General features: G+C 65.7%; 55 protein-coding genes (2 of these 55 only partly in view). 31 read left to right on the top strand and 24 right to left on the bottom strand.

The genetic code is table 11. The features are described from left to right. Positions 1-485 carry the 3' portion of an acyl-CoA dehydrogenase family protein gene (locus ACWA1Q_RS06185; protein ID WP_463760385.1) on the top strand. It extends 634 nt beyond the left edge of the window, so 485 of the gene's 1,119 nt are visible here — the last part of the coding sequence; the start codon falls outside the window, past its left edge; it ends in the stop codon at positions 483-485. A gap of 6 nt (positions 486-491) precedes the next feature. Here the strand turns inward: ACWA1Q_RS06185 and ACWA1Q_RS06180 are convergent, their stop codons facing one another. Next, the gene (locus tag ACWA1Q_RS06180) at positions 492-869 is read right to left on the bottom strand and encodes a VOC family protein (RefSeq protein ID WP_463760383.1); all 378 of its coding nucleotides are present in this window, start codon (positions 867-869) and stop codon (positions 492-494) included. A gap of 148 nt (positions 870-1,017) precedes the next feature. Here ACWA1Q_RS06180 and ACWA1Q_RS06175 point away from each other — a divergent pair, with 148 nt between their 5' ends. Both ACWA1Q_RS06175 and ACWA1Q_RS06170 read left to right on the top strand, forming a co-directional pair. Next, positions 1,018-1,524, top strand: a complete 507-nt coding sequence (locus ACWA1Q_RS06175) for an O-acetyl-ADP-ribose deacetylase (protein WP_463760381.1) — start codon at positions 1,018-1,020, stop codon at positions 1,522-1,524. Between the two features lie 86 nt (positions 1,525-1,610). Beyond that, positions 1,611-2,585, top strand: a complete 975-nt coding sequence (locus ACWA1Q_RS06170; protein WP_463760380.1) for an LLM class F420-dependent oxidoreductase — start codon at positions 1,611-1,613, stop codon at positions 2,583-2,585. 10 nt (positions 2,586-2,595) lie between these two features. On the opposite strand, the gene ACWA1Q_RS06165 is transcribed toward ACWA1Q_RS06170, so the two are convergent. The 4 genes from ACWA1Q_RS06165 to glgX all read right to left on the bottom strand — a co-directional run bounded on the left by ACWA1Q_RS06165 (position 2,596) and on the right by glgX (position 9,349). Further along, positions 2,596-2,955 carry a nuclear transport factor 2 family protein gene (locus ACWA1Q_RS06165; protein WP_463760378.1) on the bottom strand — a complete coding sequence of 120 codons (360 nt, stop codon included), beginning with the start codon at positions 2,953-2,955 and terminating at the stop codon, positions 2,596-2,598. A 115-nt stretch (positions 2,956-3,070) separates the two neighbouring features. Beyond that, positions 3,071-4,813 carry a malto-oligosyltrehalose trehalohydrolase gene (treZ, locus tag ACWA1Q_RS06160; protein WP_463760377.1) on the bottom strand — a complete coding sequence of 581 codons (1,743 nt, stop codon included), beginning with the start codon at positions 4,811-4,813 and terminating at the stop codon, positions 3,071-3,073. A gap of 1 nt (position 4,814) precedes the next feature. Further along, complete coding sequence (gene treY / locus ACWA1Q_RS06155; RefSeq protein ID WP_463760375.1) at positions 4,815-7,142, bottom strand: malto-oligosyltrehalose synthase; 2,328 nt, start codon at positions 7,140-7,142, stop codon at positions 4,815-4,817. Beyond that, the gene (gene glgX, locus ACWA1Q_RS06150) at positions 7,139-9,349 is read right to left on the bottom strand and encodes a glycogen debranching protein GlgX (RefSeq protein ID WP_463760374.1); all 2,211 of its coding nucleotides are present in this window, start codon (positions 9,347-9,349) and stop codon (positions 7,139-7,141) included. The genes treY and glgX overlap by 4 nt, the downstream gene beginning before the upstream one ends. Before the next feature lie 245 nt (positions 9,350-9,594). Here glgX and ACWA1Q_RS06145 point away from each other — a divergent pair, with 245 nt between their 5' ends. Genes ACWA1Q_RS06145 through ACWA1Q_RS06130 form a run of 4 tightly spaced genes read left to right on the top strand, consistent with a single transcriptional unit; the run spans position 9,595 to position 12,425 of the window. Then, positions 9,595-10,791: a baeRF2 domain-containing protein gene (locus ACWA1Q_RS06145; RefSeq protein ID WP_463760373.1), complete on the top strand. Its 1,197-nt coding sequence runs from the start codon at positions 9,595-9,597 to the stop codon at positions 10,789-10,791. A gap of 52 nt (positions 10,792-10,843) precedes the next feature. Next, a complete protein-coding gene (locus tag ACWA1Q_RS06140) occupies positions 10,844-11,224 on the top strand; it encodes a DoxX family protein (RefSeq protein ID WP_463760371.1) in 381 nt (126 codons plus the stop codon). Next, on the top strand, positions 11,221-11,919 hold the full coding sequence (locus tag ACWA1Q_RS06135; protein ID WP_463760370.1) for a hypothetical protein: 699 nt from the start codon (positions 11,221-11,223) through the stop codon (positions 11,917-11,919). Before ACWA1Q_RS06140 ends, ACWA1Q_RS06135 begins: the two co-directional genes overlap by 4 nt. Then, complete coding sequence (locus ACWA1Q_RS06130) at positions 11,916-12,425, top strand: mycothiol transferase (RefSeq protein ID WP_463760368.1); 510 nt, start codon at positions 11,916-11,918, stop codon at positions 12,423-12,425. Before ACWA1Q_RS06135 ends, ACWA1Q_RS06130 begins: the two co-directional genes overlap by 4 nt. Before the next feature lie 2 nt (positions 12,426-12,427). Here ACWA1Q_RS06130 and ACWA1Q_RS06125 read toward each other — a convergent pair whose 3' ends face one another. Next, positions 12,428-13,789 (bottom strand): maltokinase N-terminal cap-like domain-containing protein, encoded by a 1,362-nt coding sequence (locus ACWA1Q_RS06125; RefSeq protein ID WP_463760367.1) that lies wholly within the window; start codon positions 13,787-13,789, stop codon positions 12,428-12,430. Between the two features lie 217 nt (positions 13,790-14,006). On the opposite strand from ACWA1Q_RS06125, the gene ACWA1Q_RS06120 reads away from it, so the two are divergent. Continuing rightward, positions 14,007-15,014: a M24 family metallopeptidase gene (locus tag ACWA1Q_RS06120; protein WP_463760365.1), complete on the top strand. Its 1,008-nt coding sequence runs from the start codon at positions 14,007-14,009 to the stop codon at positions 15,012-15,014. Positions 15,015-15,060: 46 nt separating this feature from the next. Beyond that, positions 15,061-15,939, top strand: coding sequence for a glycoside hydrolase family 43 protein (locus ACWA1Q_RS06115; RefSeq protein WP_463760364.1), 879 nt, complete (start codon positions 15,061-15,063; stop codon positions 15,937-15,939). Positions 15,940-15,950: 11 nt separating this feature from the next. On the opposite strand, the gene ACWA1Q_RS06110 is transcribed toward ACWA1Q_RS06115, so the two are convergent. From ACWA1Q_RS06110 to ACWA1Q_RS06100, 3 genes are all read right to left on the bottom strand, one after another. Further along, positions 15,951-17,594 carry an MGH1-like glycoside hydrolase domain-containing protein gene (locus ACWA1Q_RS06110; RefSeq protein WP_463760362.1) on the bottom strand — a complete coding sequence of 548 codons (1,644 nt, stop codon included), beginning with the start codon at positions 17,592-17,594 and terminating at the stop codon, positions 15,951-15,953. A 94-nt stretch (positions 17,595-17,688) separates the two neighbouring features. Beyond that, a complete protein-coding gene (locus ACWA1Q_RS06105; RefSeq protein ID WP_463760360.1) occupies positions 17,689-19,008 on the bottom strand; it encodes an ABC transporter substrate-binding protein in 1,320 nt (439 codons plus the stop codon). Between the two features lie 178 nt (positions 19,009-19,186). Then, entirely contained in the window at positions 19,187-20,200 is a 1,014-nt protein-coding gene (locus ACWA1Q_RS06100) for a LacI family DNA-binding transcriptional regulator (protein WP_463760358.1), read from the bottom strand. A gap of 163 nt (positions 20,201-20,363) precedes the next feature. Here ACWA1Q_RS06100 and ACWA1Q_RS06095 point away from each other — a divergent pair, with 163 nt between their 5' ends. From ACWA1Q_RS06095 to ACWA1Q_RS06065, 7 genes are read left to right on the top strand one after another with little or no spacing between them, the layout of a single operon-like run. Continuing rightward, on the top strand, positions 20,364-21,305 hold the full coding sequence (locus ACWA1Q_RS06095; protein ID WP_463760357.1) for a carbohydrate ABC transporter permease: 942 nt from the start codon (positions 20,364-20,366) through the stop codon (positions 21,303-21,305). Next, positions 21,295-22,194 carry a carbohydrate ABC transporter permease gene (locus tag ACWA1Q_RS06090; RefSeq protein ID WP_463760355.1) on the top strand — a complete coding sequence of 300 codons (900 nt, stop codon included), beginning with the start codon at positions 21,295-21,297 and terminating at the stop codon, positions 22,192-22,194. Before ACWA1Q_RS06095 ends, ACWA1Q_RS06090 begins: the two co-directional genes overlap by 11 nt. Positions 22,195-22,210: 16 nt before the next feature. Further along, positions 22,211-23,560 (top strand): Gfo/Idh/MocA family protein, encoded by a 1,350-nt coding sequence (locus ACWA1Q_RS06085; RefSeq protein ID WP_463760353.1) that lies wholly within the window; start codon positions 22,211-22,213, stop codon positions 23,558-23,560. 5 nt (positions 23,561-23,565) lie between these two features. Next, on the top strand, positions 23,566-24,498 hold the full coding sequence (locus ACWA1Q_RS06080) for an NAD-dependent epimerase/dehydratase family protein (protein ID WP_463760350.1): 933 nt from the start codon (positions 23,566-23,568) through the stop codon (positions 24,496-24,498). Then, the gene (locus ACWA1Q_RS06075; protein WP_463760349.1) at positions 24,491-25,405 is read left to right on the top strand and encodes a 5-dehydro-4-deoxyglucarate dehydratase; all 915 of its coding nucleotides are present in this window, start codon (positions 24,491-24,493) and stop codon (positions 25,403-25,405) included. The genes ACWA1Q_RS06080 and ACWA1Q_RS06075 overlap by 8 nt, the downstream gene beginning before the upstream one ends. Continuing rightward, complete coding sequence (locus tag ACWA1Q_RS06070; RefSeq protein ID WP_463760346.1) at positions 25,402-26,490, top strand: mandelate racemase/muconate lactonizing enzyme family protein; 1,089 nt, start codon at positions 25,402-25,404, stop codon at positions 26,488-26,490. Before ACWA1Q_RS06075 ends, ACWA1Q_RS06070 begins: the two co-directional genes overlap by 4 nt. Before the next feature lie 38 nt (positions 26,491-26,528). Next, entirely contained in the window at positions 26,529-27,965 is a 1,437-nt protein-coding gene (locus tag ACWA1Q_RS06065) for an aldehyde dehydrogenase (NADP(+)) (protein WP_463760785.1), read from the top strand. A 26-nt stretch (positions 27,966-27,991) separates the two neighbouring features. Here the strand turns inward: ACWA1Q_RS06065 and ACWA1Q_RS06060 are convergent, their stop codons facing one another. After that, the gene (locus ACWA1Q_RS06060) at positions 27,992-28,873 is read right to left on the bottom strand and encodes a hypothetical protein (protein WP_463760344.1); all 882 of its coding nucleotides are present in this window, start codon (positions 28,871-28,873) and stop codon (positions 27,992-27,994) included. Next, complete coding sequence (locus ACWA1Q_RS06055) at positions 28,866-31,496, bottom strand: ATP-binding protein (protein WP_463760342.1); 2,631 nt, start codon at positions 31,494-31,496, stop codon at positions 28,866-28,868. Before ACWA1Q_RS06055 ends, ACWA1Q_RS06060 begins: the two co-directional genes overlap by 8 nt. Before the next feature lie 132 nt (positions 31,497-31,628). Between ACWA1Q_RS06055 and ACWA1Q_RS06050 the strand changes: the two genes are divergently transcribed. After that, positions 31,629-33,335 carry an NAD(P)/FAD-dependent oxidoreductase gene (locus tag ACWA1Q_RS06050; protein ID WP_463760340.1) on the top strand — a complete coding sequence of 569 codons (1,707 nt, stop codon included), beginning with the start codon at positions 31,629-31,631 and terminating at the stop codon, positions 33,333-33,335. 4 nt (positions 33,336-33,339) lie between these two features. On the opposite strand, the gene ACWA1Q_RS06045 is transcribed toward ACWA1Q_RS06050, so the two are convergent. Both ACWA1Q_RS06045 and ACWA1Q_RS06040 read right to left on the bottom strand, forming a co-directional pair. Next, positions 33,340-34,128 carry a DUF72 domain-containing protein gene (locus tag ACWA1Q_RS06045; protein WP_463760339.1) on the bottom strand — a complete coding sequence of 263 codons (789 nt, stop codon included), beginning with the start codon at positions 34,126-34,128 and terminating at the stop codon, positions 33,340-33,342. A 58-nt stretch (positions 34,129-34,186) separates the two neighbouring features. Further along, positions 34,187-34,624 carry an MSMEG_6728 family protein gene (locus ACWA1Q_RS06040; RefSeq protein WP_463760337.1) on the bottom strand — a complete coding sequence of 146 codons (438 nt, stop codon included), beginning with the start codon at positions 34,622-34,624 and terminating at the stop codon, positions 34,187-34,189. Between the two features lie 96 nt (positions 34,625-34,720). Between ACWA1Q_RS06040 and ACWA1Q_RS06035 the strand changes: the two genes are divergently transcribed. Beyond that, entirely contained in the window at positions 34,721-35,773 is a 1,053-nt protein-coding gene (locus tag ACWA1Q_RS06035; protein ID WP_463760335.1) for an ATP-dependent DNA ligase, read from the top strand. Here the strand turns inward: ACWA1Q_RS06035 and ligD are convergent. Then, positions 35,770-36,822, bottom strand: coding sequence for a non-homologous end-joining DNA ligase (ligD, locus tag ACWA1Q_RS06030; RefSeq protein ID WP_463760333.1), 1,053 nt, complete (start codon positions 36,820-36,822; stop codon positions 35,770-35,772). The two genes, ACWA1Q_RS06035 and ligD, sit on opposite strands and share 4 nt — an antisense overlap. A gap of 360 nt (positions 36,823-37,182) precedes the next feature. Then, positions 37,183-37,722: a GNAT family N-acetyltransferase gene (locus ACWA1Q_RS06025; RefSeq protein WP_463760332.1), complete on the bottom strand. Its 540-nt coding sequence runs from the start codon at positions 37,720-37,722 to the stop codon at positions 37,183-37,185. An 88-nt stretch (positions 37,723-37,810) separates the two neighbouring features. Between ACWA1Q_RS06025 and ACWA1Q_RS06020 the strand changes: the two genes are divergently transcribed. Continuing rightward, the gene (locus ACWA1Q_RS06020) at positions 37,811-38,320 is read left to right on the top strand and encodes an ASCH domain-containing protein (protein WP_463760330.1); all 510 of its coding nucleotides are present in this window, start codon (positions 37,811-37,813) and stop codon (positions 38,318-38,320) included. 13 nt (positions 38,321-38,333) lie between these two features. Here the strand turns inward: ACWA1Q_RS06020 and ACWA1Q_RS06015 are convergent, their stop codons facing one another. Next, the gene (locus tag ACWA1Q_RS06015; protein ID WP_463760329.1) at positions 38,334-38,837 is read right to left on the bottom strand and encodes a nitroreductase family deazaflavin-dependent oxidoreductase; all 504 of its coding nucleotides are present in this window, start codon (positions 38,835-38,837) and stop codon (positions 38,334-38,336) included. A 131-nt stretch (positions 38,838-38,968) separates the two neighbouring features. Between ACWA1Q_RS06015 and ACWA1Q_RS06010 the strand changes: the two genes are divergently transcribed. Then, positions 38,969-39,238: a hypothetical protein gene (locus ACWA1Q_RS06010; RefSeq protein WP_463760328.1), complete on the top strand. Its 270-nt coding sequence runs from the start codon at positions 38,969-38,971 to the stop codon at positions 39,236-39,238. A gap of 16 nt (positions 39,239-39,254) precedes the next feature. Here ACWA1Q_RS06010 and ACWA1Q_RS06005 read toward each other — a convergent pair whose 3' ends face one another. Beyond that, positions 39,255-40,013 (bottom strand): class I SAM-dependent methyltransferase, encoded by a 759-nt coding sequence (locus tag ACWA1Q_RS06005; RefSeq protein ID WP_463760326.1) that lies wholly within the window; start codon positions 40,011-40,013, stop codon positions 39,255-39,257. 119 nt (positions 40,014-40,132) lie between these two features. Here ACWA1Q_RS06005 and ACWA1Q_RS06000 point away from each other — a divergent pair, with 119 nt between their 5' ends. From ACWA1Q_RS06000 to ACWA1Q_RS05990, 3 genes are all read left to right on the top strand, one after another. After that, positions 40,133-40,483, top strand: a complete 351-nt coding sequence (locus ACWA1Q_RS06000) for an ArsR/SmtB family transcription factor (protein ID WP_463760325.1) — start codon at positions 40,133-40,135, stop codon at positions 40,481-40,483. Next, a complete protein-coding gene (locus tag ACWA1Q_RS05995) occupies positions 40,480-40,980 on the top strand; it encodes an SRPBCC family protein (RefSeq protein ID WP_463760322.1) in 501 nt (166 codons plus the stop codon). The genes ACWA1Q_RS06000 and ACWA1Q_RS05995 overlap by 4 nt, the downstream gene beginning before the upstream one ends. Before the next feature lie 62 nt (positions 40,981-41,042). Beyond that, a complete protein-coding gene (locus ACWA1Q_RS05990) occupies positions 41,043-41,168 on the top strand; it encodes a hypothetical protein (RefSeq protein WP_463760321.1) in 126 nt (41 codons plus the stop codon). A gap of 63 nt (positions 41,169-41,231) precedes the next feature. Here the strand turns inward: ACWA1Q_RS05990 and msrA are convergent, their stop codons facing one another. After that, entirely contained in the window at positions 41,232-41,753 is a 522-nt protein-coding gene (msrA, locus tag ACWA1Q_RS05985; protein WP_463760319.1) for a peptide-methionine (S)-S-oxide reductase MsrA, read from the bottom strand. Between the two features lie 204 nt (positions 41,754-41,957). Here msrA and ACWA1Q_RS05980 point away from each other — a divergent pair, with 204 nt between their 5' ends. The 5 genes from ACWA1Q_RS05980 (at position 41,958) to ACWA1Q_RS05960 (ending at position 46,488) form a co-directional block, all read left to right on the top strand. Then, a complete protein-coding gene (locus ACWA1Q_RS05980) occupies positions 41,958-42,803 on the top strand; it encodes an endo alpha-1,4 polygalactosaminidase (protein WP_463760317.1) in 846 nt (281 codons plus the stop codon). A gap of 48 nt (positions 42,804-42,851) precedes the next feature. Then, positions 42,852-44,645: a DEAD/DEAH box helicase gene (locus tag ACWA1Q_RS05975; RefSeq protein ID WP_463760315.1), complete on the top strand. Its 1,794-nt coding sequence runs from the start codon at positions 42,852-42,854 to the stop codon at positions 44,643-44,645. Between the two features lie 178 nt (positions 44,646-44,823). Continuing rightward, positions 44,824-45,120 carry a DUF503 domain-containing protein gene (locus ACWA1Q_RS05970; protein ID WP_463760314.1) on the top strand — a complete coding sequence of 99 codons (297 nt, stop codon included), beginning with the start codon at positions 44,824-44,826 and terminating at the stop codon, positions 45,118-45,120. A 76-nt stretch (positions 45,121-45,196) separates the two neighbouring features. After that, positions 45,197-46,264 (top strand): NYN domain-containing protein, encoded by a 1,068-nt coding sequence (locus ACWA1Q_RS05965; RefSeq protein WP_463760312.1) that lies wholly within the window; start codon positions 45,197-45,199, stop codon positions 46,262-46,264. 32 nt (positions 46,265-46,296) lie between these two features. After that, complete coding sequence (locus ACWA1Q_RS05960; protein WP_463760310.1) at positions 46,297-46,488, top strand: hypothetical protein; 192 nt, start codon at positions 46,297-46,299, stop codon at positions 46,486-46,488. A 48-nt stretch (positions 46,489-46,536) separates the two neighbouring features. On the opposite strand, the gene ACWA1Q_RS05955 is transcribed toward ACWA1Q_RS05960, so the two are convergent. After that, positions 46,537-46,830 carry a hypothetical protein gene (locus ACWA1Q_RS05955; protein ID WP_463760309.1) on the bottom strand — a complete coding sequence of 98 codons (294 nt, stop codon included), beginning with the start codon at positions 46,828-46,830 and terminating at the stop codon, positions 46,537-46,539. Positions 46,831-46,911: 81 nt separating this feature from the next. On the opposite strand from ACWA1Q_RS05955, the gene ACWA1Q_RS05950 reads away from it, so the two are divergent. After that, positions 46,912-47,544: a MerR family transcriptional regulator gene (locus tag ACWA1Q_RS05950; RefSeq protein ID WP_463760307.1), complete on the top strand. Its 633-nt coding sequence runs from the start codon at positions 46,912-46,914 to the stop codon at positions 47,542-47,544. Between the two features lie 29 nt (positions 47,545-47,573). On the opposite strand, the gene ACWA1Q_RS05945 is transcribed toward ACWA1Q_RS05950, so the two are convergent. The 5 genes from ACWA1Q_RS05945 to ACWA1Q_RS05925 all read right to left on the bottom strand — a co-directional run bounded on the left by ACWA1Q_RS05945 (position 47,574) and on the right by ACWA1Q_RS05925 (position 53,540). After that, the gene (locus ACWA1Q_RS05945) at positions 47,574-48,530 is read right to left on the bottom strand and encodes a serine hydrolase domain-containing protein (RefSeq protein ID WP_463760306.1); all 957 of its coding nucleotides are present in this window, start codon (positions 48,528-48,530) and stop codon (positions 47,574-47,576) included. A 19-nt stretch (positions 48,531-48,549) separates the two neighbouring features. Beyond that, the gene (locus tag ACWA1Q_RS05940; RefSeq protein WP_463760304.1) at positions 48,550-49,590 is read right to left on the bottom strand and encodes a hemolysin family protein; all 1,041 of its coding nucleotides are present in this window, start codon (positions 49,588-49,590) and stop codon (positions 48,550-48,552) included. After that, on the bottom strand, positions 49,587-50,951 hold the full coding sequence (locus ACWA1Q_RS05935) for a hemolysin family protein (RefSeq protein ID WP_463760303.1): 1,365 nt from the start codon (positions 50,949-50,951) through the stop codon (positions 49,587-49,589). Before ACWA1Q_RS05935 ends, ACWA1Q_RS05940 begins: the two co-directional genes overlap by 4 nt. Before the next feature lie 121 nt (positions 50,952-51,072). Continuing rightward, entirely contained in the window at positions 51,073-52,767 is a 1,695-nt protein-coding gene (locus ACWA1Q_RS05930) for a hypothetical protein (protein WP_463760301.1), read from the bottom strand. Continuing rightward, entirely contained in the window at positions 52,752-53,540 is a 789-nt protein-coding gene (locus ACWA1Q_RS05925; protein ID WP_463760299.1) for an ABC transporter ATP-binding protein, read from the bottom strand. The genes ACWA1Q_RS05930 and ACWA1Q_RS05925 overlap by 16 nt, the downstream gene beginning before the upstream one ends. 132 nt (positions 53,541-53,672) lie before the next feature. On the opposite strand from ACWA1Q_RS05925, the gene ACWA1Q_RS05920 reads away from it, so the two are divergent. Next, entirely contained in the window at positions 53,673-54,896 is a 1,224-nt protein-coding gene (locus ACWA1Q_RS05920) for a sensor histidine kinase (protein WP_463760297.1), read from the top strand. Continuing rightward, positions 54,893-55,133 carry the start of a response regulator gene (locus ACWA1Q_RS05915; protein WP_463760295.1) on the top strand. Its footprint extends 431 nt past the window's final position, so only the first 241 of its 672 coding nucleotides appear in the window; the start codon lies at positions 54,893-54,895; its stop codon lies off the right edge, out of view. The genes ACWA1Q_RS05920 and ACWA1Q_RS05915 overlap by 4 nt, the downstream gene beginning before the upstream one ends.

Here is a 55,133-nt window from a genome sequence, read left to right as displayed (position 1 = left end):
ACCCTGACCCGTACGTGTTCGGGATCTTCAGCAACTTTCTCGTTCTCATCGGTTCCGTGTACGCCGGAATCGGAGACCGTGCGCTCGAGCTGGGAGTTGAGGCAGCCGGTCGGCGCACGTCGCAGAAGAACGGAGGACGACCGTACTCGAGCGACCCCGACATCCGCTGGCAGCTCGCGGATGCCGCGATCGCCCTCGACTCCCTCGCACCACAGCTCGACACCCTCGCCTCCGATGTCGACAGCCTCGTCGATCACGGCGCGGCCTGGTTCCGCCTCCTCGTCGGCGCGAAAACCCGCGCTGTGGACGTTGCGCGAAGCGTCGTCGATACCGCTGTTCGGGTGTCCGGCGGCAGCTCGTACGACGCCGGCAGCGAGTTGTCGCGGCTGTATCGCGATTCGCTCGCCGGGCTCTTCCACCCCAGCGACCCCGAGTCGGCACACTCGACCGTCGCGACGAACCTGCTCGGTCCGCCGACAGCCTAGACGCCACTACTCCGTCAGCACCGAGAGAACATTGCCGGAGGGATCACGGAACCACGCGATCGTCGGCCCATTGCCGCGCATGATCCCTTTGTCGTCTGTCGGCAGGTCCGGGTCGTCGTAGATCTTCGTTTCGACGCCTTTTCCATTGAGCTCGTCGACGGCAGCGTCGACATCCGCGACGACGAAGTTGAGGATTGTGAAGCTCGCCGGGCTGTGATCCTGCTTCGGGTACACGAGAACCTCGGCACCGCCGGGGAGCACGAGTTGCAGCAGCCCCATGTCGTTCTCGGTCACGGAGAGGCCGAGGATTTTCGAGTAGAAGGCGCGCGCTTCATCGAGGTCGTGGACGCTGAACCCGCTGAAGGCGTGGACGGGGGTGAACATGACTTTCCTCCTTGACGTTGTGAACGATTTTCACCATGGCACAGACAGCGAAGTGGGTCGAGGGGGAAGCGGGCGTCCTTTCGCCATTCTGAGCCCGTGGCCGAACGCTTCCGTTCGAGCTACGCTGCTGTCCGGACGGAGGGCAGCTGTGCACATCGAAATGGTCGAGGGCGACATCACCACCCAGACGGTGGACGCCATCGTGAACGCTGCCAACAGTTCGCTGCTCGGCGGCGGCGGTGTCGACGGCGCCATCCACCGAGCCGGTGGGCCGGACATCCTCGCGGCCTGCCTGCAGTTGAGGGAAACGCAACTCCCGAACGGCCTGGCAACCGGTCAGGCGGTGGCCACGACAGCGGGGCGGTTGAACGCGCGTTACGTCATTCACGCGGTAGGACCGGTGTGGGATCCGGTCGAGGACCGGTCCCACCTGCTCGCCGCCGCGTACCGCAACAGCCTTCGAGTCGCCACGGAACTCGCTGTCACGTCGATCGCGTTCCCCGCTATTTCGGCGGGGGTGTACGGGTGGCCTCTCGCGGATGCCGCCGCCATCGCGGTCCGAACGGTGAGGGACGAGAACCCGCCGTTCTCTGTTCGCTTCGTCCTGTTCAACCGGCCCGCGGCCGACGCATTTCTTACCGCGCTGGGAGCATGACGGGCACCGCCCGAGCGTCCTGATCCCCAGACACCGCCGTTGCAACCCCTTGACCGGGATTCGGCCCCGGTGCCAGTTTCGAGGGCATGACTCGATTTGGATACACCCTCATGACCGAGCAGTCCGGCCCGCGGGAACTCGTCGGCTATGCCGTCGCCGCGGAGAACCAGGGCTTCGACTTCGAGGTCTGCAGCGACCACTACTCGCCGTGGCTGACCGAACAGGGGCATGCCCCGTATGCCTGGACCCTTCTCGGTGCGGTCGCGCAGGCCACGCAACGTGTCGACCTCGCGACCTACGTCACGTGTCCGACGCTCCGCTATCACCCGGCTGTCGTAGCCCAGAAGGCGGCAACACTGCAATTACTGTCCGAGGGGCGCTTCCTGCTCGGCCTCGGTTCGGGCGAGAACCTCAACGAGCACGTCGTCGGTGCCGGCTGGCCGTCTGTCGATCTGCGCCAGGACATGCTCGAGGAGTCGGTGCACATCATCCGCGAGCTGTTCACCGGGGACTTGGTGACGTGGGAGGGCGAGCACTTCCGGGTCGATTCGGCGCGGCTCTGGGATGTCCCCGATGGCGGCGTCCCCATCGGCATCGCCGTCTCCGGAAGCAAGTCGATCGAACGGTTCGCCCCGCTCTCTGACCACTTCATTTCCACCGAGCCCGATGCAGACCTCGTCGGGGACTGGAAGAAGGCGCACGGCGGCGATACGGCATCCGCTCGCGTGATCGGCCAGATCCCGATCTGCTGGGACCCCGACAGGGACAAAGCGATCGAACGGGCCCACGAGCAGTTCCGCTGGTTCGCGGGCGGCTGGGCGGTCAACGCGGACCTGCCGACCCCGGCCGGCTTCGCCGGTGCCTCCCAGTTCGTTCGACCGGAAGACGTCGCTGAGCAGATCGTCTGCGGCCCGGACCTCGACGAGATCGCCGAGAGCGTTCGCCCGTTCATCGATGCAGGCTTCACCGACATCGCCCTCGTTCAGGTGGGCGACGAAGGCCAGGAGGACTTCCTTGCCGAAGCGGCTGCTCCCCTGCTCGAGCGACTCCGGGCGCTGTAGAAGACGGCGATTACGAGGGTGAGCCCTGGTCCATCCACCACTCGGTGAATTCCCTCGCCCGGCCGCCGTCGCCAGGACGGATCACCCACAGGTTGCTGTACGTCCTGCCGTCGGTGTAGTCGGTCGTGCCCTGAACCAGCCACAGGTCGTCGGTGATCACGAGCGGCGACCACTCGAAGGTGTGGTTGCCGGGTTCGTCCCTGCGTTCGAGCCACTGCTCGACAATGGCGTCATGACCGTGGAAGGGTTCCGTCCACGGTTCATTGCGGAGCACAGCATCCTCGGTGAAGAGCGCACGGATGTCGGCCGGGTCGTTCGATTCCCAGGCTCGCTCGTACGCCCGCATCCATTGGGTCGTCGGATCCATCATGAGAGCAGTCTTACTCCGGTCCGCGGATTCGGGCAACCGCCGGACGCGCGGGAGGTTCTGCGCCGCGCGGGTGTAAAGACACCCGCGCGACGCCGAAAGACCAGCGGCGAGAGGTTCAGCCGAGCACGACGACCGAGTGACCGGGAAGCGTCACACGCTCATTTTCTGCCGGCGCAACCTCCGCACCGGTGGACGTGAACACGGCCAGCTGGGTTCCGTGAGACACCGGGATGCTCCGCTCAGCGTCGCCGAGGTTCAGCACGATCGCACTGCTCCCGCGGTGGAGAACGAACCAGCGCTCGGCCTCATCGAGTTCCACACTGACCTGGCTGAAGCGCGGGTCGGTGAACTCGGGCCGGTCGCGCCGAAGTGCGGCGAGAGCCCGGTAGAACGCGAGCACGCGCGCATGGTCGCCGTGCTCGACCTCGTCCCAGTTGAGCTTCGAGTTCGTGAACGTCGCCGGGTCCTGCGGGTCAGGAACAACGGCCGGGTCCCAGCCCATCTTCGCGAACTCGGCGATCCGACCCTCGGCTGTGGCCTTGCCGAGTTCCGGTTCCGGGTGCGAGGTGAAGAACTGCCACGGTGTCGACGCCGCCCACTCCTCCCCCATGAACAGCATGGGAGTGAATGGGCCGAGCAACGTGAGCGCTGCCGCAATGGCGAGCTGGCCAGGGCCGACCTGTGCGGCGAGCCGGTCACCGACGGCACGGTTGCCGATCTGATCGTGATTCTGGTTCGCGACGACGAGGCGCCAGGTTGGCATCCGTTCGGTGTCGATCGGGCGCCCGTGGTTCCTGCCCCGGAAACTCGAGTAGGTCCCGTCGTGGAAGAACCCACGCGTCAGCACCTTCTCGAGCGCGGTGAGCGGTTCGAAGTCGGCGTAATAACCGGTCGTCTCTCCGCTGACGGCGACGTGCACCGCGTGGTGGAAGTCGTCGCTCCACTGCGCGTCGAGCCCGAACCCATTCGCTTCGCGCGGCGTGATGAGCTTCGGGTCGTTGAGGTCGGATTCAGCGATGAGGCTGAGCGGCCGGCCCACGGACGCGCTGAGCACGGCGACTTCACTCGCGAGCTGCTCGAGCAGGTGCACAGCGCTGGAGTCGACGAGAGCGTGGACCGCATCGAGCCGGAGCGCATCGACGTGATAGTCGCCAAGCCACATGAGCGCGTTGTCGATGATGTAGCGGCGAACGGTGTCTGCGTACTCGCCGTCGAGGTTGAGCGACGATCCCCACGTGTTGCCAGGGCCGTCGGTCAGGTAAGGGCCGAACTTGGGCAGGTAATTGCCGCTCGGTCCGAGATGGTTGTGGACGACGTCCTGGATCACGCCGATCCCGGCCGCATGGCACGCGTCGACGAAGCGCTGGTAGCCCTCCGGGCCGCCGTATCCCTCGTGGACGGTGTACCAGAGAACCCCGTCATAGCCCCAGTTGTGCGTGCCGTTGAACCCGTTGACCGGCAGAACTTCGACGAAGTCGACCCCGATCGAGGCGAGGTGGTCGAGCCTGGCTGCCGCGGCGTCAAAGGTTCCCTCAGGGGTGAACGTGCCGATGTGAAGTTCGTAGATGACCGCTCCGGCGAGCTGACGGCCCGTCCACGCGGCATCTGACCACTGAAATTGGGTTGGGTCGACGAGTCTCGACAGTCCGTGGACGCCGTCCGGCTGGCGCCGCGACCGCGGGTCGGGGAACGGCCCTTCACCGTCGATGAGGAACCCGTAACCGCTGTCAGGGCCCGGCTGGGCCCCGGTGCTCTCCCACCAGCCGCCCTCGGTGGAACGGAGCTCATGGCTGTCGCTCTCGATCACGAGCTCCACGCGAGTCGCTTCTGGCGCCCAGACGCGGATGCCGTCGGTCATGTCAGTTCTCCATCATTCGGTTCTCGTCGAAATCGTCGGCCACGAGGAGCGCGACCGGGTACGTTGCGAGCAGGTCGGCGAGCCGCACGGCGCCTCCCGGGTATCGTTCACCGGTGAGCGAATCGACCCAGCGCCTGCCGGCAAGCTCAATGCTGGTGTCGCCCCAACCGCCTGCCGTTTCGAGTCCGAGCGGCAACCGGGTGGCTACCGTCACGGCATCCCCGCGGTCGAAGGCAAGGACGTGGTCTGCGGCTTCGCCGTAGGCGGGAACCGGCAGGTACCGCGAGAACCACTCGGGGTGGTCGCGTCGAAGCCGGAGGGCGCGCGAGGTGACGAGCAGTTTCGCTGCTCCCGTCTTGTCGATCTCAGGGAGCCAGCCGCGGTCGACCCGGGCGAGGTACTCCCTGCGCACGTCGAAGTCGACGTGGCGGCGATTGTCCGGGTCGACAAGAGACGTCTCCCACAGTTCGCTGCCCTGGTAAACGTCTGGCACCCCAGGGGCGGTGAGCTGGACGAGCTTCGCTCCCAGCGAGTTCGACCAGCCGGCGCGGGCGACGCGCTCAACGAAGGTGGTGATCAGTTGCGACACCGTGTCATCGGTGAAGATCGCCGCAACGAGGTCATGCATCTTCTTTTCGAAGGCTTCATTCGGCTGTGTCCACATCGTGGAGGTCCCGGCTTCTCGCGCTGCCTTCTCGGCGTAAGCGTCGAGCCGCTCCTGCGAAATGGGCCAGGCGCCGATCACGGCCTCCCAGAGCAACTTCTCAAACGGAGGGTCCCCGAGGGGCGCGAGTTCGCGCAGTTCGGCAAGTGTTGCCTCCCACTCCCCCGGGATCTCGGCAATAACGGAGATCCGCGCGCGAACGTCTTCTCCCCGCTTGGTGTCGTGGGTCGACAGTGTGGTCATCGATGCCGGAATCGACGCCTGGCGGTGCTGCTGCCGGTTGTGGAACTCGGCGACATCGATGGAGAACTCTCCCGGATCCGCACCGACCTCGTTGAGCGAGGTGAGTCGGCTGAACCGGTAGAACGCCGTGTCCTCGACACCCTTGGCCATGACCATGCCCGACGTCTGCTGGAACCGGATGGCCGCGAGGTGATCAGGGTCGGAGAGCACAGGGACGAGCGCATCGATCGTCGACGCGAGCTCCGGGCGGCGCGCTGCAGCAACCCGCGCGGCGTGATGCAGGTGCTCGATTCCGTACGGCAGGTAGGAGCGGTACACCGGGAAAGCGGCGAGTAACTCGGCGATGGCGTCGTCCGCATCCGTGATCTCGGGAACCAGCCGCGCGAGGCGCAAGACCTCGGACCGAAGGATGCCGTCAGCAATGTTCCGCTTGCTGCCGTAGATCATCTCGGGCCAGACCACCTCCATGTCGGTGGGGACACCCTGGAGCTTGTTTTCGAGGTCGTCGAGCACGGCCTTTCCGGCGGGGTCGACGAAAACCCGGTCAACGTCACCGAGCGCGTCATAGCCGGTCGTTCCGGCCGCGGCCCAGCTCGGCGGCATCTGCTCGTCACCCTCGAGGATCTTCTCGACGAGGACGTATGTCCCGCCCGTCGCCTTCTGAAGGGCGTCGAGGTAGCCGCCCGGGTCGGCGAGACCGTCGGGGTGGTCCACCCGCAACCCGTCAATGAGCCCCTCGCGCACCCACCGAACGATTTCGGCGTGCGATTCGGCAAACACCCACGGCACTTCGACGCGGATACCCGCGAGCGAGTTGACGGCGAAGAACCGCCGGTAGTTCAGCTCGGCGTCTGCCCGGCGCCAGTTGACCAGCTCGTAGTTCTGACGGTCGTGGATCGTGCGAACATCGGCCCCGTCGTCCGCGGTGCCTGGCGCGACCGGAAATGCGTTGTCGTAATAGCGCAGTTGCCCATCGACGAGCTCGAGCGAATCGAGTTCGGTGTCGCCATCTCCAAGCACGGGGATGCGGATCTTTCCTCCAGCAGCCTCCCAGTCCACGTCGAACGCTTCCGCATAGCGCGACTCACGGCCCAGGGTGAGGAGATCCCACCACCAGGCGTTCAATGACGGAGTCGCTACCCCCATGTGGTTGGGCACGATGTCGACCAGGACGCCGCGCCCTTCGGCTCGAGCCGCTTTCGACAACGCGTCGAGCCCGGACGAGCCTCCCCGAACCGGGTCGATCTGTGAATGGTCGACCACGTCGTAGCCGTGATCAGATCCTGACTCGGCGACGAGGAGAGGTGACAGGTACAACCAGTCGGCGCCGAGGGAGGTGATGTAGTCCGCCAGGTCCGCGGCATCCGTGAGGGTCAGGCTCTCGCGAATCTGGAGCCGGTAGGTCGAAAGCGGCAGCCTCATGACACTGCTCCCGGGCGCACCTCGGCCGTACTGGTGTTCTGGGAGCCGCTCAGCACGGCGAGGGATGCCGCGACGGAGTGGTCAGGCTCAGCCTCCGGTGCGCTGTACGCACGCATCACCATCATGGAGCGAGCTACGACTTTCTGCGGAGCGCCTGCCTCGCGGGCGACGGAGTCAGCGCCTTCTCCCGCTGTATCGACAACGATCTCCCATGCCTTGGAGTATTCCTCCGGCGGCAGGATGAATTCCGCGTCTTCGTCGCCCGCGTTGAAGAACAGCAGAAAGTTCACGTCTGTGATCCACTGGCCGCGGGAGTCGCGCTCACGGATTCCCTGGCCGTTGAAGAACACGCCGACGGTGCGGGCGAGGTTCTCATCCCAGTCCTCTGGCTGCATCTCGGTGCCTTCGCTGGTGAGCCAGACGATGTCGGACAGGGGTTCTCCCTCACCACGGCGAACCGGACGGCCGTCGAAGAAGCGACTGCGTCGGAACACCGGGTGTTCCTTGCGGAGCCGGGCGACGGCTGCGGTGAACTCGACGAGTGGAGCATCGGCCTGGTCCCAGTGCACCCAGGTCAGTTCGTTGTCCTGCGCGTAGCCGTTGTTGTTGCCCTGCTGGGTCCTGCCGAGCTCGTCTCCGTGGAGGAGCATCGGCACGCCCTGCGACAACAGCATGGTGGCGATGAAGTTGCGCTGCTGGCGCGCGCGGAGTCCGAGCACTTCAGGGTCATCGGTGTCGCCCTCAACACCGGAGTTCCACGACCGGTTGTGCGATTCGCCGTCGTTGTTGTCTTCGCCGTTCGCGTCGTTGTGCTTCTCGTTGTACGAGACGAGGTCGCGCAGGGTGAACCCGTCGTGGGCGGTCACGAAGTTGATCGATGCGACCGGACGACGCCCGGAGTGCTCGTAGAGGTCGGCGGAGCCGGTCAGTCGTGACGCGAATTCGGCGAGGGTCGATGGCTCTCCGCGCCAGAAGTCGCGAACGGTGTCGCGGTACTTACCGTTCCACTCCGTCCACTGGGGCGGGAAGTTACCGACCTGGTAACCGCCGGGGCCGACATCCCACGGCTCGGCGATGAGCTTGACCTGAGACACGATCGGGTCCTGCTGCACGAGCTCGAAGAAGGTGGAGAGCCGGTCGACTTCGTAGAGGTCGCGGGCCAGGGCGCTTGCGAGGTCGAAACGGAACCCGTCGACGTGCATCTCGGTCACCCAGTAGCGCAGCGAGTCCATGATGAGCTGCAGCGAGTGTGGGTGCCGGACGTTGAGGGTGTTTCCCGTTCCGGTGTAGTCGGTGTAGTAGCGCTTGTCATCTTCCTCGAGACGGTAGTACGCCTCGTTGTCGAGCCCCCTGAACGACAGCGTCGGGCCGAGGTGGTTCCCCTCCGCCGTGTGGTTGTACACCACGTCAAGGATGACCTCGATGCCCGCTTCGTGGAGCGATCGAACCATCCCCTTGAACTCCTGCACTTGCTGGCCGTCCTGGCCGACGGAGGAGTACTCGCTGTGTGGTGCGAAGAACCCGATCGAGTTGTAGCCCCAGTAGTTGCTGAGACCCTGGTCGAGCAGGGTGGAATCCTGGACGAACTGGTGCACGGGCATGAGTTCGATCGCGGTCACGCCGAGCTTGAGGAGGTGCTCGATCGTCGCGGGGTGCGCGATGCCGGAATAGGTGCCGCGCTGGGCCTCGGGGATCGCTTCATTGAGCTGCGTGAGGCCCTTGACGTGTGCTTCGTAAATCACGGTCTGGCCGTACGGGGTGTACGGGTGCCGGTCGCCCGCCCAGTCGAAGAACGGGTTGACGACCACGCTCAGCATGGTGTGCGGGGCGGAGTCCTCATCGTTGCGGGAGTCCGGGTCACCGAAGTTGTATGAGAAGAGCGCCTGGCTCCAGTCGTTGGCTCCGCAGGTTGCTTTTGCATACGGATCGAGGAGGAGTTTGTTCGGGTTGGCGCGCTTGCCCTGGCTCGGGTCGTATTCCCCGTGCACCCGGTAGCCGTAACGCTGGCCCGGCTGCACCTCGGGAAGATAGCAGTGCCAGATGAACGCCTCTACTTCGCGCAGTTCGATCCTGGTCTCGTCCAGACCCTCTTCACTGAACAGGCACAGTTCGATCTTGTCTGCCGCCTCGCTGTAAACGGCGAAGTTGGTTCCGCTTCCGTCGTACGTCGCACCGAGTGGGTAGGCGTGTCCAGGCCAGGTTTCCATTGGTCTCCTTGTTTCAGCTGCATCGCGCGAGATTCGCACAGCGCAGGATCAAACTTACTTCGATGGGGCGACGTTGCCTTTTCGCCCGGCGCCGCTGGCTTTTTACCGGCCCCGATGCTAAGCGTAAAGACGTTGGCCTTGTGCCGGTGAGCCGTCAAGGGTTTCATGGAAGCAACACTCACCGCGGCTCGGTCGGCTGTCGTGCTCGACCCCCGGTGGACCATTCGCCGACGAAGGAGGACATCATGGCCAACCGTGCAGCAGCCCAGACGGAGAACGGAACCCGGGATCCCCGCATGGAACAGGTTCGGGAGTGGGCAGCTCTGTGGCGTCGCGAGGGCTCGTCGAGCGTTGTCCATGTGGATGCCGCCGCGCTGTTCGACGGCTCGGGGCAGGATGCCGAGACCCGGAGGGACACCATCCGGAATTCTCTGCGCTCTGCCGGGGCACCGGCTGCGGATTGCGAGGCCATCGATCGGATCCTCGCCGAGCCCACCGGCGTCGGAGGCTCGTGCTCGCGGTTCCTTGTCGCCGCCGATGGCGATGTGATTATCGACGAGATCCTTGCGGGGCCGATGACATCCGCCGAATCAGTCGAGTACACCCCCGTACCGAACCTGCTCCCGCTCCTCGTCGATCGCAAGAACGACGCGCTTTACCTCGTCGTCGAGGCGGCACGGGAGGGCGGCGAGATCCACGCGTTCCGGGCGCGGCAAACGGCGAGTCTTCACGACGAGGGCGTGCAGGGCCGCACGGACAGTCTCAACAAAGTCCAGGCAGGTGGCTGGTCGCACAGCCACTACCAGCACCACTCCGAAGAGATCTGGCGCCAGAACCAGAACCAGCTCGCCGGCGCCGTGGACGCTCTCGTTCGGGAGATGCGTCCGCGCCTGCTCGTGCTCGCCGGGGACGTCCGCGCCGTGCAGTTGCTCTCAGAAGAGCTGGCACCCGCTTCGCGCGAGATCGCTTCAACGGTGCCAACCCATGTCCGCGCGGCAGGCGCATCTCGCGATGCCCTCAATGAGCACGTCGCCGCACGGCTCACCGAGCTTCGTGCAAAAGACGAACAGGCCGCCGTCGACCGGCTCTCCGCCGGGGACTTCGAGAACGGAGCGGTCGGTGTCGGTGCCGTCATCCACGCGCTCCAGCAGGGGCAGGTGGAGAAGATGCTCATCGACCTCAAAGCGATCGGCGACCGCTCGCTGTTCGCGCTTGCGTCCGAGCCGTGGGTGGCGTCTGCGCCGGAAGAAGCGCTCGGGGCCGCAGTTCTCGATTCGGTGCCCGCCGCTCTCGCGTTGTCCCGTGCCGCCCTCGTCGCGGATTCACGGTTGATGTTCGTGGACTCGGGTCGGCTTCCCGAGCGGGCAGGAGTGGCGGCTGCGCTCCGCTGGCCGACCGGGCCGGCTGTGCCCGGCACCCCACGATGGACTCCGCGCCCCTGAACCGCAACGCAAGCCATCGCCGAAAGGAGCGTCGATCCCCTACTGTGGCTGCATGACGACGACGAGGACGCCTCCGGCCGCAACAACGCTTGCTGCCCTGTTCGCGGTCACCGGGGCGATCCACTTCGTGCGCCCCGGCGTCTTCGACCCGATCGTTCCACGGAGCCTTCCCGGCTCGAGCAGGTTGTGGACCTACGTGTCAGGCGCCGCTGAGTGGGTCCTGGGCGCGATGGTCGCGCATCCACGGACGCGAAGCATCGGCGGGCTGCTGTCGGCGATCTTCCTCCTGGCGGTGCTCCCGGCGAACGTTCGCACCGTGCGAGTGCTACGCAAACAACCGCTGCCCGCACGTCTGATCGCGCTCGCACGGTTACCTTTGCAGGCTCCGCTGATTGCACTCGCTTTGCGGGTCGGCCGTGACGAGGCATCGTGACTGAGCTCGTGAGCCCGACGGCGATTCTCGGCCGGGTTCTCGCTGCGTCTCTTCTTGCGCTTCAGCGAGTGAGATCCCCGCGACCCGTGCACCCCCACGGGGTCGCGCTGTCGGGAACGCTCCGCTTTGTGACGCAGGGTTCCCCGTCGGGGCTGCAACTCTTTGACGACCCGCCCGCAGCCCAGATCCCGGTCACCGCACGGGTATCGCGCTCGATCGGCCTGCCCCCGCCGCTGCCGGACGTTATCGGTCTCGCCCTCCGGATTCCCGTTCCCTCCGGCCCCGCGGACGTTCTCCTCGCCTCCACCGGTTTCGGGATGCCGTCACGGTTCTGGCTCGCACTCCACCGCTCTCCGTCGCGCGCCCGATTCACCAGCTTCTTCCCGTACAAGTCCGATCGCGGCCCCGTTCTCCTCGCCGCGCGAACCATCGGGCCTCTCGATCTGCCCGCTGAGCCGACCGCCCTCGCGTCGGTGCTCGAAACCACGACCTGGCGTCTGCACCTCTACCACGCAACGCCGGCCGGCCGATGGCATCCGTTCGCGGTCCTCGAACTCGGTCGCACACCTGGCCCGATCGACACGAGTGACCGGTACGACCCGATTCGACACCCGCTGCCCGGCCGCACCACCTATGCGTGGACGCGCCGCCTGCGCCAGCGCTCATATGGAGAAATCCAGGAGGAACCAACATGAGAAGTGCAGAACTGCTGGCGGATGCCTTCGGTCGCGTGTCAGGGGCCGTCCACGGTGCCGTCGACGGCCTCGATTCCCGCGCACTGATGGCCAGGATCGATGAGGACGCAAACAGCATCGCCTGGCTGATCTGGCACCTCACGCGAGTGCAGGACGATCATGTCGCCGACGCGATGGATACGGACCAGATCTGGTTGTCGGCCGGCTGGGTGGACCGGTTCCGTTTGCCGCTCCCCCCGTCAGACACCGGCTACGGGCACTCAAGCGATGACGTTGCCGCTGTTGTCGTCGACGCCCCGGACCTGCTCCTTGGCTATTTCGACGAAGTGCACGACCGCACGATGCATTTTGTGAGCGGATTGTCCGATGAGGACCTCGACCGCGTGGTCGATGAAAGCTGGACGCCGGCGGTCACTCTCGGTGTGCGGCTGATCAGCGTGATCGCCGACGATCTCGAGCACGCCGGCCAGGCCGCGTACGCGAGGGGCGTTCTACTCCGCCGCTGACGTCAGCGAGCTCGTGCAGCGAGCCGACGGAGCGCCGCGAGCGGGATCGGGAGCCAGTCCGGCCGGTTTCGTGCCTCATAGACCGCTTCGTACACCGCTTTGTCCATCTCGAACGCGTCGAGGAGCTCGCGGTGGGCGCGGAGGTCGATGCCTGATTCCTCGATGTAGCCGCTGAGGAACGCCCGGCGCGTGGCGCTGGTCCACGCCGCTGCCTGCTCCGTGCTGCCGAGCGAACCGGCGACGTAGTCAAAGCTGCGCAGCATTCCGGCAACATCGCGCACGGCGAAGTCGGGTCGCGAGCGCTCCACCATGGGCCGCATCGGCTCACCCTCGAAATCGATGAGGATCCAGTGGCCGTCAGCGACAAGAACCTGACCCAGGTGGTAGTCCCCGTGGATACGCTGCAGCGCTGGCCACTCCAGCGTGCGAACGGTGGCATAGAGATGCTCGATCACTCCGCGCAGTTCCGCTATCGCAGGGACCTCATCGATGGCCAGCTGGAGCCGGGCGGAAAAGCTGTCGAGGGTCTCGGCAACATCAGTATCTGACGGAGCTTTCGTCCCGAACGACGCGGCGAGGGTGCGGTGCACCTCTGCGGTCGTTGTCCCGAGAGCGTGCGCCTCAGCGGTGAAGTCGACGCCGTCTTCGCTCGCTCGCAGAGCGATACGCCACGCGTCCTCGGCTCCGGCGAGGAACTCCTGGGCGAAGGCGAGGTGCCCGTGGGCACGCCCGTTTGGCTGCCCGATGTCGCTCCACTCCCCCTCGACGTAGCCGATGGAGTGGGGGACGCTGTCGGAGCCGGCCGCGGCGATCGCCGACTGCAGCACGACATCCGGGTTCTCCCCGTGGTGCAGCGCGCGGAAGACTTTGCAGATGACCCGAAGCGGACCGTCCGGGGTGGTCACCTTGTAAATGATCGACGTGTTGGACTGTTCACCCCGAAGCACCCGGGCGGCGTCTATCGCCGATATCTCGATGTCTCCGAACGACCGGCCGACGGCATCCGCGCCTTCGGGAACTGCCGTCGCGTTCGACACGATCATGCGCAGAAGCGCTTCGGCGTAGACCGGATCCTGGGGTCCGTCGTAGAGGTACACCGTATCTTCGCCGTCAGCGAAGGTACCGATGAGGGCAGCATCGCCGTCGGCGAGCGGAGATCGGTGTTCTGTGACCGGCACCTGGTAGAGCACGGGAACCGTCGCGCTGTGGTCCATGATCAGGTGAGTCAGAATGCGGGAACCGGTGGCGGGAATCTGCCAGCTGCCCAGGAGTTCGAGCTCGGGAAGATGCCCTTTGCTGGCGAACCAGCGTTGGGATCCGAGCCAGGGGGTGATGAGGTCGAGGTGGCTCGTCAGCGGGAACATGTTACGAAGACTATTGCCTCGACCCGAAGAAGCCGGAGCCGGAGCCTCGGGGTTGACAGCGTGCTCCGGCGTGGAGAAGTTCCGAAAGCGCTGCAGCGTACTGTTTGTGAAAGCGCTTTCTCACCTAAGCTGGACGCGACCACGAACGCCGACCCGCTCGGAGCTGAATATGCCGCCCCTTGTCACCACCGACCGTCCCCTCAAACACGCTCGCCTCGTGGCACTCCTCGACGAGCACGGGGCCGACGCGATCCAGCTGACCCGTCCCGAGACGTTGTCCTGGTACTTCGACGGACCCCGCACCGGTGTTCCGTTCGGCGGGCCGCCGGTTTTCTCGGCGGTCGTGCACCGGACCGGAATCGCGACGGTGACCGCGCTCGAGAACGAGATCGACCGCCTTGCCGCCGAGGAGATCGGCGGCGCGGAGTTTCGTTCCGTCCCGTGGTTCGAGGATCCGGCCGAGTCCGGCGAGCCGAACCTCTTGCGGGATGTCGACGTGGCGGCAGACCTCCGGCAAATCCGCACGGGCCTGCTGCCAGCGGAGAGAGACCGCTACCGCGACCTGGGACGCGACATGGCAACTGCCATGACCCGCGTATTGCGCTCCAGCCATCCGGCCATGTCCGAGCATCAGCTGGCGTCCGACCTGCTTGCCGCCGTCGCAGCGACAGGCGCGACTCCCTCGGTGATCCTGGTCGCGGGCGAGTCACGGGGCGACGTGCAGCATCCGTTGCCGACCGACGCTGTCCTGGGCGACAAGGCGATGGCCGTCGTGACCGGCGTGCGGTTCGGACTTCATATCAGCATCACCCGCTGGGTACGCTTCCGCGGAGACGAGACTCCCGCCGAACGCTCGATCCGACAGGTGGAGGCGGATATCTTCGCTGCCACCGTTCCCGGTCGAGCGCTCCGGGAGGTGCTCGCGGACATCGGCGAAGCCTACGCGGCCCATGGCTTCGGCACCGCCGACCGCCCCGCATGGCGTGCGCATCACCAGGGTGGACCAACCGGGTACCTCGGCCGTGACCCGAAGGCCACGCCGCGCGACGAGGCACTGGTCGCACACGGAGGCGCCTTCGCGTGGAATCCCTGGGTCCCCAACGCGAAGATCGAGGACACGATCGTCGTCGACAAAACCGGCATCGAAGTGTTGACCGTTGATCCGGAATGGCCGACCACCCTTGTCAATGGGCTCGCCCGTCCTGTCGCTCTCGACCTCACCTGACCTGACCTGACCTCACCTGACTTCACCTGACCGAACCGGAGAATCCATGACGCGCCTTGATCAGATCCAGATCCGTGACCCGTTCGTCCTGCTCGACGACCGGAACGACCGTTACTGGTTGTACGGCAGCACCGACGCTAATATCTGGAGCGGCCCGGCCACCGGTTTCGACACGTGGTGGAGCGACGACCTGGATGAGTGGCACGGCCCCCACCCCGCCTTCCGACCCGACCCCGAATTCTGGTCGCACACCCAGTACTGGGCACCCGAGGTCCACCGCCACGGCGACGCCTTCTATCTGTTCGCCACGTTCACGGCCGAAGGACGCCGCCGAGGCACGCAGGTGCTCCGCTCGACGAAACCGGGCGGCCCTTTCGTGCCCTGGTCGGACGGTCCGCTGACGCCGGACTCGTGGGAGTGCCTGGACGGCACGCTGCACGTGGAGAACGGGACGCCGTACCTGGTGTTCTGCCGGGAGTGGAAGGATGTCGGCGACGGTGAAGTCCACGCGGTTCAGCTGTCCGACGACCTGAAGACGACGGTCGGCCAGCCCCTCCTCTTGTTTGCCGCATCGTCGGCGCCCTGGGCGCGATCGATCCCTCGCCCCGAGTTCCCCGAGGTGTTCGTCACCGACGGGCCATTTCTGTATCGCACCACGGACGGTCGCCTCACCATGCTCTGGTCGAGCTTTGGCGAATCCGGCTATGCCATGGGTGTCGCTGTGTCCGCGACCGGAGGCATCCGCGGGCCGTGGTCCCAGTCCGAGGAAGCACTCTGGGCAGCGGACGGCGGGCACGGGATGATCTTCGCCGACCGGGCCGGGCAGCTGCAGCTCACGCTGCACACGCCGAACCGGACCCCGGACGAGCGGGCGCACTTCTTCCCGCTGCAGGAGACCCCGACGGGACTCGCGCTGCGCGAGTGAGCCAGAGCCCGTCAGCCGAACACGGGGCGAACGAAATCCACCCGGCTCCGGCCGGCCACGGCATCTGAGTCGATCCGGACGACCTCGTTCGGATCGACTCGTAGGTCGAGCGACAGCGCCCCGACCCGCAGCTCACCGGCGACCGGAGCGGCAGCGAGCCCGGTCACCGCTGTCACGTGACCCGCTCGATCGATGATCAGACGCCATCCCCTCGGGAAGGCAAAGGCCAGCGTGTCGTCCCGATACACCTCGATGAGGTCGTCGTCCGCGATCAGTTCCCACCGCACGCCGTCGACGACGCGAGCAGTGCCGATGATCTCTGCCGCGGCCCCGTGCTCGAGCCGCGATGGCGCGAGACCGGAGAACCACAGTTCTCCGTTGGGTCGCACCAGGATTCCGCTGTGCCGCTCGATCGCGTCGAGGAACCAGAGGATCGACGGCGAATACACCTCGGTGAAGCCGGCATCACCCGACCACGGGTCCAGGCACTGCGGGAATCTGTCCGCCGTGGCCAGAGCCGAGAGCACCGGCGCAGACGCGAGAGCCAATTCGGCAACGTGGCCGTGCCGCTCGAACGCATCCGGCGCACGCAACTGCGCGAGGAAGTTCACGGGTCCGCCCCACGAATTGCGTGAGGAGTCGTGGTCGAAACGCGGGTCATCCATGGCGATGGTGGTGAAGCCGTAGTGCGCGAAGAACTTGCGCGTGTTCAGGAGATAGCGGCGGAGGCTGTGCGCGAAGAACGGTTCATCGCCGACTTCACAGGCGAGTACCCGGAGAAGGACGTCCGACTGAATCCGCACCGGTTCGCCTGAGCGGTCGCGGTCGTAGAAGAAGCCGTCTGCTTCGTCGAAGCACTGCTCGAACAAGGCATCCAGCGATGCCGTCGACGCATTCCGCCACGGCTGAGGGTCTTCGCCCAGCTCCTCGGCAATGACAGCCAGGTAGGTGCGCTGGCAGGCGACGTTCGCCGTGAGATCAGGGGCGACATACGGGACCCCGGATGCTGCCGGGTCGCATCGTCGAGCATCGCTGTGGAACGCCCGGTCGGGAGCGAACCAGAACCGGGGTGAGAGATCATGGCCGGTGTCGAACGCGCAGAACGCTTCGACCGCGCCGGTGCCGAGGGTGTTCCGGTAGCGGTCGAGCCACGCGTCGTAGCGGGCCATCGCCCCGTACATCGTGCGCAGGAATTCACGGTCCCCGGTACGGAGATACTGCCGCCAGACGACTCGCGCGAGCGGCGTGACGATCTGGATCTGGCTGAAACCGGGGCCTTCGGCGACGATCTTGTACGGGATCATCCCGTCCTCGCGCTGATGCTCGGCGAACAACAGCAGGGTGTCGTGTGCGACACGCGGCGCAAACCGAGCGAGTATCTCGACATTGATCGTGCCGGTGCTCTCCATCCAGCAGCCGTTGTACGGGCCACCCTCGTTGAGCACTGGCCCACTCACCCCGATGGGGCGGATGCACTCGGCAAGCTCTTTGAGCGCCTCGTGCCAGCGGCGCTCAAGGGTTCCACCGGTGGCGACGAAGCGCACGCCAGCTTCGGCGATCTCAACCCCGAGCGGCGTACCTGCAATTCCTGCTGTGACCGCAGGGTCCGACGCTCGAAGGCGACGCCGCAGGTCGTTTCGGGAGCTGGTGCTCATCGGATCTCCTCGATGTTCGGCTGATGAAGGTAGTGAAACAGATGATGGGGTGCGACCGCAGTTCCTGCGATCGCACCCCATCACTCACAGAGCTTTACTCCAGAGCGGCACCGAGTTCCTCAACCCAGCGCTCGCCCGCCTCCTTCGGTGTCGCACGGCCGAAGAGAACCTCGGATTCCATGCGCTGCGAGAGCTCGTTCATGATTGCGCCACCGGCTGGCTGCGGCGGGGCCACGACGCCCTCCTCGAGCACGACGTCAACGTAGTCCGCCGCGATCTGGCTGGGTCCGCTCAGCTTGGGTGAGACGACGGCGAGGGTGTCCGGGTTGAACGGCACACCTCGCGTGTCGAGGATGAGCTCAGCCGCGGCAGGCTCGTGGAGAAACCAGTCCACCAGGGCAGCGGCCGCCTCCGGGTGCTTCGTTGCGGCGTTCACCGACCAGAAGGCTGACGGCAGCAGTGCCACGCCGGAGATATCGGTCGAGGTGGGCGGCAGCATCATCTGCACGTTCTCACCTGCACCCGCGTATGCAGCCATCAGGTTGCTGTAACCGAAGGTGATCGCTGCCTGACCGAGCGTGAACGGCTGCTGGTCGGGCGGGAGCTGCCAGTTGGCTGTGACGACTGTCGGGTCTGGCAGTCCACCGCCGTCGAGCAGTTCCTTTTCGATGTCGTACCAGCCGGCCATCTGCTCGGCATCGACGCTCAACGCGCCATCCCAGTCGTACATGCCGACCTCATCGACCTGACCGGCGTATGTGCCGATGATGTCCTGGACGCGAAGATCAATACCGTAGATCTTCTTGCCCGCCTCATCGGTCAGACCGGCGCTGCCGATCTCGTTCGCCGCAGCAATGAGGTCTTCCCACGTCCAGTCCGCCTCGGGAGCTTCGACTCCCGCCTGCTCGAACAGGTCGACGTTGACGAATGCCGCGGTCGCATTTCCACCGGTCGGCACGCCGTACAGCTTCTCGTCGACGAGGGCGTTGGTGAGGGAGAAGTCCGGATATGCGGACGTGTCGAGCTGTTCGCTGACCGTGCCGAGGTCGAGCAGCGCGCCCAGCGAGCCGTATTCCTGCGGCTTGGCGCCACCGAGCGCGAAAACGTCCGGCGCGGTGTCTCCACCTCCGGCGAAGTCCGTGGCGAGTCGGTTGAACAGATCGTCGGGAGCGCCAACGGGCGTCTCGACGATCGTGATGTTCGGGTGTTCCTCCTCGAACAGGTCGATGACCTCGCCGAACAGCGTTGCTCTCGCGTCATCGCCCCACCAGGAGATCTCGAGGGAGATTTCTTCGTCGGGATCGATACCGTCGCCTTCTGCCGCACCGGGTTCACCGGAGCAACCGGCAAGGGTGAGAGCTGCGATGACCGCCGCGGAGCCAATGGCCGCGCGTGATCGACGTATACGCATCATTGCGCCTCTTTCGGGTTGGGGCTGCGTGGCAGCCACTGTGCGGTACTTGAGCCGGATATCCGGACGTTCCGGGAGGAACGAAGAAACCGCTTTCACGGAGAAGCTAACACGCACCGACAGCGCTGTCAACGAATTGAATGCAGCCGACAACAAATCGAGCCACGTGGGTGCTTTGCGGTCAGGAACCCCGAACGGAGGCGAGCCCGGAGGACTCGCGAACCTCCAGTCGAGGCTGGAACGTCACGTTGTTACCTGGCTGGTCCCCCGCCACGAGCGCACGCATTCGCTGCCATGCCAGAACGCCCAGCTCGGCGTGTGACACCGAAGCCGTGGTCAAGGCGGGGGCAACGTACTGTGCGAGCGGGATGTCATCGAAACCGGTGACAGAGACATCCGCCGGCACTTGGACACCCAGTTCACGAAGGCCGCCGATCAAGCCGATCGCGACGAGGTCATTGAACGCCATCGCCGCAGTAGCGCCGCTCTCGCGCACCCGGGCGGCAGCCGCTCGCCCATCCTCAGACCCGGCGCCCGCCGGGATTCGATCGAGTCGCACCCCGGGGTGTTCCCGAAGAAAATCCTCGAGGCCCAACTCGCGCTGCGCGTTCGACGCGCTCTGCTCGGGTCCGTAGACGTATGCCATGGCACGATGCCCCCCGGCGTACAGGTGCGCGGCAATCGTCTGGATTCCGGACCGGTAGTCGATGGTCAGTGACGGGCTCGTGATCTCGGGAACCATGCGGTTGATGAGCACGAGCGGTTCCAGTTGCACCGCAAGCGCGGCCAATTCCCTCGCGGGCATACGCGGCGCGCACAGGACGATCGCGTCGGTTCGCCGCCGGAGATCTATGGCGAGAGGCGCCTCCTCGGCGACGTTCTCCCCGGAGTCGGCGACGAGAACCCTGTACCCGTCGATGGCCGCGGTCTTGCTCAGCCCAGCGAGAACGGACTGGAACGCCGGGTTCGCCAGGTCGGGCACGATGAACGCGACGGCGTGGGTTCGACCGAGCGCCAGGCTCCGGGCAAGCGGGCTGGGAGCATAGGCCAGGTCGCGGGCGGCCTCGCGCACTCGATCCGCCACCTCAACGTCTCCGGCGAATCGCCCGTTCATGACCCGCGAGACCGTCGCGGGGGAAACTGCGGCCTGACGCGCCACATCCGCAATCGTCACATTGCCGCGGTGTGCGGTCATCTTCGTCCCCTTTGGCTCGGGCCGGTGCCCGATTCCCTCACAATACCCGCGTCGGCTTGACGGATGGACCCGAACGTGTGAATAATCGTCTCATTCCGTGAAACCGCTTTCTCAACGGCGACAGTGCCTCGGCGATCACGCGTAGCCATGACAGGGAGGTCATGTGAGCAGTCTCGGCGAACTTCGCACCATCGCACGTTCGCGACGCGGCACAAAAACACGGGTCAAGGAGAAGTACCCCGATAACCGGGCGGCACTTTTCTTCCTGCTCCCCTGGATCGTCGGCCTCCTCGGCCTGACCATCGGCCCGATGATCGCATCTCTCTACCTGTCCTTCACCGACTACAACCTGTTGCAGGCTCCGGTCTTCTCCGGTCTCGACAACTTCGTTGAGATGTTCGGCGACTCACGGTTCTGGAACTCCTTCGGCGTCACAGCGGTCTACGTCCTCGTCGGAGTCCCCCTCCAGCTCGCCCTCGCCCTCGGCCTCGCTCTCCTGCTCGACAAGGGCATGCGCGGCCTGCCGTTCTACCGGTCGATCTTCTACCTGCCGTCGCTCCTCGGCGGCTCCGTCGCGATCGCCATCCTGTGGCGCCAGGTCTTCGGCAAGGAAGGCCTCGTCAACGGCTTCCTCGCCTGGTTCGGGATTGAAGGACCAGGCTGGATCGGGCATCCCGACTTCGCCCTCGGCACGCTGATCGTCCTGAACGTCTGGACATTCGGTTCCCCGATGGTGATCTTCCTCGCCGGGCTCCGGCAGATACCGATGATGTACTACGAAGCGGCATCGATGGACGGTGCCGGCCGTATTCGTCAGTTCCTGTCGATCACCTTCCCTCTGCTCACGCCGGTGATCTTCTTCAACCTCGTGCTGCAGATCATCTTCGCGTTCCAGTCCTTCACGCAGGCGTACGTGGTGTCCGGCGGCACCGGGGGACCAAGCGACTCGACGATGTTCTTCACTCTCCTGCTGTACAAGGAGGCCTTCACCGAGCTCGACATGGGCTACGCCTCGGCGATGTCCTGGTTCCTGCTCGTCGTAATCGCCGCCTTCACCGCGTTCAACTTCTGGCTTTCGAAGTATTGGGTGTTCTATGACGACTAAGACCGAGTCCATCCTGCGCCCCGGCGCCATCGCGCAGCCTCGTCGGCCGGCCGGAAAGCGGTTCGGCGGGCTCCGAGCGTTCGGGAAACACGCGACGCTCTCTCTTGTGTCGCTGATCATGATCTATCCACTGATCTGGCTGGTGGTTTCCAGCCTGAAACCGAACGATCAGATCTTCCGCGACCTGAGCATTTTCACCACCGACCTCACGTTCGAGAACTACACGAACGGCTGGAACGACCTGCAGGCGCCCTTCAGCGTCTTTCTGATCAACTCGTCGATCATCGCGTTCGGCGCTATCCTCGGGAACCTGGTGTCGTGCTCGATGGCCGCATACGCTTTCGCCCGGTTGAAGTTCCGTGGCAGGACCCTGGCGTTCATGCTGATGCTCGGCTCGATCATGCTGCCCTTCCAGGTGCTGCTCGTTCCGCAGTTCCTGATCTACAAGGAGCTGGGCTGGCTGAACACTTTCCTGCCCCTGATCGCGCCGAAGTTCCTGGCGACCGAGGCGTTCTTCATCTTCCTGATGGTGCAGTTCATCCGCGGCCTTCCGAAGGAGCTGTTCGAGGCGGCGCGGGTGGATGGCGCCGGGCACATCCGCAGCTACTTCCAGATCACGCTTCCCCTGATCGTGCCGTCGCTGGCGACCACCGCGATCTTCACCTTCATCTGGACCTGGGGGGATTTCTTCGGGCCTCTCATCTACCTCCGTTTGCCGGAACTGTTCCCCGCGTCACTGGCCCTCAAGGGATTCCTCGACTCTCAATCCAGTTCTGACTACGGGTCGATGTTCGCCATGAGTGTGGTGTCCCTCATCCCCCTGTTCCTCATCTTCCTGTTCGGCCAGCGGTTCCTCATCAAGGGCGCCGCCACCTCCGGCATCAAGTGATCAAAGGATCTCCACAATGACTCGCCACCGCTATGCCCTCGTCGGCTCAGGCTCCCGCGCCCAGATGTATCTGGATGCGATCGCCTCGACACACGCCGACGTCGCTGAACTCGTCGCCTGGACCGACACGAACCCCGGCCGGCTGGACTGGTCGCTCGAGCGTCACCCCGAGCTCGGCTCACCCGCCCGATTCGAACCGGACGCACTCGCCGAGGCGGTGCGCTCGCACGCGATCGACCGGGTGATCATCACCTCGCCTGACTTCACCCACGCCGATCACATCGTCACCGCGCTCGAAGCCGGCGCCGATGTCGTCGTGGAGAAGCCGCTGACCACCTCCGAGGAGGGCGTGAGGCGAATCGCCGACGCGGTCGAACGGACCGGCCGGGATGTCATCATCACCTTCAACTACCGCTACTCCCCACGGAACAGCGAGCTGAAGCGTGTGATCGACGCGGGTGAAATCGGTGAGGTCACCGGTGTGCACTTCGAGTGGGTGCTCGACACCGCGCACGGGGCCGACTACTTCCGGCGGTGGCACCGTGACAAGTCGATGTCTGGTGGGCTTCTGATCCATAAATCCAGCCACCACTTCGACCTCGTGAACTGGTGGATTTCGGATGTTCCGACGCGCGTCTACGCGTCAGGCGGATTGCGCTTCTACGGTGCAGAAGCCGCGAAACGCCGCGGCCTCGGCGCGCGTCCCGAGCGCGGCACCACCGACTCCCCGTTGCGTGACGCTTTCAGCCTCGACCTGCGCACCGACCCCACCTGGAAAGGGCTCTACCTCGATCAGGAACAGCACGACGGGTATCTGCGCGATCGCGACGTGTTCGACGAGGGCATCACTATCGAGGACAACGTGTCGCTCGTCGTCGACTACAGCCGAGGCAGCTCGATGTCGTATTCGTTGAACGCCCACTCGCCGTGGGAGGGCTACACCGTTGCCATCAACGGCACCCGTGGGCGCGCCGAACTCACCGTGGTCGAACGGGGCACCGTCTTGATCGACGAGGAAGGACGCACCGTGGTCGACCCCAGCGCCCGTCCCGACCTCGTCGCCGATGACACCGCGCGCCCGGTGACGGAGCGACTGGTGGTTCAGCGTCACTTCGCGCCGGCCCGCGACGTACCGATCCCCGAGGCCACAGGTGGCCACGGCGGAGGAGACGCCGCGTTGCTGCGTGACGTATTCGTCGGCCGGCAGCACGACGAGCTCGGCCGCACCGCGGACTGGAGCGACGGTGTGCGCAGCATGGTCGTCGGCCTCGCCGGCAACCGTTCTCTCGCCGAGCAGGGTGCCGTGCGCATCGACCAGCTCGACCTCGGCACGGCCGGCGCCGCTCTCGCTGGCGTCGCACAGTGACGGCCGTGACTCGCGTCCTCGTCACCGGTGGCGCAGGACGACTGGGAAGAAGTGTGGTCATCGCCCTCGCGGATGCCGGATTCGACGTGGTCTCACTCGACCGGTCGACACTCGAGGGGTTGCCCGCCAGACAAGTGGAGATAGATCTTCTCGATCCACAGGCGACAGCCACCGCATTTCGGGATATCGCGCCGGCAGCGGTGATCCATCTCGCAGCCATCGCCGTTCCCGGCGCACTCCCGAGCCCGCAGATATTCGACATCAACACCCGCCTCGTGTGGAGCGTGCTCGACGCGACAGTCTCGTCCGGCGCGGGCGCTCTGCTCGTCGCGTCAAGTCCCACCGTGATCGGCTACGGATCCCCCTCCGGCTGGAGTCCGTCATATCTTCCGCTGGATGAAGCCCACCCGGTCGCTCCGTGGAATGGCTATGCCGCCTCCAAGGTCGCCATCGAAGAGATCGTCCGGATGGCGGTCCGGCGCGACGGCGCCTCCGTGCGGTTCGGGGTCTTCCGTCCCTGTTACGTGATCGCTCCCGAGGAGTGGTCCGGGGCCCCGACCCAGCAGGGCCACACCATCGCCGACCGCCTTGCCGATCCGGCTCTGTCCGCCGTCGCCCTGTTCAACTACGTCGATGCACGGGATGCCGCTGACTTCGTCCTGGCGTGGCTGGCACATGCCCAGGACATCCCCAACGGTGAGGTGTTCTTCGTCGGGGCTTCCGACTCCCTCGTCGAAGCACCCGTCTCTGCGGCGCTCTCGTCGCTCGTCCCCGGTACCGGAGATGCAGCTCGAGCGCTCGCCGACGACGCCGCCGTCTTCAGCTCGGCGCACGCCGAAGAACTGCTCGGGTGGCGAGCGACACGTTCCTGGCGCACCGAACTGCGCGGACACCAATCCCCCGCTTCCCCCCACCCCGAGGAGTCCTCCCTTGTCTGAGCTCACCATTCCCGACCGGGTCCTGTTCTTTCCTGTCACCGCCTTCGACGACCAGGACCGCGTCGACGCCGAGCTCGTCGAGCAGCACGTCGCCGAGCGGGTGGAACACGCCCCCGGCGCGGTATTCGCCGCCTGCGGGACCGGTGAATTCCACGCCCTGTCCACCGAGGAGTACGGCACCGTCGTCGAAGCAGCGATCCGCGGTACGGCCGGGCGCGTGCCGGTACTGCCCGGTGCCGGTGGTCAGCTCGGCCACGCAATCGCCTGTGCGCAGCAGGCGGAACGCCTCGGCGCCGACGGGCTCCTGGTGCTGCCGCCATATCTGGTGAACGGACCCCAGCGCGGACTGGTCGAGTACGTCAAACGAATCGCGGCAGCCACCGACCTGCCGTTGATCGTCTACCACCGCGCGACCGCCCAGTTCCAGCCGGAATCGGTGCGCGAGTTGCTCGACGTCCCTCAGGTCGTCGGTTTCAAGGACGGCGTCGGCGACCTTGCCCTCGCCCAGCGTTTCGTCCGCGAGGCAGCAGCGAGCGGCCGCGACGACGTGCTCTTCTTCAACGGTCTGCTCACGGCAGAAATGACACAGGCGGCTTATAGCGCCATCGGCGTGCCACTGTACTCATCCGCCGTGTTCGCCATGGCTCCGGGCATCGCCGTTGGCTTCTTCACCGCGCTTCGATCCGGAGACCTCGCCACTCAGCACCGTTTGCTCGACGGCTTCTACGCACCCCTCATCAAACTTCGCGACGAGACTCCCGGATTCGCCGTCTCTCTTGTCAAGGCTGGAGTCCGTCTCGGCGGACTGCCGGTCGGTCCCGTCCGCGCCCCTCTCGTCGACCCGGCCCCCGAGCAGATCGACCGTCTGGCCGAGCTCCTCGAGACCGGACGGGAACTCTTGGCGTGACGACACCGTTCGCCCCTGACACCGCGTCGTCGGTGATTCGATCGGTCGCCACCCGGCTGATCCGGATTCCGCTCCGCCGTCCCTGGGCGGCGGATGTCACTGACATCCGCGTCGTCGAGGTCACGATCACCACAGAAGACGGCGCGCACGGCCACGGCTTCTGCTGGACACCGACGATCGGCGGCACTGCCGTTCAGGCGCTGCTCGATGACGACCTCATTCCCTGGGTCATCGGCCGACAGGCGACCACGGAACTCTGGGACGGTGCCTGGGCACACCTGCACGAGGCCGGCGGTGGTGGTCTCACCACCGTCGCGCTGGCCGGAATCGACACGGCGCTGTGGGACCTCACGGCACGACGTGCCGGGACGTCGGTGACCGGGATGCTCGGACGGCGTCACGACCGCCTGCCCACCTACGGCAGCGGGGTGAACCTTCACTATTCGCTCGATGAACTCGTCGGTCAGGTGCGCCGGTGGGTTGATGCGGGTCATGAGGCAGTGAAGGTCAAGGTCGGCAAGCCCGATCTTGCCGAGGACCTCGACCGTCTGGCCGCGGTTCGGGACGTGCTCGGCACCGAACGGCGCCTGCTCGTCGACGCGAATCAGCGATGGGACCTCGACACCGCAACCCGCTCCGTGAACGCCTTTGCTGCATACGACATCGGCTGGATCGAAGAACCCCTGCGCGCCGACGACCTGGCCGGCCACGCCGAGCTTCGCCGTCGAATCGATGTGCCGATCGCCGTGGGCGAAAACCTCCACACGGTGTACCGCTTCCGGGACTTTCTCGACGCCGAGGCCGTCGACATCGTGCAGCCCAACGTCATCCGTGTCGGCGGAATCACTCCGTTTTTGCGGATCGCGGAACTCGCGCGCTCCCGCGGCGTCGAGCTTGCACCTCATCTGCTCCCTGAGCTGTCAGCACAGGTCGCGTTCACGTTGCCGGAGGCATCCTGGATCGAAGACGTCGAGGATGCCGGCTTCTCCGACCTCGGCGCTCTCACCGCTCCAACCGGCGTCGTCATCTCCGAGGGCTGGGCGGCCGGCGGCCCCGAGCGCGGCCTCGGCCTCCGTTTTCGCTGAGCACCCTCCATCCACGCACCAGGAAAGGCTTCGCCATGATCGACACCACTCCCGAAGATCTCGACCGCATCGTCCGAGCTGCTGCAGCCGCCGCCGAACCGGCGGGAGCAGCGGATGACACGACCCGCGCGTCCTGGTTACGCGCGATTGCCGATGGTATCGACGCACAGGCACAGTCCATCATCGCGGTCGCCGTACGCGAGACCGCCCTCGGAGCGCCCCGCCTCACCGGAGAGCTCGCTCGGACGAGCGCGCAACTGCGGCTGTTCGGCGCCGTGATCGAGGAGGGCTCGTACCTCGAAGCGACGATCGACCACACTGACTCCTCCGCCACTCCCCCGATTCCCGACCTGCGGCGCGTGCTCCGGCCGATCGGCCCTGTGGCCGTGTTCGCCGCCTCCAACTTCCCCTTCGCCTTCTCCGTCGCTGGCGGCGACACCGCCTCTGCCCTCGCCGTTGGCTGCCCGGTGATCGTCAAGGCCCACCCGGGGCATCCCGAAACGTCCGCGCTGACCGCTCGAATCGTGGAGGACGCGCTGCACTCAGCGGGTGCGCCGCGAGGGCTCTTCTCGCTGATCTCCGGCTTCGAGGCGGGGCTTGCCCTCGTGGACCACGCGCTGACACGCGCCGTTGCCTTCACCGGATCGGTCCGTGGCGGTCGCGCGTTGCTGGATCGCACCAACGCCAGGCCGGAACCAATCCCGTTCTACGGTGAACTCGGTTCGCTCAATCCCGTTGTGATCACCGCTGGCGCGGATACTGCTCGGGGAACTGCGCTCGCGGAGGGGCTTGCCGGCTCCTTCCAGCTCGGGGTGGGGCAATTCTGCACCAAGCCAGGAGTCGTCTTCCTGCCGGCCGAATCAACCCTGGAGGGCGCGCTCGGCGCTCACCTGGCCGGGCAGCCGCGGATGCTCACCGAATCGATCGCCGAAGGCTTCCGGTCAGGGGCGGAACGTGTCCGTGGGACTGCCGGCGTCGACGTCGTCGCTGAAGCCGACGGCGCCGCAGACGGCTCCTCGCCCCTCGTCGCCGCGGTCGACGTCGCGACCCTTCAGGAGCACGCCGAGTCGTTGCTGGACGAGGTATTCGGTCCGTTCACCCTGCTCGTGCGGTACCGCGATACGGACGAACTGCACGCGGCTCTCGACCTTCTCCCCGGAAGCCTCACCGCGACGCTGCACCATGAGGCGGGCGAGGAGGTAGCGCCTCTCGTCACGCGACTCGCGGAGAGGTCAGGGCGTCTGCTGTTCGAGGGCTGGCCGACCGGGGTCGCCGTCAGCTGGGCGCAGCAGCACGGTGGTCCCTGGCCCGCGACCAATACCCAATTCACGTCGGTCGGCGCCACGGCGGTCCGCCGGTTCCAGCGACCGATCGCCTACCAGGATGCTCCGGCCGAGATCCTGCCCGCAGCGCTCCGCGAAGAGAACCCGCTCGGCATCCCCCGCCGGGTGGACGGATGGATCGTCGTCAGCTGAGGTTCCCCCGGCACGGCTCGCCGAACTCAGGGAGCCGTGCCAGCGCGACCGCGGCGAGCGCGGCGTTCTCCATCGAGATAGAGCCAGGCGAAGAACACGAGGGATGCCGCGAGCACGACGACAACGGGAATGGTCACCACGTTCCGCCAGTCGAGTTGGTCCCTGCACAGCACGATCGCGATGTTGAGGAACACCAGGCAGACCAGCTCTGCCTGCACGATCCATTTGAACGCGCTCCACCGGCGGTCGAGAAGCATCCATATGTTCACTGCCCCAGGCAGGATGAGCACGGCGCCGAGTACCCTCGCTGTGAGCGGGGTCACCTCCCACGCCCACGATCCGATCGCGAGGGTCGGCGAAACGAACATGAGAAGCCCGACGACGGCGGATGCCGCCCCGACGATCGCGAGGAAGACGCGCGCGGGCCACGGCGTGACCGTATCGACGGCATCCGCTCTTCCGGCGTCCGCTCGCCAGTTGACGATGAGAACTGCCACGAGAAGCACAGGGGTGACGAAGTACAGGGTGGCCCAGGTGACGAACGAGACATGGCCGAAGTGGAACCGGTCCCAGTGGAGGATCGTCGCGATTGCGAGAAGGGTTGCGAAGATGAGCACGGCAGGAAAACCGTGTCTCACCCGGTGCCAGCGCCCCTGCCGGAGCACCTGCACGAAGAACCAGATCCCGCCGAGGTAGGCGCTCGCCAGCACCATGGCGGTGAGCGGCGGCTGGATCGTCCACGCGAACAGTCGGTCGGTGTCCCCGGCGAAGAGATACAGCAGCACACTGGCTGCGGCAAGAAACGGGAGGACCAGGATGGACACCGCCCTGGTGATCGGGCGGATGCCGTCATCCCCACGCTCGGACCGTGGCCGCCGGACGTCCGGTTCTGTCGGCTCCTCAGCCATCGCCCGGCGCTCCCTCCGGGACAGGAGTCTGCTCGAGCGCGTATGCCGCGGCGGCCCGCGCAGACAGCTTCCTCCCCGCCAGCCTGGCCTCCTCGAAGGACGACGCCGCGGGACTGGAGCGGATCTGCGCCACCCACTGGTCGTGGAAGGAGAACGAGGGAGCGTTGTAGATGCCTCCCTGCTCCCTCACCCGCTCCGACGCTCCGAGCAGCCGGCCGGCACGGTCGATGTCGCCGCCGGACGCAGCGGTCGCCACCATCCCCTCGAGCCCGTAGGCGATCCCTTCGTCATGGCCGAGGCGGAGCGAGAGTCCGAGGCTCTCGCGGAACGATCCCTGCGCCGCCGGCAGGTCCCCCTTCACCACCTGTGCCCAGCCGAGGTGATGGAGCGCGATGGTTTCACCGAGGTCGTCATCCAGCTCCCGCGCGAGCGCCAGGCTCTCGAAGAATCGCGCGAACGCAGCGTGAACGTCCTGCCGAAGCAGGTCCACCCGTCCCAGCGTGACCAGCGTCACCGCTTCTCCCCACGTGTCATCGGCTTCGCGGAAGATCTCGAGGCTCCGATTGAGCTGCTCATCCGCCCCTGCCGGATCGGGTTCGGCTGCCGCGAGCAGAGCGAGCGCGAGCGAGATCCGGGTGAGGGCTTCACCGGGAGGGTCGCCGCCGCTCCGGAACATCTCGGCGCTTTCGGTGAGCCCGGGAATGACCTGGCCGTCAGGATCCTGCCAGAAGGTGATCGCTCGCGTGTAGTACAGCGCGACCGCCGTGGCCAGATCGGACAAGGGCGCACCGGATGCCAGCACCGTCTCCATCCAGCGGCGCACCTCACCGAGGTGCCCACCGACCCACCAGAAGATGTAGAGCGCCCAGGAGAAACCGGTGGCACGCTCCCAGTCCTCGGTCTCGAGAAGGTAGCGTTCCACGGCGCGGAGATTGTCACAGTCGTCGGTGAGCCGCACCATCCACTCGTGCTGCTTGCGCGTTTCGAGCTCTGACTCCGCCTCGAGCGCCAGCGCGATGAAGAAACGGGCATGACGTTCCCGAAACTCGGCGAGCACCCCGAGCTCCTCCAGCCGTTCGAGGGCGTAGGCCTTCACGGTCGCGAGGAGCGAGAAAAAGGACCGGCCACCCGAATCCTGCTGCCGAACCAGGCTGCTGTCGACGAGAACACCGAGCACACCGAGCGTGTCCCGCTCCCGCTCTGGATCCCAGACCGTCTCGATCGCTTCGAGGGAGAACCCGCCCTCGAACACCCCGGTCGCGGCGAGAAGACTCTTCTCGTCGTCGTTGAGCATCTGGGTACTCCAGTCGATGGTCTTCCTGAGGGTCTGCTGGCGGGCGGGGAGATCCCTCGGCCCGCCACCCAGGAAGGACAGCAATCGATCGAGCCGCTCAAGCATCGACGCCGGCGACAGGACCCGTATTTTCGCTGCCGCGAGTTCCAGGGCGAGTGGCACACCGTCGAGCGCCCGGCAGATCCCGACGACCGCGTCGACGTTGGCGCTCGTCACCTCGAAGTCCGGTTTCACCGCGTGGGCGCGCTCGACGAACAGGGCGACCGCCGGGATGCCGACGAGGTCGGTCGGAGAGAGGTCGGACCCTGTCTCGGGCAACTCGAGAGGCCCGACGGGAAAGCTGCGTTCCACCGAAACACGCAGCAGACTCCTGCTCGTGACAAGAAGGGTGAGGCCGGGCACCACCGAGAGCAACTCCGACAGCGACGGGGCGGCGTCGACGATCTGCTCGAAGTTGTCGAGGATCAGCAGAATCCGCCTGAATCGTAGAGCCGTCGCCAGCTTGTCGAGCACGGGGGTATCACCGATGTCACGCACGCCGAGCGCCTGGGCGATGGTGGAGAGCACGAGCGCTGGCTCGCGCACCGCGGAGAAGTCGACGAATCGCACGCCTCCCCGGAACTCATCCGCGGCTCGCTCCGCTGCCGCGATCGCCAGGCGACTCTTTCCGATTCCCCCGGGTCCGGTGAGCGTGAGCAGCCGAACCGAGCCGCCGCGCAGCATCCGCTCGAGCGCCTCGAGCTCCTGTTCCCGCCCGACGAGGCCGGTCAGCGGGATTGGGAGCCGCACCTGGTCGTCGCTCTCATGAATGGCCGACTCAGCCTCTGGCGTGACGGGTACTTCCGGCACGCGGCTCCGGTCGAAGCGCTCAGCAAGCAGGACGGCGAGGTCCGCCTCGAGAAAGCCTCGCAGTTCCCGCGGGTCGGCGAAGTATTTGAACGACGCCGAATCGTCGGAGCGGATGCGATCGAGCAGCTCCGTGAGGCGCGGCTCGCGCCCCTCCGACTCACGAATGTAGATCAGTTTCGGCATCGTGCGGGGAGACAGCAGATACTCATCGGCGAGCCCTGACACCTCCTCGCCCGGGGCGACCCAGCCATACCGGTCCCCGTAAATCCCCACGAAGACATCGCTCTGTTCCAGATAGGAACGATAGAGGTCGCGGGGTGGGTGGGGGCGCGCACCGAGTTCGAACATCACCGGTGCCAGGTGCAGCCTCTCGATCGCGGCGCGCGCCGCTTTGCGCTCCGACGCCAGTTCCTTCAGTGTCGAGCTGACGAAGACGCGCAAGCGCTGATCGGGCGTGCGAATACCCCGCGAGGAATTCATAGTTGAAAGTCTGGAACGACCGGAGGGTTCACGTCCAGCCCTCCGGCGCGGCCGACCGCTGGTGCGATGCCGGATGCCCGGAGTACTCTGGCCGCAGAAATCCACGGTTGGATCGCAGGACGGAGCGCTCACATGGCGAGGGACGACGACCGGTCACATCCGATCATCCTCGTCTGTGCCGCCGACGCAGACGCGAGGGACCGTCTCGTCGAGGAGCTTCGCTCCCGTTACGCGGCCGACTACGAGGTGCTGTCGTCGTCGAGAGCGTCCGAATCCGCCGGTCTCCTCAGACGTTCAAGCGCGGCCGGACGGCAGGTCGCCCTCGTACTCTCCGACGACCTCACCGAGGACGCCGACGACGGCACCGTCTTCGACCTCGCCAGAGCGTTGTATCCGGACGTTCGCCGCGGCCTCGTGGTGCGCTGGGGTTCGTGGGCGGATCCGGTTGTCGCGCGGTCCATCTTCGACGCCATGACCCGCACCCGCATCGACTACTACGTCGTTCTACCCCGGCACACGCCGGACGAATACTTCCACCGCACGGTGACCGAGTTCCTGCTCGAGTGGGAACGTGCGGCGGGCGACCACTCCCCCGACGCGATTGTGTTCGGCCGGGACGCGTCCCCGCGCGTCCATGAGATCCGGCGTTTTCTGTCGCGCGCCGGCATCCGGCTCCGCTACGCCGCTCCCGGCTCACCGCTCGCGGCGTCAGCCGCAGCCGATGCCGGGAACGACATAGCGGATGCTCCTGCGGTGCTTCTCGCAGACGGCCGGCTTCTCGTCGAACCCACGAACGCAAACCTCGCGGATGCCGTCGGGCTCACGACCGCGCTCCCCGCCCAGACCGTCGACCTCGCGATCATCGGTGCCGGGCCTGGTGGGCTCGCTGCCGCCGTGTATGCCGCGTCCGAGGGTCTCGACACCCTCGTCCTCGAGCGGGAGTCGATTGGCGGGCAGGCCGGGTCGAGTTCCCTCATCCGCAACTACCTCGGATTCTCACGCGGGGTTTCGGGCGCCGAACTGTCGGAGAGGGCGTATCAGCAGGCGTGGGTGTTCGGAGCCCGGTTCGCCCACACCCGCGAGGTGGTGGGCATGCGGGTGGAGCCGGATGCCTTTGAACTCACCGTCGCTCCCGGCGACACGGTGCGGGCCAGGTCGGTCGTTCTCGCCAGCGGGGTCTCCTACCGCAGGCTCGCGATTCCCGCCCTCGACCCGTGGGTGGGATCGGCGGTGTTCTACGGAGCATCCGCTGTCGAGGCGAAGGCACAAACCGGGCGGATCGTGCACGTGGTCGGCGGCGGGAACTCTGCGGGGCAGGCGGCGTTGCACCTGGCCCGCTACGCGGCATCCGTCTCGCTCATCGTTCGCAGTCCCACCCTCGCTGCGAGCATGTCGGGGTATCTCATCGCCGAACTGGCCGCTGCCGGGGTGGCCGTGATCACCGAGACGAGGGTTGTCGGCGGAGGTGGAGACGGGAACCAGTTGGAGTTCCTTGTGCTGCGGCACCGCGTCACCGGGGAGGAGGCGACCGTGCCGAGTAACGCGCTCTTCATCACGATCGGCGCGGCTCCCCACACCGGGTGGTTGCCAGAGGAGGTGCTGCGCGACAACTGGGGGTTCGTCTGGACGGGGAGCGACGTCGTGCTCGAGGGCGGTCGCCGGGTGTGGTCGCACGAGAGGCCGCCGGGGGCGCTCGAGTCATCCGTGCCTGGGCTGTTCGCGATCGGTGATGTGCGGCGTGGGTCGGTGAAGCGCGTCGCGTCTGCCGTGGGTGAAGGCTCGGTTGTCATCTCATCGGTGCACACTTTTCTCGCCGAGCGGTCGGCCGCCCGCGGTTGAATGGTCAGCGGTGCTCGGCGAGGAGTTCGCCGAGGCGCATCGCGTCGTACGGCGCCCGCACCTTGACGTCGTTGTCGCAGTAGACGTACACGTCCCGTGGTCTGCCGTCCGGCGTCGTCGCACCGGTGAGCCAGCCTTCGATCCGGTTCGCCCACTGCTGCAGGAGTTCCTCCGGGTAGCCGCTGACGTACAGTTCCTGTGCGCCATGAAGCCGCACGTAGACGAAATCACTGGTCACGGTGAACAGTTGCGGAAAGTGACCCGCGCTGTCCGCGACGACGATTCCGGCATCCTGCTCCGCCATCAGGTTGGCGAATTCGTCACTTTCGAAGCTCGGATGCCGGACCTCGACGGCGTGACGCAGCGGCCGGTTTTCGTCGGTCTGTAACCAGGAGCGCCCATCGAGCCGCTCATCGTGACCACGGGCGATCTCCACGGCAGCGGCGGTCGTCCGCGGAAGCGCTTCGAGAAAGGAGCGAACCAACCCGGCATCGAATGCGAGGTTCGGCGGCAACTGCCAGAGGATCGGTCCGAGTTTGGGGCCGAGAGCGAGGAGACCGGACGCGAAGAAGTTGGGCAATGCCGTTTCGATGTTGCGGAGGCGGAGGATATGGCTGAGATACCGCCCACCCTTCACCGCGAAGACGAAGTCGTCAGGAACCTCGGCGGCCCAGCGCTGGTAGCTCGCCGGGGTCTGAAGCGAGTAGAACGACCCGTTGATCTCGACGGAGTTGAGCCGCTCGGCCACGAAAGCGAGCTCGTTCCTCTGCACAAGTCCTCTGGGGTAGAACACACCGCGCCAGGGTTTGTACCTCCAGCCGGAGATACCCACGAATGCCCTCGCCACGGGGTTACCGCGTCTCCCCCGGCCAGACGTACGGCAGGTCTGCGGGAACACCCGGGAACAACACTCCGTAATAGACGGGATCCTTGCGGATCAGGTTGGAGCGGTGGCTGAGGTGAAGCGCCTCGTCGCCGAGCCACGGCGGCAACTCGAGGTCGTCCTGGGTGAGCGCGTCGACGTCGGGGGCGAACTCGAGGATCTGCGGACGAACGGTATCGGCGTGGCCGCGCTCGATCCAGACATCCGTCATATCGAGGCCATACCTGGTCAGCGCCGGCAGATATCCCCGCCACATCTTTGCCGCCGGATGGTGGCGCCAGCCATAGGTCGGGATCGTGACCGCTCGCAGGAGCTGGAGAGCCTCCACCCGCTGCTTGCCCAGCCTCGCGCGGTCAAGCACGCGAGCGCTCTCGGAAAACGACGGGTACGGAAGGAAGGTCTGCACAGTGACTCGACGCTAACACCGCCACCACACGCCCCAACATGGGGTTGACGACACCCGCCCCTGTCGCCGCGGCCGTGACTGCGGCAGGATCGAGCCATGGACACTCCGGCACTTGAACTCCCTTCCCCGATGCTCGCAAAAGCCGTCTCGGCCGTTCCCGACCCGGATTCCGTCGACGGCGGACTCAGCTATGAGCCCAAGTGGGACGGGTTTCGGGCCATCATTTCGTTCGACGGCGAGAACGCCGAAATCGGCAGCAGGGGCGCCAAGATGCTCACCAGGTACTTCCCCGAACTGACGGATGCCCTCGGCCGGCTCCTGACCCGGCCGTGCGTTCTTGACGGAGAGATCGTCGTCCCGACCGGAGAACCGGGCAGCCAGCGACTCGACTGGGAAGCCCTCACCGCGAGAATCCACCCCGCCGCAAGCCGCGTGACATTGCTCGCGACAGAGACACCCGCGATGTTCGTCGCGTTCGACCTGCTCGGCCTCGACGGGGAGAGCCTCCTCGATCTGCCTTTCGGCGAACGGCGGGCACGGCTCGAGGCCTTCCTCGGCACACCCGAGCACCCGCTGCACCTCACCCGCACAACGACCGACGTCGACCTGGCACGGAAGTGGCTCATCGAGTTCGAGGGCGCCGGTTTCGACGGCGTCGTCGCCAAGCCCCTCGCTGGCGTATACGCACCGGGCAAACGGCAGATGCTCAAGATCAAGCACCACCGGACCGCCGATGTCGTGATCGTGGGCTATCGCGTGCACAAGAGCGGCAACGGTGTCGGTTCCCTGTTGCTCGGTCTCTATGACGACGGCGGGGTGCTTCGAAACGTGGGTGGAGCATCCGCCTTCAGCAATGCCCGCCGGCTGGAGCTCGTCGACGAACTCGAACCGCTCGTCGTGCGTGACGACGACGGTAACGTGGCGAGCGCCGAGACGGACAGGAGCCGTTTCAGTTCAAGCAAGGATGTCTCATTCGTCCCGCTCGAGCCGACCCGCGTTGCGGAAGTCCAGTACGACCAGATGGAGGGCATGCGGTTTCGTCACACCGTGCAGTTCGCCAGGTGGCGTCCCGATCGCGACGCGAGGTCCTGTCGGTTCGACCAGCTCGAGGTACCCGTCGCTTACGACCTCAACGACGTGCTCGACTAGTCGGTCTTCTTCTTCTCCTCGCCGTCCCAGTTCGCCGCGTTTTTGCGGCTCGGCTGCACCCGAGGCGGCTCCCCGGGCATCTTCGGGAAGTCGGGCGGGAAGGGCAGCTCGCCGAGCCCGTTCGCCACATCGCGATGCCACCACTCGAGCAGCACATCGACGGTGCCGGGTTTCTCGTGCAGGTTCTCCCACGGATCCCCCACGGTGGCCAGCCGCTCGGGGATGGTGAGGATCGTGAACTCCCTCGGGTCAGCACCGTCGAGCTCGTCCCAGCCCAGCGGGCAGGAAACGGGCGCATGGGAGAGAGCCCGCGGGCTGTACGCTCCTGCCATCGTCCGGTCGCGGTTGGCCTGGTTATAGTCGACGAACATCTTCTCTCCGCGTTCTTCCTTCCACCACGCGGTCGTGACCTTCTCCGGCATCCGCCGTTCCAGTTCCCTGGCGGCGGCGATGACGGCGTGGCGCACGTCGAGGAACTCCCGCACCGGTTCGATCGGGGCAAAGACGTGGATGCCGCGGTTTCCGCTGGTCTTCACGAAAGCAGTCAGCCCCGCCTCTTCCAGCACCGAGCGGAGTTCGAATGCCGCGGGAACAGCGTCGGCGAAGCCTGTTCCCGGCTGGGGGTCGAGATCGATCCGGAGTTGGTCGGGGTTGTCGGAGTCACCTGCCCGCGAGGGCCAGGGGTGGAAGACGACGGTATTCATCTGCACCGCCCACACCGCTGCCGCCGGTTCGTCGAGCACGAGTTGCGGATGTGACCGGCCGCTCGGGTACACAACAGGAACGGAGCGGACGTAGTCCGGCGCACCCTTCGGCGGGTTCTTGGAGAAGAATTGCTCACCGTCGATTCCTCCGGGGAACCGCTGCAGAGACACGGGCCTGTCGCCGTTCGCCCGAATGAACGCCTCACCGACCTCGATCATGTAGCGCGCGAGGTCGAGCTTGGTGAGGCCGGGTTCGGGCCAGAGCACCCGCGTCGGACTCGAGATGCGAACATCCCGCTCACCGTTGGGTCCGGGCACCTGAAGGACTTCCGCGTCTGTGGCCATGGCTCCCAACCTAGCCACATCATCACGCCCCGTCACGGGTCTTGCCAGTGACGGCATGCGTTCTGATCCCCGCCCGGCAACGACGACGGAGAAGGAGCCGTTGCGCTGAGCCTTCAACAGTTCGCAGGCGGCCGGCACGAGAAGTGCCGCAGGAGAAGTACCGCGAGGGCAGCACCGAACAACGTTGTTCGTGGGGTTTTCATGAGGATCTTTCCGGTAGAAGGTTCTTGAGCGACCGGATCATCCACGAAGTGCGCAGAGGCCATCCCGGCGGTCGTTGTCCCGCCACGATCGGCTACGGAGGCACAGAGCTGCAGCGCGGAGTTAACGCGCCCATAGAGCTCCTGTCCTGAGAGCACGTCAACCCGGGTGGCGACGATCTCTGCGTCGCTCGGCGAGGTCGAGAACCCACGCGTGAACGCGGATGGGGTTGCCCGGCGGATACTCCGCATCCTCGACACCACTCAGCTCGAATCCCCGGGTTCGGCACAGCGCGTTGGATGCCATGTTGTCAGTGCGCGGGAACGCCACGAGCAGGTCGCGGTTCCCGTGGTCGACGGCATGCTCGACGCACGCGGTGAGCGCTGCCGATGCGTATCCGCGGCCCTGATACCCAGTGGCAATGCTCCACCCGCACTCATAGATCGGGGTGTCTCGCCACACCGTTTGCCAGTACCCGACCGAGCCGACGGCATCCGCTTTCGCATCGACGTGCACGGTGAACATGGCTGCTTCGCCGCTTTCGCAGAGGCGCAGGTACTTAGCGTGCCTGGCGGCGAGCTTCTCGGCGCTCTCGGGACCGCCGAGGTAGACCATCATGGCGGGCGTATTGCTGCGCTCGAGGACAGGGAGGTCGCCAACTCCCCAGGGCTCGAGCCTGACCGTCGCCGGAACGCCCATGGTGTTGTCCTCCTCCGCATTCTGCCCCGCTCCCATTCGAGCATCGACCGCCGAGAAGGACCACCCTCTTCTCTGGAACACTAGGAGCGTGACCGACAACGAACGCCCCGCTTCCGCACCCGACGTAGCCCGAGCGGCAGCGTTCTGGGCCGAGTACGCCGCCGCCAACCCGGAAGCTGTGCGAGCGGCCCCGGAATACACGGTCGAACATTTCGGGGACTCTGCCCGTCTCGCCGATGAATTACTCCGCGAGGTCACGCACGGAGCCAAGCGCGCGACAGCTGAGCTAGCCGAACAGTTCGCTCTCGACGGGGATCCGCTCCCTCGCATCGGCTCGCACTGGATCGCCTGCGACAGCACCGGAGCGCCGCGGGTCATTCTTCGCAGCGTCGAGCTCCGGCTCGGAACCTTCGACACGGTGGACGACGCCTTCGCGTGGGATGAGGGTGAAGACGACCGCACGCTCGCCAGCTGGAAGCGTGAGCACGCCAGGTATTGGAGGCGTACCTGTGCGGCGCGCGGCGCGGTGTGGAGCGAGGAAGACGAGATCATGTTTGAGCGCTTCCGGGTGGTCTGGCCACCCGATCTCGCGGACTGAGTCCCGCGTCGGATCACGTCTCGGGCGGTTCCTCCCGCACCGGCTGGAGCAGGAAGAGCCGAACTTTTCGTCCTGAGGCACGCTCGTAGGACCGATAGCCCGGCCATTGCCGTTCGATCCGCTCCCAGGCGGAGTCGCGGTCGCCATCCGCGACAGGAATGGCACGAACGGCGAGACGTCGCTTGCGAACCGTGATCACGGCATCCGGATTCACCATCAGGTTGTACGTCCACGCTGGATGCTTCTCGCGAGCGAAGCTCGTCCCCGCGACGATCGCGTGTCCCCGGCCATCCGGGGTGTACATGAGGACCGTCTCGCGGACCGTCCCACTTTTCGCACCGACCGAGGAGAGGACGAGCGTCGGAACGAGCAAACCGCTCACCTGCACCCTCCCGCCCGTGACCTTCTCCAGCAGGCGCTCGAGCGGGGGCAGAAGGCGGGGTCCGACCCGGCGGAAGGTGCGAGTGCGGCTCACCGGTGCGGCGAGTCTTCGAATGACGTTCACGACAACGGGCATGCCCCATTCTGCGCAGGATCGGGCGTGCATGGCATCCCCTCATTTTCGGAGGGAGTATCACCACGTGAGCCGGGTACTCCACACACTGTCAACCCGTTCAATTACGTCACTGACCGTTCTAGCGTGAAGTCATGGTCAACAGCGAAAACATCCTCAAACCCACTGCGACCAAGCGGTTATTCGTCATCGGCGGCGTGCTTCTGGTCGTCGGAGTGATAGGGATCCTGCTCTACGCCTTCCAGGGCACGAATACACCGGTGGAGGGCAATGCACCCGCCGATGGACTGTGGCAGGCGCTCATCATCATCGGAGCTGCTCTCTTCACCGGGGTGGGTCTCGTGCTTATCATCATCGGGCTGATCAAGCGACGTCGCATTCCCCGCGGGAGGAACGACACGTAGTCCTCGGTGTCGATGTCTATCGGTTCACCGTTGTACCCACCACAAAACGGAAGGCGTTGTCGAGGCGGTATCCGCCCCCGGTGAGTCGGAACGGAGCAGCTGCGTCGAGGACGGTCGCTGCCCCATCGGCGAGGCCATCATCGTCCTCGCCCAGCAGGATGCCGCGGACGAGGGTATCGTCGTCCGCCGCTTCCCAGGGCGCGTCAACGAGGCCCGACGCGATCGGGGTGAGCCCGCCGTCGCGCAGAAGCTCGGCGAGACCTCCGGGCAGCCGCAGGTCGTCGTCGGGGGGAAGTTCCTCGTCGAAGGAGGCCGCGACAGACTGCTCGAGAACGTGGATGTCGTTGCACGGTGCATCGGCCCAGTTCGCGACGGCGACGAACCCTCCCGGCACGGTGACCCGTGTCATCTCCGCCAGTGCGGCATCCGGGTCGTCGGCGAACTGGAGCGCGTTGATCGCGACGACCACGTCGAAGGATGCATCGGGCCACGGCAGGGCCTCCACGGTGCCGCGGCGAATGTCCGCTCCCGGCACCCGGCTCCGAGCGAGTTCGACCATGGCCGCAGCCGGGTCGATCCCGGAACATTCGGCTCCGGCATCGGTCAGGGCGCGCACGAACTCACCGCTCCCGCATCCCACATCGAGCACCCGGGTGCCTGCGCGGATGCCGGCGGCGTCCTCGATCGCGCGACGAACGGGATCCGCGAAGTCGCCCCATAAGCGTGCCCACTCTGCTGCCACCGCCGACCACGCGTCGCCTTCTGCCCCGTCCACGATGCTCCCTGCCGATCCGACCCGGGAATCCGGGTTCGGCGGTCACACTAACACCGGGATTGGTGTGGCAGTGAACGGGGTCTTGCGCTTGCCGCATTGCGGGGCTAACGTACAACCAAATGGTTTCATATGAGCTGAGCGACACCGACGTGGACCGCATCTTCCAGGCACTGGCGGATGCGACCCGCCGCGACATCGTTTCGCGCACTCTCACCGACGAACTCTCCGTGACGGCGCTCGCCGAACGGTACGACATGAGCTTCGCCGCCGTGCAGAAACACGTTGCGGTGCTGGAACGCGCGACGCTCGTCGTCAAGCGACGCCGGGGCAGGGAGCAGATGGTGCAGGCAAATCCCGAGGCTGTGCGCCGGGCAGCGCAACTGCTCGACGCCTACGAAAAAATCTGGCACGACCGTGCCGAACGCATCGGAGATCTCCTCTCCGAAACAACGAAGGGAAGAGAACAGTGACCGTTATCAGTACGAACAAAGATGTCGACAACCTGACGTTCACCATCGTCGCCGAATTCGACGCTGGGGCCGACCAGGTCTGGCAGGTGTGGGAGAACCCCCGGCTGCTCGAGCGCTGGTGGGGCCCGCCGACCTGGCCGGCGACGTTCGAGAAGCTCGAGTTCGCACCGGGCGGCGACGCCCGCTATTACATGAGCGGCCCCGACGGCGAGAAGGCGCGCGGCTGGTGGAAGATCGTCTCGATGGATGCTCCACGCCGGTTCGAGTTCGACGACGGCTTCGCCGGCGACGATGGTGAACCACTCGACCCCGATGACACCACCCGGTGCGAGGTCACCCTGGTCGAGGATGGAGACGTGACGCGGATGACATCCGTCACGATCTTCCGGGATGCAGGGCAGCTCGAGCAGATGGTGGAGATGGGCATGGAGGAGGGCACGATCGGCGCAATGGGCCAGATCGATGCGGTCCTGGCCGACGCGAGAGTCGGCTCCTGACGTCGATGCCAGGCAGCCCGGCACGCTCGTGGGCCGGGCTGCTTTCACCGTAGGCTGGGGGCATGAGCAATCACATCCCAACCTGGCCGGCACGAACCGGAATCGGCGGCGTCGTCCTGTGGATCGGAGTGATCGTTGCCATCGCAGGCATCGCTGGCTTCGTCTACGTGAACGTCGTCGGCTACTAGCCCGCAGGTCCGCACACGAATAACGCCCCGGGTCTCGAAACCCGGGGCGTTTTCGTCGCGGTGTTAGCTGGCGACTTCAGCTTCGCGGCGTGGCAGCTTCCAGCCCGGGCGCACGAAGTGGCAGGTGTAGCCGTTGGGGTACTTCAGCAGGTAGTCCTGGTGCTCTTCCTCGGCCTCCCAGAACGGGCCGGCCGCCGTCACCTCGGTGACGACCTTGCCCGGCCAGAGCCCTGACGCGTCGACATCGGCGATGGTGTCTTCGGCGACTCGTTTCTGCTCCTCGCTGAGGTAGAAGATCGCGGAGCGGTAGCTCGCACCGACGTCGTTGCCCTGGCGGTCCTTCGTCGACGGGTCATGAATCTGGAAGAAGAACTCCAGAACGTCGCGGTACGAGATCTGTTCGGGATCGAAGACGATCTCGACGGATTCGGCGTGGTTGCCGTGGTTGCGGTAGGTCGCGTTCGGAGTCTCTCCGCCGGAGTAACCGACGCGGGTCGAGATCACTCCCGGGCGCTTGCGGAGGAGCTCCTGCGCTCCCCAGAAACATCCGCCGGCGAGAATCGCGGTTTCGGTGGTACCGGTCATGTGTGGCCTCCTCAGTGTTGAACCCTGTCCATTGTCGGGCATGGGTACGCAGAAGAGAACAGTAATCGGTCCCGTCCTGTTCCCGCTTGGCTGGACGTCAGCCGGGAGTCCTGGCACACCGGGAGGACTGGCACCGGCAGCTCAGGAGACCGTTCGCCATGATTAGAGAAGAGAAGCCGGCATGGCGGAACGGGAGGACAACGGATGCCACGCACACGAATCACCGCGCTGGTCGCCTTTGCCCTGATTCTCGTTGGCTGCAGCAGCCCCGCACCGGCGCCATCCACGACGGATGCTTCCCCGGACCCGAACCGCATCCAACCGCTTCCGGAGAACATCGTCGTCGACTACCAGTTGGGTGGCGGTTATCCCCCGCCCGCGGGAATTCGTGGGGTTGTGAGGGACAGCACAGACGAGCCCGCCGATGGCCTCTACTCGATTTGCTACGTCAACGGCTTTCAGAGCCAGCCGGCGGACCGCTCATTGTGGCTGGAGCAGCATCCGGAACTCGTTCTCTCGGATGAGAACGGCGGGCCCCTCATCGACGAGAACTGGCCCGACGAGCTTCTCTTCGATATCTCGAGCGCAACAAATCGTGAAGAACTGCATTCCTTGTTGGCTCGCACGATCTCTGAATGCGCTGACAGGGGCTTCGAAGCCGTCGAACTCGACAACCTCGATTCGTGGACGCGGTCGAATGGCGCGCTTACGGTGACGGACGCACTCGGGTTCGCCGCACTGCTGACCGAAACGGCCCACACCGTTGGTCTTGCGGTCGGCCAGAAGAACGCGCCAGACCTTGGCGCCCGCGGCCGGGACAACGCCGGTTTCGACTTTGCGATCGCCGAGCAGTGTCACCGCTACGACGAATGCGAGGCCTATACCGACGTCTACGGAGCGCGCGTTCTCGACATTGAGTACGCCGGAGATCTCGCGGCAACACCAGCCGAGTTGTGCAGAGACGACCGCATTCCCTATTCGACGATCGTTCGCGATCTCGCGCTCACCACACCCGGAAGCCCGGGATACACCTTCCTTAATTGCCGGTAGCCGCACTCCTACGGTGAACCCACATCCGCGAAGGACTACCGTTAGGGTATGACTTCCCCTGAAACAACCGCGCCCGCCGACGCAGACACCGTCGAATCCGGCCAGAACTTTTCCGAGCTCGGGCTCGCTGACGCCGTCCTGAAAGCCCTTCGCGACGTCGGGTACGAAACTCCGTCCGCGATCCAGGCCGCCACCATTCCGCCGCTTCTCGCGGGCCGCGACGTCGTCGGCCTCGCCCAGACCGGCACAGGCAAGACCGCCGCATTCGCCCTTCCGATCCTGTCTCGTCTCGACATGACGCAGAAATCCCCGCAGGCCCTCGTGCTCGCACCGACCCGCGAGCTCGCGCTCCAGGTCTGTGAAGCGTTCGAGAAGTACGCGTCGCACCTCAAGGGTGTGCACGTTCTCCCCGTTTACGGTGGACAGGGCTACGGCGTCCAGCTGTCTGCGCTTCGCCGCGGTGTGCACGTTGTCGTCGGTACTCCCGGCCGCATCATGGACCACCTCGACAAGGGCACCCTCGACCTCTCCGAGCTCAAGTACCTCGTGCTCGATGAGGCCGACGAGATGCTCAAGATGGGCTTCGCCGAAGACGTCGAGACGATCCTCGCCGACACCCCCGAGGACAAACAGGTCGCCCTGTTCTCCGCTACGATGCCGGCTGCGATCCGCCGCATCTCGGCCAAGTACCTGCACGACCCCGAAGAGATCACGGTCAAGAGCAAGACCACGACGTCGGTCAACACCACCCAGCGGTACCTTGTCGTCTCGTACCCGCAGAAGGTGGATGCGCTCACCCGCATCCTCGAGGTCGAGAACTTCGAGGGCATGATTGTCTTCACCCGCACCAAGAACGAGACCGAGACACTCGCCGAGAAGCTGCGTGCGCGCGGTTACTCCGCCGCAGCCATCTCCGGTGACGTCGCCCAGGTGCAGCGTGAGCGCACGGTCAACCAGCTCAAGTCGGGCAAGCTCGACATTCTCGTGGCAACGGATGTCGCGGCTCGCGGCCTCGACGTCGACCGGATCAGCCACGTGGTCAACTACGACATCCCGATCGACACCGAGTCCTACGTGCACCGGATCGGCCGCACCGGCCGCGCCGGCCGCAGTGGAACGGCGATCAGCTTCGTCACTCCGCGTGAGCGTCGTCTGCTCACTGCAATTGAGAAGGCCACCCGCCAGCCGCTTACCCAGATGCAGCTGCCGAGCGTCGACGACGTCAACGCAACGCGACTGAGCCGTTTCGATGACGCCATCACCGAGGCGCTCAACCAGCCGGAGCGCATCGAGCAGTTCCGCGACATCATCGGCCACTACGTCAAGCACCACGACGTCCCCGATTCCGATGTCGCCGCAGCACTCGCCGTCGTCGCCCAGGGCAGCACTCCCCTGCTGCTCTCGCCCGAGGAGATGCGCGCCCAGCGCGACCGTGACGAGCGCGAGCGGAAGGAAGCATCCGCTTCTCGTCCGAGCCGCGACGACCGCGGATCGTCGCGATTCGACCGCGGTGACCGGGGCGACCGTCCCGAGCGCCGCCCGCGTGGTGCCAGCGACTCGTCGCTCGCGACGTACCGCATCGCCGTCGGCAAGCGCCAGAAGGTCGAGCCGCGCCAGATCGTCGGTGCGCTCGCCAACGAGGGTGGTCTGAGCCGCAACGACTTCGGCCACATCGACATCCGTCCGGACTTCTCACTCGTCGAGCTGCCCGCCGACCTGTCGGATGACGTGCTCGCGAAGCTCACCGGAACCCGCATCGGTGGCAAGCTCATCGAACTGCGCCCCGACCGCGGTGCGCCGGGCAAGCGCGACGACCGCGTGTCGCGGAAGCCTCGACGCTAGAGCGGTCAACGGAGGGCGCCCGGGTGGTTTCGACCGCCCGGGCGCCCTTTTTGGCGGTTCACGTCGTTGCTCGGTCGGTCGTGGTCGGGATTCGGCGACCCGAGCAGCCGAAAGTGACCGAGCAGAGCGGATGCCGCCGGGCGCCCACGCGGAACGCGTCGCGTGGCATCCTGAATCCATGTGGATCGGATGGATCGAGCTCGACCTGCTGCTCGGCGACGTGCACTCACTCAAGGAGAAGCGCTCCGTGGTGCGGCCGATCCTCGCCGAACTACGCCGGCGCTTCGAACTGAGCGTGGGCGAAGTCGGGCACCTCGACCTCCACCGTCGTGCGCTGATCGGGGTGTCGATCGTCTCGCTCGACCATCGGCACGCGGGTCACGTGCTCGATCAGGTCGAACGTGCTGTCGCGGATCGACCCGAGATCGAACTGCTGTCAACCCACCGCGGTTTCAGTGCTTCTGCCGACGAGTAACCTGCCAGCTTTTGGCGCGTTCCTCGCTCACGCGCCAGACTGGGTGCACACCCGCCTTGATCGAGAAGAGTTCCTCATGCCTGACGCCGTCGATTCGCGAGTCGCCGTCTATATCGACTTCGACAACATCGTGATCTCGCGCTACGACCAGGTCCACGGGCGCAGCCAGTTCATGCGCGACCGGGCTCGGGGATTCAGCAGCGCCGGCAGCGAGGCCAACCCCGAGATCGCCGAGAAGCTCAGCCGTGCGACCGTTGACGTTGGTGCCATCATCGACTTCGCGTCGTCGTTCGGCACGCTCGTCCTCACCCGCGCGTACGCCGACTGGTCCGCTCCGTTCAACGCCGACTACCGCGGCCAGCTCGTCAATCGCGCCGTCGATCTGGTGCAGTTGTTCCCTGCCGCCGCGTACGCGAAGAACGGTGCGGACATCCGTCTCGCGGTCGACACGGTCGAGGACATGTTCCGGCTCCCCGACCTCACCCACGTAATCATCGTCGCCGGCGACTCGGACTACATTCCGCTCGCCCAGCGCTGCAAGCGTCTCGGCCGCTACGTCGTCGGGATCGGCGTCGCCGGCTCGACCAGCCGTTCCCTCGCCGCCGCGTGCGACGAGTTCGCCAGTTATGACGCCCTGCCGGGGATCAAGCCGATTCCGCCCGCTCCGGAGAAGGACAAACCCGAGACCGCGGCAGCGACCAGGCCCTCGCGCTCGAAGAAGACACCGACCGATGCCGTCGCGCCTGAGCCGGAGCCTCAAAAAGAGCTCGCCTCGCCCACCGCCCTGGTCTTCTCCGGCCCGGAACTGCCCGCTGCACCGCCGCGCCGCCGCGCGTCCAGGCGTGCCGCGTCGCCCGACCCGGTGATCGAGGATGAGCCCGAGGACGAGCCGGACCCCCAGGAGGTCGCAACCGGACTCCTCGAGCGCGCGCTGCGACTGGGACACGAAAAAGATGACGCCGACTGGCTGCACAGTTCCAACGTGAAGACGCAGATGAAGCGCATGGATCCGTCGTTCAGCGAGAAGGCGCTCGGGTTCCGGTCATTCTCCGACTTCGTGAAGTCCCGGGAGACCGTTGCGGAGATCGACGAGACCAGCACGGCCCACCTCGTGCGCCTCGCACCCGCGCTGTCAGACAACTAGCCCGTGCGGCGGGATGCCGATAGCTTCAAGCCATGGAAATCATGAGCTTCATGTGGGTCGCCTACATTCTCGGCGTGGTGGCGATCTTTGTCGCCGTCCTCGTTCTTATTCGCCTGATGCTGTCGGCGACACGCGCGCTCGATGCGTACACCGAAAACAAGAAGCTCCGCACCGCCCTCGCGCTCGACGATGTTACTCCCGCTGACGGGTCACGCGTCCCCTGAGCTGACGCACGCGACGAGCGTCGACCACTCCACCGGCCTTTCGCGGGGCTAGCCGTTGCCCTGCATCCGGATCATCTCGGCCTGGATGCGACGCTCGGAGACCCCCGGACGGCTCGCGAAGAGGGCGACCCCCCAGACAGCCACAGCAAGGAAGGTTCCCAGAATCGGCCAAACCGGCCAGAAATACCCCGCCGGTGTCGTGAGGTACCAGATGCCGATCTGGATGAGCGCGAGCAGGACCCAGAGGACGGCCACCGCCGTGTGAACGGTCCTGGCAATCACCCGCCGACGTGCACGTTCGTAGGATTCGCGGGATATCTGAGGTTCGTTCTGTAGTGACATGATGTTCAATTCCTTCGCTGAGTCATATTGGATAGTGAACTATCTACCAGTAAGATAGCTCACATATCCAATGGAGGCAAGATGCAGATTTCCGAACTCGTGCGCCGGGCTGACGTGCCCCTGGCGACCGTCAAGTTCTACATCCGGGAGGGCATGTTGCCTCCTGGTCGAACGACGAGCGCTACCCGGGCCGACTACGACGACCACCACCTCGAGAGACTCCGTCTCATCCGGTCCCTCACGATCGTCGCGGGCCTGCCCCTGAACCGCGCGAAACGAATCCTCGGCATCATTGACCACCCCGAGGGGAGCGTTTACGACATGCTCGGGCAGGCCATCGATGCCCTCGCGGCAGGCACTCCGGACAAACTTCCCGGCGAGCAGGAGGCCGATCGCCTCTATCCGCGGGCCGCCGCCGCGCTCGCAGCGCTCGGGAGCGAATACAACGCCTCCCACAATCGGATGTCAGCCTTCGCACAACTCGACAGCGCGCTGCTCGCCGTCGAAGAAGCAGGAATGCCGGCCGATGCGGCGCGGCTGCGTCTGTACGGCGACCATGTGATGGCGATCGCGCGCGCGGAGATCGACGGGATGCCTGCCGCCGACCCCCGGTCGGCGGTGCAATACGCCGTGCTGGGAACCGCCCTGTACGAGCCGGTCCTGACCGCTATCCGCAGACTCGCGCACCAGAACCTCGCGATCAGCGTCACCTGACCCGCAGGAGCTCCCGCTGGGCTCACCCGCTAGGTCTCCTGCAGCAGCAGAAAGCCCGCGCGGTCGACCGACGCTGAGGTCGCCGAGAGAATGATGGCCGCGGTACCGGCTTTCCGGTCGAGCCCCATCCAGCTGCGGAAGCCGCCGGTCCCACCGTTGTGCCAGGTGACCTCGCGGCCCTTGACCGTCAGCGTGATCCAGGCTGCACCGATCCGCACCGCACCCGAGAACGTTTGCACGGGGTCGAGGGCGTTCACCCCCGGTGCGCTCCCGTCGAGAAGGGATTCGGCGAGCCGCGCCATGTCACCGATCGAGGAACGGATGCCGCCGGCCGGCGCGATCCCCTCCCCCGTCCATGGCTCCATGGTGCGTCCCCGCTTGCTCCGGCCGAGAACAGCGGTCGACCGGAGCTCGGACACGGTCGACGGCGCATACAGTGAGTCGAGCCCGACCGGCGACGCCAGCCGTTGAGCGACGAGCTCCTGATAACTCACGCTGGCGGCACGTGCGACCGCATGCCCGAGCAGCTCGAACCCGAGGTTGGAGTACGACGCTTTCGGTTTACCGGGGGTCACACCCTTCACCTGCTCCAGCAACTCATCGAGGCTTTCGCCGTACGGGTTCGTGCCGTGTCGCCACAGCTGCACCGTGCGACGGTAGGGCTGCGCGGCTGCCGGCAGTCGCGGCAGACCGGAGGTGTGTGTACTCAGCGCACCGAGTGTCACACCTCCGGCGGCGCTTTCGATCGGCAGCAGGTCCCCCAACCGCGTCGACGGAGCCACCTCGCCGCGTTCGACGGCATCGGTGTAGAGCAGGCCGGTGATGCCTTTCGACACCGATCCAATCTCGAAATCACCAGTCCTGGGTGCGCCGCGAACGACCGAAATCGTTCCGCCCGGTGCCACGACGGCGGCACCGACGACCGGATGCCGCTGGCCGAGCCTGCGTGCCAGCCAGCGTTCCAGCTCGGTTTCGTTCGGGATCATCGCGGCCCTTTCATCGGAATCAGTTGCTCGTTGCGTCCTGCACTTCGCCGACGAGCTCTTCGATGATGTCTTCAAGGAAGAGCACTCCGGTGGTGTTTCCTTCGGCGTCGAACACCCGGGCAACGTGAGCACCGGTGCGGCGCATCGTCGCGAGAGCATCCTCGAGTTCGCTGCCGCTGAAGGCCGAGGCGAGCCGGCGGATCCGCTTCGCCGGCACCGGTGTGCTGAATGCCTCAGCGGAGGTGAGGTCCATCACATCCTTGAGGTGCAGGTATCCGGTGGGTTCGTCGGTCTCGTTGGTGAGGATGTACCGCGAATACCCGTGCTCGGCCACGGCTCGCCGAATGTCGGCGGGTGTTGCCGCGAGAGGCAGCAGAACCATGTCACTGAGCGGGACTTCGACATCCGCCACGGTCTTTTCGGTGAACTCGAATGCCGCCGTCAGGGTGCCTGACGCGTCGACCAGCAGGCCCTCGCGGGTGGACTGCTGCACGATATTGGCGACCTCATCCAGTGTGTATGCGCTCGTTGCGCCATCCTTGGGCTCCACCTTGAACAACCGCAGAACTCCGTTCGCGACCGTGTTCAGCGACCAGATGACCGGCTTGAACACCTTCGCGACGAACACGAGGGGCGGCGCCAGGATGAGCGCGGCACGGGTCGGCACCGAGAACGAAATGTTCTTCGGCACCATCTCGCCGAGGACCACGTGGAGGAACGTCACGAGGAGCAGGGCGACGACGAAGGCGACGATCCCGATGGCTTCGGCGGACAGTGCCGTGAACCCGAGCGGAATCTCCAGAAGGTGGTGGATCGCCGGTTCCGACACATTGAGGATCACGAGCGAGCAGACGGTGATACCCAGCTGGCTCGTTGCCAGCATGAGCGTCGCGTGTTCCATCGCCCACAGGGTGGTCTTCGCGGATTTGCTTCCGGCTTCCGCCTTCGGCTCGATCTGCGATCGGCGGGCGGAAATCACGGCGAATTCGGCGCCGACGAAGAACGCGTTGACGACGAGGAGAACCACCAGCCAGATGATCCCGGGCAGGTATTCACTCATGAGTGTGCTCCCTTGAGCAGGTCGTCAACAATGTGGTCATGTGCGGCCGAGGCGCTGCCTCCACTGCTTGGTTCGGACGGTGTGAAGCGGAGTCGCTCCACGTGGGTGCCATCGACGCGCTCCACCCGGAGAATGCCGCCGTCGATGGAAACTTCGTCGCCGAGTTCGGGGATACGGTCGAGTTCGTCGCTGACGAAACCGGCAACGGTGTCGTAGTCCCCGTCTTCGGGCACGGTGACGCCGGCGCGCTCGAGGAGCTCGTCCGGGCGCAGTGACGCATCGAACGTGATCGAGCGACCCGTCCGGATGATGCCGGCTCGAGCCCGATCGTGTTCGTCTTCGAGTTCTCCGACGATCTCCTCAACGAGATCCTCGAGGGTGACGATGCCGGCGGTGCCACCGTGCTCGTCGGAGACGATCGCCACCTGCAGTCCCTGTTTGCGGAGCATCCCGAGCAGTGTGTCGACTCCCATCGACTCGGGCACGCGCAGCGGCGCTCCCATGAGCTCGCCTGCGGTCACCTTTTCACGGTCAGCGAGGTCGAGAGCGAAGGCCTGCTTGACGTGAAGGACACCGAGGATGTCATCTGGGTCGCGTCCGATCACCGGGAAACGCGAGAATCCGGTGGCGGTTGCCCGCACGACGATGTCCTGTGCGGTCTCGTCTGAACGGACCGACACCATCCGCACCCGCGGCGTCATGACGTCGTCGGCGGAGCGGTCGGAGAAGCGAAGGGTGCGATGCAGGAGCGTCGCGTGGTCCTCGTCGAGGACGCCTTCGAGCGCCGACCGGCGAACGAGAGAGCTGAGTTCCTCGGCGCTGCGGGCACCGGAAAGCTCTTCCTTCGGTTCGATTCCGAACGAGCGGATGATGGCGTTCGCTGTGTTGTTGAACAGTGAGATCACCGGCCGGAAGACCGTGGTGAACAGCGTCTGGAACGGCACGACGAACTTCGCCGTCGCGAGCGGAAGGGCAAGCGCGAAGTTTTTCGGCACGAGCTCACCGATGATCATCGAGAAGATGGTCGCGAGCAGGATGCCGATGACGGCTCCGATTCCGGGCACGACGGCCTCGGGAAGACCGAGGTTCAGCAGCGGTCCGCGCAGCATCGAACTGATCGCCGGTTCGAACGTGTACCCGGTGAGCAGTGTGGTGAGCGTGATGCCCAGTTGTGCACCGGACAGGTGAGTCGAGGTGATTCGCAGCGCCTTGATCGTTGGGCCGAGTCGCTTTTCACCGCGGGCCTGGCGTGCTTCGAGATCGTTTCGGTCGAGGTTCACGAGTGCGAACTCGGACGCGACGAACATCCCGGTGCCAGCAGTCAGAAGGAGGCCGATACCGACCATGATCCATTCATGCATGTGTACGCCCCCTCCGATCCGCTTCTAGAACGTTGTCGGCAGGAGGCATGGGTCTATGCGAGGGAGGGTCATCCATGATGCTTCTCACATTAGTGGTTTGAAGCCGGGAATATGCCTGTGGTCAGTTACGGGCCCGTGCGGCGATCTTGTCCTGGCGTTCCTTCTGCCGGACGGCTCGCAACTTCTGCTCACCACTCAGCGTCTTCTTTTCCACCCAGTCCAGCAGCCCCGCCGTTTCTCGGTGGAAGACCTGGCCGTAACGGATTCGGGTGTAGACGTCTGGCATCCTTTTGGTCAGATATCCGATCGCGATCCTGCCGTACAGCCACGCGACAACCCACCCGTTCACTACTCCGACGAGCACGGCCGCAAACGTCAGCAGCGGGAACGGGACAATCAGGCTCATCACGATCGCCGCTGCAGTCGGCAGGATACCGACGGAGGTGAGCAGCATTACGACCCACACGTGGAGGCTGACGTTGCCGTTTGCATCATTCGGCCCCACGCGCATGCGCGGATCCACGCCGGGAGATACTCCGACGGCTGACGTGAGCACTGCAGTGCCGCTGCCGACGCCGAATAGTGCCGGAATCGCCGCGAGCACGATCGGCAGCACACCCCACTCACCCGTGAGTATGAGGAAGAGGATGGTAATCAAAAGTGTCTGCGGCAGGAAGACGAGGATCGTGGCCCACTGGCGACCGCGGACATCGGACCGGATCGAGGTGTCGTCCTGTCCGACAATCGCCTGCCACACCGCTGTCCCGTCCTGTCCGTACAGGTTCAGGGCGGACAGGCCCATCATGAAAGCGACGATGAGCCCGGAGAACGCGGCTAGAACCGAATAGGAGCCGCTCACAAGGGCGAAGAAGCCAATCGCGACTCCCGTCCAGACTGCGGTGCGCACTTCGAGCGCGCGCCAGGGATCGCGGGTCCACTGACGGTATTCCTTTCCGATCACTGCGCCGAGCTGGTTCTTTGGCAGGAGGCCGCCGCCGGCGACCAGACGGGCGGACAGCGTCCGTCCTGAGCGCCGCCGTGCCGGTTCCGTTCGGGGTGTCAGAGCCGCGATGGTTGCCAGCACGAGCACCGCATCGAGGGCAGCGAGCGCGCCCAGGAGAAGCGTCGCACCGAACCAGTCCCCCGTAGCTGCGCTTTCAACGGCGAGGACCGGCCACGAACTGGGAAACGCGTCGAGGACGATCGTGATCGGCCCCTCGGGGAGACCGTCCTGAACGAGAGCCGGGACGCTCTGCACCGCCGCCTGGACGACCATCCACCCGGTGAACATGACGGCGAACATCAAACCGAACTGGATTCCCGCGATCTCAACTCCGATCTTCGAGCGCATTGCCGCTCCGAGGAGTCCGAAGACGAGCCGGGAGACCGTGATCGCAAAAATCCAGGTCAACGGCGCTCCCGCGACCGCGAACACGATCGTCGTCGGGTCGAGCGAAGCGGCATGTACGGCGTTTGACAGAAAGGCGAGCAAAACGAAAGCGGATGCGATGCTGACGAACGTGCTGGCGAGCAGGCCTCTGCTCAGCGAACGCCGGTCGATCGGGAGGAGCGAGAAATACTCGGGACGGAGGGCACCGTTGCCGCTCAGCAGGACCGGTCCGATCGCCGCACCGACGACCCAGCCGGCTAACACGAGGCTCAGCACCGAATGTCGGACCTCGCCGGTCGACGCTAGCGCGACACCGCTCCAGGTGCCGGCGACGAGCGACGCGCCGATAACCCACCCGACTGTTCGCAGTCCCTTCGAACTGTTCCGCAGGAGGGTGAACTTGAGTGAGATCAGGATCCGATCCACGAGAGCTCCTCTTCATCGATGTCCGGCGAGCCGACGAGCTGCACGAATCGGTCTTCGAGGGACGAACCCGAACGAACGTCATCGAGAGTCCCGTCGGCAACGACCCGCCCGTTCGTAACGATGGCGACCCGGTCGCAGAGTTGTTCAACGAGACTCATCACATGACTTGAGATCACTATGGCGCCACCGGTAGCGGTGAACCTTCTCAGGATGCGCGTCAGTACTCGAGCCGAGACGGGATCGACGGCCTCGTAGGGTTCGTCAAGAACAAGCACAGAGGGAGCGTGGAGCAAGGCGGTCGCGAGGCCGATCTTCTTGCGCATGCCTGTCGAGTACTCGCCGACGAGCGTACCGAGGGCCTCAGCTTCGTCCAGTTCGAGGATGCGGATGAGCTCGGCGCTGCGACTGGCCACTGCGGCCGGGTCCATGCGTCTGAATCGCCCCCAATAGGTGAGCAACTCACCGCCGGTCAGGCGCTCCGGCAGAGCGAGCCCGTCCGGTAAGACTCCTAGCCGTTTCTTCGCCGTTACCGGGTCACGCCACACGTCGACGCCGTCGACGAAGGCGTGACCGCTGCTGGGCCGAAGGAGCCCGACTGCCATCGACAGCGCCGTCGTCTTGCCGGCACCGTTGGGACCGACGAGGCCGTAGAACGAACCGCGCGGAACCCGCAGCGTCACATTGTCGACGGCGAGCTTGTCACCGAACTCACGACGAAGCGCCACCAGTTCAAGCGCATACTCAGTGCCGTCCCGAATATCTTTTGCTGACATGTCGCCCAGTTTGCTCCGGCTGCATCCCGGAGACACCGTCCAGTCGGCCAGTTTCACTCTTCCGGAATGGCCATTTGACCATTTTCGGCGCCCGTCTGGCCCCTGCGGGGAGCCGCTCCGTATCCTCGAATCATGGACGGCGAGTCGGCGATACGAGCGGGACCAGACGCGGTGCGTGCCACTCACCTACCAGTCGCGCCCTCCCGCATCACCGATGTCATCTTCATCGTGATCGGGTTGGGGTTCGTCGCGATCAGTGCGCTCGGGCTCGGCAGCTATCCGGCGATAGCGCCGTGGTACTGGCCGATTGACATTGCGCTCGGGTTGATCGCCACCGGACTCCTGTGGTGGTCACGAAGCAATCCGATCGCTGTCGCCGCGCTCCTCATCATCCCGGGAACGATATCGATCTGTGCGGGCTTCGCGGCCCTTGCCGGCGTTTACCGGCTCGGCTCGTACGCGCCGCCCCGGTTCTCGCTGCCTCTCGTCGGCCTTCACCTCGTCCTTGCTCTGCCGTACCACGCCGTCGCCCCCGTGCCGGGCATGACCTGGCTGACCTGGCTCATCGTGATTCCCCTTCTGTACCTCCTGAGCATCAGTTTCGGACTGCTGAGTCGGGCCAGGCGACAGCTCATTGAAGGAATCCGGCGCAGTGCGCTCGCCGACCGTGAGCGATTCGACGCCGAACTCGCAACGCTTCGCCGGGACGAACGTGAGCTGATCGCGCGAGAGATGCACGACGTTCTGGCGCACCGCATTTCGCTGCTCTCGGTTCATGCCGGTGCGCTGGAATTCCGTACCCGGCCGGCATCCGACTCGGAACCGATCACGACCCAAGACGTGCACGAAGCAGCGACGGTGATTCGCGAGAACGCGCATCTCGCCGTCGAGGAGCTGCGTGAACTGTTACTCATACTCCGCAAGGAAGAAGCCACCGTGTCTGAACTCACCGACTCCCGACCCCAGCCAAACCTCGGGGACGTGCATGCCCTGATGGACGAAGCGCGCCAGGCGGGCCAAGTGGTCGACCTGGCGATCGACGAAAGGGCGGTCAGAAACACTCGTGCTTCCGTGCAGCGGACGGCCTATCGCATCGTGCAGGAAGGACTCACCAACGCCCGCAAGCATGCTCCTCACTCCCCGGTCTCCATCGTGATCCGGAGTGAGTCAGGTCACCTTCACGTCGAGGTGCGCAACCCTGTTCCGCTCGGGCTCACTGCGACCGAGATACCCGGTGCCAGCGCCGGACTCGCCGGGCTGACCGAACGCGTGCGGATCGACGGCGGACAACTGTGGCATGGATTGGATGACGGAGTGTTCGCCCTGGCGGTCGACCTCCCGGAGGGCCGGTTATGACCGCACAGCCGGATGCCATCGGAGTCCTGATCGTGGACGACGACCCGTTGGTGCGTGCCGGTCTCAAACTGCTGCTCGGTGGTGCACCCGATATCAACGTCCTTGGCGACGTGTCCGACGGCGATGAGGTGCTCCATGTCGTGCGCGGCCAGTGCCCTGACGTCATCCTCATGGACGTGCGAATGCCTCGGATGGATGGGATCTCCGCGATCAGAACGCTTCGAGGAGCGGGTCTTC

It is taken from the genome of Mycetocola sp. TRD_SC_2 (assembly GCF_055361225.1).
This window is presented reverse-complemented; position numbering and strand designations above follow the sequence as displayed.

What these genes read in the sequence shown, in the direction of transcription:
- ACWA1Q_RS06180 (WP_463760383.1), bottom strand. Translation starts at nt 869, where the DNA reads ATGTTCACCCCCGTCCACGCCTTCAGCGGGTTCAGCGTCCACGACCTC.
- ACWA1Q_RS06170 (WP_463760380.1), top strand. Translation starts at nt 1,611, where the DNA reads ATGACTCGATTTGGATACACCCTCATGACCGAGCAGTCCGGCCCGCGG.
- ACWA1Q_RS06165 (WP_463760378.1), bottom strand. Translation starts at nt 2,955, where the DNA reads ATGATGGATCCGACGACCCAATGGATGCGGGCGTACGAGCGAGCCTGG.
- treZ (WP_463760377.1), bottom strand. Translation starts at nt 4,813, where the DNA reads ATGACCGACGGCATCCGCGTCTGGGCGCCAGAAGCGACTCGCGTGGAG.
- treY (WP_463760375.1), bottom strand. Translation starts at nt 7,142, where the DNA reads ATGAGGCTGCCGCTTTCGACCTACCGGCTCCAGATTCGCGAGAGCCTG.
- glgX (WP_463760374.1), bottom strand. Translation starts at nt 9,349, where the DNA reads ATGGAAACCTGGCCTGGACACGCCTACCCACTCGGTGCGACGTACGAC.
- ACWA1Q_RS06145 (WP_463760373.1), top strand. Translation starts at nt 9,595, where the DNA reads ATGGCCAACCGTGCAGCAGCCCAGACGGAGAACGGAACCCGGGATCCC.
- ACWA1Q_RS06140 (WP_463760371.1), top strand. Translation starts at nt 10,844, where the DNA reads ATGACGACGACGAGGACGCCTCCGGCCGCAACAACGCTTGCTGCCCTG.
- ACWA1Q_RS06130 (WP_463760368.1), top strand. Translation starts at nt 11,916, where the DNA reads ATGAGAAGTGCAGAACTGCTGGCGGATGCCTTCGGTCGCGTGTCAGGG.
- ACWA1Q_RS06125 (WP_463760367.1), bottom strand. Translation starts at nt 13,789, where the DNA reads ATGTTCCCGCTGACGAGCCACCTCGACCTCATCACCCCCTGGCTCGGA.
- ACWA1Q_RS06115 (WP_463760364.1), top strand. Translation starts at nt 15,061, where the DNA reads ATGACGCGCCTTGATCAGATCCAGATCCGTGACCCGTTCGTCCTGCTC.
- ACWA1Q_RS06110 (WP_463760362.1), bottom strand. Translation starts at nt 17,594, where the DNA reads ATGAGCACCAGCTCCCGAAACGACCTGCGGCGTCGCCTTCGAGCGTCG.
- ACWA1Q_RS06105 (WP_463760360.1), bottom strand. Translation starts at nt 19,008, where the DNA reads ATGATGCGTATACGTCGATCACGCGCGGCCATTGGCTCCGCGGCGGTC.
- ACWA1Q_RS06100 (WP_463760358.1), bottom strand. Translation starts at nt 20,200, where the DNA reads ATGACCGCACACCGCGGCAATGTGACGATTGCGGATGTGGCGCGTCAG.
- ACWA1Q_RS06090 (WP_463760355.1), top strand. Translation starts at nt 21,295, where the DNA reads ATGACGACTAAGACCGAGTCCATCCTGCGCCCCGGCGCCATCGCGCAG.
- ACWA1Q_RS06085 (WP_463760353.1), top strand. Translation starts at nt 22,211, where the DNA reads ATGACTCGCCACCGCTATGCCCTCGTCGGCTCAGGCTCCCGCGCCCAG.
- ACWA1Q_RS06060 (WP_463760344.1), bottom strand. Translation starts at nt 28,873, where the DNA reads ATGGCTGAGGAGCCGACAGAACCGGACGTCCGGCGGCCACGGTCCGAG.
- ACWA1Q_RS06055 (WP_463760342.1), bottom strand. Translation starts at nt 31,496, where the DNA reads ATGAATTCCTCGCGGGGTATTCGCACGCCCGATCAGCGCTTGCGCGTC.
- ACWA1Q_RS06050 (WP_463760340.1), top strand. Translation starts at nt 31,629, where the DNA reads ATGGCGAGGGACGACGACCGGTCACATCCGATCATCCTCGTCTGTGCC.
- ACWA1Q_RS06035 (WP_463760335.1), top strand. Translation starts at nt 34,721, where the DNA reads ATGGACACTCCGGCACTTGAACTCCCTTCCCCGATGCTCGCAAAAGCC.
- ligD (WP_463760333.1), bottom strand. Translation starts at nt 36,822, where the DNA reads ATGGCCACAGACGCGGAAGTCCTTCAGGTGCCCGGACCCAACGGTGAG.
- ACWA1Q_RS06025 (WP_463760332.1), bottom strand. Translation starts at nt 37,722, where the DNA reads ATGGGCGTTCCGGCGACGGTCAGGCTCGAGCCCTGGGGAGTTGGCGAC.
- ACWA1Q_RS06015 (WP_463760329.1), bottom strand. Translation starts at nt 38,837, where the DNA reads ATGCCCGTTGTCGTGAACGTCATTCGAAGACTCGCCGCACCGGTGAGC.
- ACWA1Q_RS06010 (WP_463760328.1), top strand. Translation starts at nt 38,969, where the DNA reads ATGGTCAACAGCGAAAACATCCTCAAACCCACTGCGACCAAGCGGTTA.
- ACWA1Q_RS06000 (WP_463760325.1), top strand. Translation starts at nt 40,133, where the DNA reads ATGGTTTCATATGAGCTGAGCGACACCGACGTGGACCGCATCTTCCAG.
- ACWA1Q_RS05990 (WP_463760321.1), top strand. Translation starts at nt 41,043, where the DNA reads ATGAGCAATCACATCCCAACCTGGCCGGCACGAACCGGAATCGGCGGC.
- msrA (WP_463760319.1), bottom strand. Translation starts at nt 41,753, where the DNA reads ATGACCGGTACCACCGAAACCGCGATTCTCGCCGGCGGATGTTTCTGG.
- ACWA1Q_RS05980 (WP_463760317.1), top strand. Translation starts at nt 41,958, where the DNA reads ATGCCACGCACACGAATCACCGCGCTGGTCGCCTTTGCCCTGATTCTC.
- ACWA1Q_RS05975 (WP_463760315.1), top strand. Translation starts at nt 42,852, where the DNA reads ATGACTTCCCCTGAAACAACCGCGCCCGCCGACGCAGACACCGTCGAA.
- ACWA1Q_RS05970 (WP_463760314.1), top strand. Translation starts at nt 44,824, where the DNA reads ATGTGGATCGGATGGATCGAGCTCGACCTGCTGCTCGGCGACGTGCAC.
- ACWA1Q_RS05965 (WP_463760312.1), top strand. Translation starts at nt 45,197, where the DNA reads ATGCCTGACGCCGTCGATTCGCGAGTCGCCGTCTATATCGACTTCGAC.
- ACWA1Q_RS05960 (WP_463760310.1), top strand. Translation starts at nt 46,297, where the DNA reads ATGGAAATCATGAGCTTCATGTGGGTCGCCTACATTCTCGGCGTGGTG.
- ACWA1Q_RS05955 (WP_463760309.1), bottom strand. Translation starts at nt 46,830, where the DNA reads ATGTCACTACAGAACGAACCTCAGATATCCCGCGAATCCTACGAACGT.
- ACWA1Q_RS05950 (WP_463760307.1), top strand. Translation starts at nt 46,912, where the DNA reads ATGCAGATTTCCGAACTCGTGCGCCGGGCTGACGTGCCCCTGGCGACC.
- ACWA1Q_RS05945 (WP_463760306.1), bottom strand. Translation starts at nt 48,530, where the DNA reads ATGATCCCGAACGAAACCGAGCTGGAACGCTGGCTGGCACGCAGGCTC.
- ACWA1Q_RS05940 (WP_463760304.1), bottom strand. Translation starts at nt 49,590, where the DNA reads ATGAGTGAATACCTGCCCGGGATCATCTGGCTGGTGGTTCTCCTCGTC.
- ACWA1Q_RS05935 (WP_463760303.1), bottom strand. Translation starts at nt 50,951, where the DNA reads ATGCATGAATGGATCATGGTCGGTATCGGCCTCCTTCTGACTGCTGGC.
- ACWA1Q_RS05925 (WP_463760299.1), bottom strand. Translation starts at nt 53,540, where the DNA reads ATGTCAGCAAAAGATATTCGGGACGGCACTGAGTATGCGCTTGAACTG.
- ACWA1Q_RS05920 (WP_463760297.1), top strand. Translation starts at nt 53,673, where the DNA reads ATGGACGGCGAGTCGGCGATACGAGCGGGACCAGACGCGGTGCGTGCC.